Below are 57,671 nucleotides of genomic sequence, written 5' to 3'. Positions count from 1 at the left end.
CTTCGCCATACACCGGCTGGCCCTGACTGCGGGCGTAGGTGATTTCGTCCAGGGCTTCGCGGGTCGAGACATGCACCATGTACAGCGGAGTACCGATGGTCTGCGCGATCCGGATCGCCCGGCTGGCTGCTTCGCCCTCAACCTGGGAGGGGCGCGACAGTGGATGGGCCTCGGGCCCGGTCATGCCCCGGGCCATGAGCTTGCGCTGCAAGTGATACACCAGCTCGCCGTTTTCGGCATGCACGGTGGGCACCGCACCCAGTTCCAGGCAGCGCTCGAAACTGGCGACCAGAGTGTCGTCGGTGGCCATGATCGCGTTTTTGTAAGCCATGAAATGTTTGAAGCTGTTGATCCCGTGGTGACTGACCAGTTCGGCCATTTCTTCGCGCACCTGCTCGCTCCACCAAGTAATCGCCACGTGGAAGCCGTAATCCGAAGCCGATTTTTCAGCCCAGCCGCGCCATTGATGAAAGGCCTCCAGCAAGGACTGCTGAGGGTTGGGAATCACAAAGTCGATAATTGAAGTTGTGCCACCGGCCAGACCGGCAGCAGTACCACTGAAAAAGTCTTCGCTGGACACAGTCCCCATAAACGGTAATTGCATATGTGTGTGCGGATCGATACCGCCGGGAAGTAAATATTGACCGCTACCATCGAGCACTTCGCAGCCGGCCGGAACATCGAGATCAGTTCCAATTGCGCGGACTAGACCGTCAGCGCAATAAACATCAGCACAATAACTTTCATCATGGGTCACAAGCGTAGCGCCACGGATTAACAGTGACATACCGAGTTCCTCGCAGGCAGACCGGCTAGAACCGGTTCTAAGTGTTGTTATTACGACCGCTGTACAGGATCGGTTCCTGTCACTGGTGTCAGGAATGAAATCTAGAGTGTTGTTGCTAAATGATCAAACTTTATTTTTAAAGCGCTTATATTTATATAAACGCATGATTTATATAGATTTTTTATTTAAATCACCAAAATAGTGCGCGACATCACCATTTTGACGCACTTGACAGGATTCAAATATAGGCGAAGTTTCTTATGCTAAATCAGGCGCTTGAAGCCCTGAACCAACGGGAGCGTAAAGCGGAAAATAAATAAGCGTGCACCGAGTTGTTTCGTTTTGTTATATGAAAAAACAGGCACGAGTTAGAAGATGGCCTTTAACGGGAATGAGTGTCATTTGCCTTGGTATTTAAAACCTTTTAAACCAGCCAGTTGCAAGTACCAAAAGCCGATGTGCAGGGAGAAGTAACTAACACGGCACAGTTCTTGATTGTCGCTGCCACTACCGGATTCACCGGACCAGGCAAGTGAGTCGCACTGCGTTATTGCGCAGCGCCTGTTACCAGAACACCAAAACAAGAGAGTGAACGAGCATGCAGCCAAGCAGATCACAAGTCACCGAACGTAACGGGCTGTTCGAACTGGAGGCCGGGACTGACGTTCTCGACAGTCCCCGATATAACCACGACATGGCGCCCACCAAAGTTCACGAGCGCACCTGGAACAAATGGCATATCACGGCGCTGTGGATCGGCATGTCGATTTGTGTGCCGACCTATACCCTGGGCGGTGTGTTGACCGCTTACTTCGGACTCAGTGTGGGCGAGGCGCTGCTGGCGATTTTGCTGGCCAACCTGGTGGTCCTGATCCCGCTGACCCTCAATGCATTTGCGGGCACCAAGTACGGCATTCCGTTTCCGGTATTGCTGCGTTCCTCTTTCGGCATCATTGGTTCCAACGTTCCGTGCCTGATTCGCGCCCTGGTGGCGTGTGGCTGGTTCGGCATTCAAACCCTGTTCGGCGGCCTGGCCATTCACCTGTTTCTGGGGTCGGTATTTGAAGGCTGGAAAAGCCTCGGCGGCACCGGTGAAGTGATCGGCTTCATGGTGTTTTGGGCCCTTAATTTGTGGGTGGTATTACGCGGTGCCGAGTCGATCAAATGGCTTGAAACCCTGTCTGCACCGCTGCTGGTACTGGTTGGCATCGGTTTGCTGGTTTGGGCGTTACCCAACGTGTCTATGACCGAACTGCTGGCGCAGCCGGCCAAGCGCCCCGAGGGTGCCAGTGTGTATGGCTATTTCTTTGCAGGCCTGACCGCGATGGTTGGCTTCTGGGCGACCCTGTCGCTGAACATTCCGGACTTCAGCCGTTACGCCAGAAGCCAGAAAGACCAGATTCTGGGACAGCTGTTCGGCTTGCCCCTGACCATGTTCCTGTTTGCCGCGCTGGGCGTGGTGATGACTGCTGCATCGGAAAAACTGGTGGGGGTTACGGTGTCTGATCCGGTGAGCCTCATTGGCCACATCCAGAGCCCCGGCTGGGTGGCCCTGGCCATGGCCCTGATCATCATCGCCACACTGTCTACCAACACGGCGGCCAACATTGTGTCGCCCACCAACGACTTCCAGAACATCGCCCCAAAACTGATCAACCGCACCACGGCCGTGATATTGACCGGCCTGGTGGGGCTGGCCTTGATGGCCCATGAACTGCTGAAAAAGCTGGGTCTGCTGGTCTCGGACGTGAGCCTGGAAACCGTGTACTCCAACTGGCTACTGGGCTATTCCAGCCTGCTGGGGCCAATTGCCGGGATCATGGTGGTCGACTATTTCATTATCCGTCAGCAAAAACTCGACCTTGAGGGGCTGTACCTCGATGGCGTGTACCCGGCCTGGAACTGGAACGGTTTCATTGCATTCGGGGTGCCGGTGGTACTGACCCTGTTGTCACTGGGCAGCAGCGCCTTCAGCTGGTTCTACGACTACGGCTGGTTTACCGGATCGTTGCTTGGCGCTGCGATTTACTACGGCCTGAGCCGCTTGAGCAACCCGCAGACAGCGGTCGTCAAAGGTGCGATCTGAAATCGCCACCCCATCAACTCTTACAAGAAACTGCCTGAGGAAAAGACCATGAACGCTGTACAAGACCTTCAGCAGCAACGCCCGCAGTCCGTCAATGGAGAACGCCTTTGGGCCTCGCTGATGGAATTGGCGCAACTGGGTGCCACAGTCAAAGGCGGCGTGTGTCGCCTGGCCCTGACCGACCTCGACCGTCAGGCCCGGGACATCTTTGTACGCTGGTGTGAAGAAGCGGGCTGCACGGTCAGCGTCGACGCGGTGGGCAATATTTTCGCCCGCCGTCCGGGGCTCAATCCCGACTTGCCGCCGGTGATGACCGGCAGCCATATCGACACCCAGCCCACCGGCGGCAAATTCGACGGTTGCTACGGGGTGCTGGCTGGCGTCGAAGTACTGCGCACACTCAACGACCTCAACATCCAGACCCGGGCGCCGCTGGAAGTGGTGGTGTGGACCAACGAAGAAGGCTCGCGATTTGCGCCGTGCATGATGGGCTCCGGAGTCTTTGCAGAAAAATTCACCCTTGAAGAAACCCTGGCCAAGACCGACGCCCAGGGCGTGACGGTAGCCGAGGCCCTGAATGCCATTGGTTATGCCGGCAGTCGCAAAGTCAGCGGCCACCCGGTGGGTGCCTACTTTGAAGCCCATATCGAGCAAGGGCCGATCCTTGAAGACGAACGCAAAACCATAGGCGTGGTGCTGGGCGCCCTGGGGCAGAAATGGTTCGACCTCAACTTGCGCGGCGTAGAGGCCCACGCGGGACCGACCCCGATGCACCTGCGCAAAGACGCACTGGTTGGCGCGGCGGCAGTGGTGGCCGCGGTCAATCAGGCCGCCCTGAGCCATCAACCCCATGCCTGCGGCACAGTGGGCTGCCTGCAAGCCTATCCGGGCTCACGCAACGTGATCCCGGGTGAAGTACGCATGACTCTGGACTTCCGTCATCTGTTGCCGGAGCGTCTGGATTCGATGATCGAACAAGTGCGCGGGGTGATCGAAGCCACCTGCAAGCAACATGGCCTGAGCTTTGAACTGACCCCGACTGCGGACTTCCCGCCGTTGTACTTCAACCCCGACTGTGTCGATGCAGTGCGCAATGCGGCCAATGAACTGGGCTTATCCAACATGGACATCGTCAGCGGGGCAGGGCATGACGCGATCTTCCTGGCCGAACTGGGGCCGGCGGGGATGATTTTTGTGCCCTGCGAGGGCGGGATCAGCCACAACGAAATCGAGAATGCCGATCCTGGGGATCTGGCGGCGGGATGTGCGGTGTTGCTTAAGGCGATGCTTGCGGCATCGGAGATTGTTGCGCAAACCCGCTAAGGAAGGCTGGCGCTGCGCGCCAGATCGCAGCCTTTGGCAGCGACTACAGGTCGGATTTTGTTTTTGATCTTGATCTTGATCTTGTTTTTGATCTTGATCTGCTCTTGATCTTCAAGCCCCTTCGGGAGGCCGAGAGGAGGTTCTGCGCAGTGGTCCTCCCGGCAAGGATGCCGGGAGAGCCGTGTTGGGCCATGGATGGCCCGTCACGGCGTGGCCACGGAGCGGGGCCGGAGCGAGGGAACCTGAGCGCAGCGAAGGCCGTACGCTGGGGGCAAGGCCTTTTTGGTTCCTTTTGTGGCTGCTTGACAAAAGGGACTCGCTGTAAGAGCGAAACCGATAGTCGAGTTAAACGCCTGTAATGGATATGTACGCGGTCTTTCAGTTACTTGCGCCGAGTACATACCCATTTGATGAGCCTTCGTGTCGCCCCGAATATCGAGTAGCCGCAGGAACATCGTCCTTAAAAGCCAAAGCCAAAGCCAAAGCCAAAAGCTTATGCCAGTAGCGGGGTCCGCGGCGGGATCAGGCGTTTACTGCCGGTGGCTTCAAACGCCGCCGCAAACCGCAACAACGCCGAATCATCATAAGCCCGACCGGCAAAGGTCAGCCCTACCGGCATGCCAATATCCGCCATCACACCCATCGGCACCGTCACCGTAGGCACACCCAGATGCCGGATCGCCAGGTTGCCATTGGCAACCCAAACCCCATTACTCCACGCAATATCCGCCGACTCGGGATTCACATCGGCATCCGCCGGCCCTACATCAGCAACCGTGGGGAACAACACCGCATCCAGACCCAGGCGATCCATCCAGTCCTCAAGATCAATCCGGCGGGTCTGCTCCAGACCGCGCAGGCCGTCAGGCAAAGTACTGATCCGGTCCCACGGAGTAATGCCGCGCTCGGCCATCCGCACATATTCATCCATGCCCGCCGCCAGTTCATCTTCGCGGTTGGGCAGCGTTCCCGGGTCGTGGGGGAAGATCAGAGCGCCGTCAACGTCAGCCAGACGGTTGAGTTTCGGATCACCATTGGCCCGCAGGAAGTCATCAAACGCCCAGGCCGACAGCTCCCACAATTCATCATGCAAAAACTCTTTGGAGACCAGCCCGCGAGTGAACACAGTGGGCGCACCAGGGCGATCTCCCTCGCAATTGGACACCAGCGGGAAGTCGACTTCGATCACTTCGCCGCCCCGGGCCTCAATGGCCTTGCGCGCTGCTTGCCAGAGCTCGATCACCGAGGCCCGGGTAATGATCCGCTGGCCGGTCGGGCCGCCGATACCCGGTGCTTGGGCCGTACCCGCTTCGGGGTCGGCATTGATGTACATGCGCGGCACGCCAAAGCGCTTGCCTGCGAGTGCTTCAGCGCCGGCGTTGAGCTCTGCATAAGAGGCAGGGCGCACTGCAGCCACCGCGGGTATCGGTACCCAGGTTTGCAGGCGCCACAGATCGCCACGGGTGTCCGGGTCTTCGGCCACGACCACATCGAGTACTTCAAGCAGGTCGGCCATGGTTCTGGCGAACGGCACCACCACGTCCATGGTCGGGGTGAGCGGCCAGTTGCCACGTACCGAAATCACCCCGCGCGAAGGCGTGTAGGCACACAAACCATTATTGGAGGCCGGGCCCCGTCCGCTCGACCAGGTTTCTTCTGCCAGGCCGAATGCCGAAAAACTGGCCGCCGTTGCCGTGCCTGCGCCGTTCGATGAACCCGAAGCAAAGGGGGCGGTGAGGTAATTGGCGTTATACGGGCTCTCGGCGCGGCCATAGACCCCGCGCTGCATGCCGCCGTTGGCCATGGGCGGCATATTGGTCTTGCCCAGGCAAATGGCACCGGCGGCCCGCAGGCGCTCGATGGTGAACGCATCGCGCCAGGCCACCAGATCCTTGAATGCGGGGCTGCCCGAGGCAGCGGTCAGGCCTTTCACCAGATAGCTGTCCTTGGCGGTATAGGGGATACCGTCCAAAGGCCCCAGCGGCTGGCCCTTGGCCCGACGTGCATCGGCTGCCTGTGCTTCGCTCAGCGCTTCAGGGTTACGCACCACCACTGCGTTGAGCGCCGTGGCGGTGTCGGGACCGTCATAGGCCTCGATCCGGGCGAGATAGGCCTGCACCAACTCAACCGAAGTGGTCTGGCCGGACTCGAGCGCGGCGCGCAGTTGGGCAATGGGGACCTCAGTGACTTCAAACATGCGCTTACCGCTGGTTGCTGATGGGGGAGGCAGAGCTTATCTAAACTCGTACCTGCTCAGCCAGCGATCTAATGATAAACCCTGCCGACCCAACCCCCCCCCACTGTAGGAGCGAGCTTGTCTCGCGAGCTTTTTACCGGGCCCGTATTGCCTGGCGAGTGAAGGCAGCCATCTAGAGAAGCTCGCGAGCAAGCTCGCTCCTACAGGAGGGTTATGGGGTGGATGCTGCAGAGGCTGGCTTTCCCGAGCCACTGTAGGAGCGAGCTTGCCTCGCGAGCTTTTTACCGGGCCCGTATTGACTGGCGAGTGAACGCAGCCATCTTGAGAAGCTCGCGAGGCAAGCTCGCTCCTACAGGAGAGTTATAGGGTGGATGCTGCAGAGGTTGGCTTGCACGAGCCACTGTAGGAGCGAGCTTGCTCGCGAGCTTTTTACCGGGCCCGTATTGCCTGGCGAGTGAAGGCAGCCATCTTGAGAAGCTCGCGAGCAAGCTCGCTCCTACAGGGGGGCAGGGGTTGCAGTGATGGTGTATTGACCCTTCAGGAGGCTGCGGATTAGTCTCGGCCTCCTTTTACGCCATGGACTGATGACATGATTACCTGCCACCTGCGCTATGTGATTGACCCTTACAAACTGGCCGAATTTGAAGCGTACGGGCGGTTGTGGATACCGCTGGTAGAGAAATTCGGTGGCATCCACCACGGCTATTTCCTGCCCTCGGAAGGCGCCAACAATATTGCCCTGGCCATGTTTTCGTTCCCGTCCCTGGCCGCTTATGAGGACTACCGCGAACGCTCGAAAACCGACGCCGAGTGCATCGCGGCTTTCAAACTGGCCGAAGACAATCGCTGCATCGTCAGTTACGAGCGCACCTTCTTGCGTCCGGTATTCGAATAATCCGGGTGGGGCGGGTCTCTCGACTTTGCCCGGGTTGCTTTATCGTCGCGAGTGCAGGCGGCTAAAGTCTTATTCGGGTTTCGACCGCGGATCGGTCACTATCCGGTTCAATGCTGCCACTGCCACCGTGGTCCTGCGCGGTGACGGTGGTATGGTCGGGCTCACATCTGTTTCAGTTATCCGGAGAGACACATCACATGGCAACGGCATCAGCGGTTATCGATATCCCGGCTTCGGCCGACCAGGTCTGGCAATTGATCGGCGGCTTCAACAGTCTGCCTGACTGGTTGCCGATGGTTACCCGAAGCGAACTCAGCGAAGGCGGGCGCTTGCGCACCCTGCGCACAGACGATGGCACGGTGATCGTCGAGCGCCTGGAAGCCTTCGATAACGCGGCTAAAACCTATAGCTATTCCCTCGCTCAGTCACCGTTCCCGGTGAAGGACTATCTGGCGACCTTGAGCGTTGAGGCGCTGGGGGAAGGCTCGCGAGTGCGCTGGTCGGGGCTCTTCACGCCGGTCGGTGTCAGTGAAGTCGAGGCGCAGGAACTGTTCAAAGGCGTCTACCAGGTCGGCCTCACTGCGCTGCGAGCCAATTTCCCGGGTTGATTAATAGGTTTCTCCCCATCCTGTAGGAGCAGGCTCGCTCCTACAGGATGAATGCGGTTTCCAGGATTGCATGCATCTCTTGTGGGAGCTGGCTTGCCAGCGATGGTGATGGATCAGCCGACAGTTTTTTACAGGGGGAGGGTAGTGGCATATTGCCAACAAGCTCATAAACCCGGTATTGGCAAGTTAGATCCTTGAAATAAAACGAAAAAAACCTGAATGATGGCCATCCAGAATCAGTCCTGTTTCGAAAACTTGTGACTATTTAATGACTTAGGTCAGTACTGGTTTGAAAAAAAGTCTGCAAAATATCTTGTTACTGGTTGTAACACTGGGGTAAGATCGCCCTGCGTTCACCTACCACGGTTTATGCATTTTTAAGCCCCAAGTTTCCATCAGCTACTTGGGCTTTTTTTTGCCTGAAATTTGATATCGGATCCAATTTCTGCGGGCGCAGAAACAAAAACGGCGCCCGTTGCAGGCGCCGTTATTCAGTCATCAACTCTTAAGCAATCGCTTTGGAGCTCCACTCGCCATTAACCAGGCGTTGCAGGCCCAGCGGGTTGCGATTTTGCAACGCTGCCGGCAGCAATGCATCGGGATAGTTCTGGTAGCACACCGGGCGCAAGAACCGGTCGATGGCCAGTGAGCCAACCGAGGTGCCGCGTGCATCCGAAGTGGCCGGGTAAGGCCCGCCGTGAACCATGGCATCGCACACTTCGACGCCGGTCGGGTAGCCATTGACCAGAATACGACCCACTTTTTGCTCAAGAATCGGCACCAGCCACTGGTAGTGCTCAAGGTCGTCCGGTTCGCCAATCAGGGTGGCGGTCAGTTGTCCGCGCAGGGCCAGCAGGGCGTCCTTGAGCTGGGCGTCATTTTCCACTTCGATGATGATCGTTGCCGGGCCGAACACTTCTTCTTGCAGCAAAGGATCCTTGTTCAGCAGCAGGCTGACATCGGCCTTGAACAATTGCGGCTGGGCCTGAGCGCCGGACTGGGTGTGGCCGGCCAGGTGAGTGATGCCTTTATGGCCCAGCAGGTGCTCGACGCCCTTGGTGTAGTTGCGCAACCCGCCCGCGTTGAGCAGGGTGTGCGGCGCTTGCTCGGTCATCTGTTGCGTGAGCTGTTCGATAAAAGCCGAAAGCTCGGGGGAGCGCAGACCGATCACCAGGCCGGGGTTGGTGCAGAACTGGCCACCGCCCACGGTCACCGATGCGGCCAGCTCGCCTGCCACTTTGTCACCGCGTGCGGCCAGCGCTAGAGGCAGCAGGATCACCGGGTTGATGCTCGACATCTCGGCAAACACCGGGATCGGTTGCTCACGTTCGGCGGCCATTTTGCTCAGCGCGTTGCCGCCATGCAGTGAGCCGGTAAAGCCCACGGCCTGAATGGCCGGGTGTTTGATCAGCGGCTCACCGACACCGGCGCCGAAGATCATGTTGAACACGCCCTTGGGCATGCCGGTTTTTTCTGCGGCGCGAATGATCGCGCAACCCACCTGGTCAGCCGTTGCCATGTGGCCACTGTGGGCCTTGAAGACCACCGGGCAGCCAGCAGCGAAAGCGGCGGCAGTGTCGCCACCGGCAGTGGAAAAGGCCAGCGGGAAGTTGCTGGCGCCGAACACGGCAACCGGGCCTACGCCGATGCGGTACTGACGCAAATCCACCCGTGGCAGCGGTTTGCGGTCCGGCATGGCCAGGTCGATACGGGCCCCCAGGAAGTCACCGCGACGCAGGACTTTGGCGAACAGGCGCATCTGGCCGCTGGTACGGCCGCGTTCGCCCTGGATACGTCCGGCGGGCAGTGCGGTTTCACGGCAGACCAACGCCACAAAGTCGTCGCCCAGCTGGTCGATTTCGTCAGCAATGGCATCGAGAAATTCGGCGCGGCGTTCAGGGCTCAGCTGGCGGAATTCGACAAAGGCCTGATCGGCGGCGTTGGCGGCGCGGTCTACTTCCTCGGGTGTGGCCTGATGAAAGCGAAAAGGCAGGGCAACGCCGGTGCTGGCATCAAGGCTTTCAAGGGTGACTGTGCCGGCAGCGCTGCGGCTGCCGCCGATAAAGTTTTGGCCTGTTACGGTAGACATCGGTTCAATCCTCGCTAGATAGGCTTTAGACGCGCTATGGAACTCAGCGCACAAGACAGGGTTTTTTGTTGTCGTATTTCCAGCCCGGAACAATGTACTGCATGGCGACGCTGTCGTCCCGTGCACCCAGGCCCATGCCTTTATACAGTTCGTGGGCTTTGGCCACGGCGTCCATGTCGATGTCCACGCCCAGGCCGGGTCTGGCCGGAACCTTGATGTGGCCCTCGACAATTTTCAGCGGTTCGCGGGTCAGGCGCTGACCGTCCTGCCAGATCCAGTGGGTATCGATGGCAGTGATTTCGCCCGGTGCGGCGGCCGCCACCTGGGTGAACATGGCCAGGGAAATATCAAAGTGATTGTTGGAGTGCGAGCCCCAGGTCAGGCCCCACTCGTGGCACATCTGGGCGACCCGCACCGAACCCTGCATGGTCCAGAAGTGCGGGTCGGCCAGCGGGATATCGACGGCCTGGGACTGGATCGCATGGCCCATTTCGCGCCAGTCGGTTGCGATCATGTTGGTGGCCGTAGGCAGGCCGGTGGCGCGTCTGAACTCGGCCATTACCTCGCGTCCGGAGTAGCCGTTTTCGGCACCGCACGGGTCTTCGGCATAGGCCAGTACATGGTGTTGATCGCGGCACAGGCCGATGGCTTCTTTGAGTGACCAGGCGCCATTGGGATCAAGGGTAATCCGTGCATTGGGGAAGCGTTCGGCCAGCGCGGTGACGGCTTCGATTTCTTCAGCACCGCGCAATACCCCGCCCTTGAGCTTGAAATCGTTAAAGCCGTATTTGGCCTGTGCCGCTTCTGCCAGACGGACGATGGCCTGCGGGGTCATTGCCGGTTCATGGCGCAGGCGCAACCAGTCATCTGCGTCTGCTTCGCTGCGATAGGCCAGGTCGGTCTGCTGGCGGTCACCAATGTAAAACAGGTAGCCGAGCATCTTGACCGCGTCACGCTGCTGGCCTTCGCCGAGCAGGGCCGCGACCGGGACTTCAAGAAACTGACCCAGCAGGTCGAGCAGCGCGGCTTCCATTGCCGTTACCGCATGGATGGTGATGCGCAGATCAAAGGTTTGCAGGCCCCGGCCAGCCGAGTCGCGGGCGGCAAAAGTGCTGCGCATGGCGTTGAGAATGCTCTGGTAGTTGCCGATGGGTTGGCCCACCACCAGGCTGCGCGCATCTTCCAGGGTTTCGCGGATGCGTTCTCCGCCCGGCACTTCGCCGACCCCGATATGGCCGCTGCTGTCCTTGAGAATCACGATGTTGCGGGTGAAGAAAGGGCCGTGGGCGCCGCTGAGGTTGAGCAGCATGCTGTCATGCCCGGCCACCGGAATCACTTGCAGGCTGGTGACCACCGGAGCTTTTGCCGCGTGGTGCTGGTGTTCGCTGTTCATGTCGTGTTCCTTAAAAAGAGTCAGGGGCCTACGCGGGTTGCAGAGCTGCAGGAATCACAGCCGTGGGCTTGGGTTTGGTCTTGGCAAAGAACACGATGATGGCCGCAATGATCGAAGTACCGGCCAGGCCATAGAGCCCGCCCTGAATCGAACCTGTGGTTTGTTCCAGAAAGCCGAAGGTGGTGGGCGCAACGAAGCCGCCGAGATTGCCGATGGAGTTGATCAGTGCGATCACGGCGGCTGCGATGCGCGCATCCAGATAACCCTGGGGGATGGGCCAGAACAGTGCCGACGCCGATTTGAAACCGATGGCCGCAAAGCAGATGGCAATGAACGCGAAGATCGGACCGCCGGTGGTGGACAGGAACATCCCCAGTGCGGCAATCAGCAAGGCGGCTGCAATCCAGGCCTGCTGGTGCTTGAAGCGGCTGGCCAGAGAGGCGAAGGCATACATCGCAATGATCGAAATCAGCCACGGAATGGAGTTGAAGAAGCCCACCTGAATGTCGCTCAGGTCGCCCATTTTTTTGATGATGCTCGGCAGCCAGAACGTGGCCGCGTAAATGGTCAGTTGGATGCAGAAGTAGATGGCGCAGAACAACATGATCTGGCGGTCCTTGAGCAGTTTGCCCAGGGTTGGCTTGACGGTGTTGACGGCATCGCGCTCGCGTTGTTCGCGGTCAATTTCGTTGACCAGGGCATCTTGTTCCTGGCGGCTGAGCCATTTGGCGTCATGGGGTTTGGAATCCAGCCAGAACCACACAAAGAAGCACAGCAGCACCGAGGCCATGCCTTCAATGATGTACATCCATTGCCAGCCATGCAGGCCCATGCCGGTAATTTGCAGGAGCAGGCCGCTGAGCGGGCCGGAGATCAGGGAGGCCAGTGCCGATCCGCTGAGGAAGATTGCAATCGCTTTGCCGCGCTCGGCGCCAGGCAACCAGCGGGTGAAATAGTAGATAACGCCGGGGAAGAAGCCGGCTTCGGCGACGCCGAGCAAAAAACGCAGGATATAGAAGTGGGTTTCGTTCTGGATAAAGGCCATCAGGGTGGCGGTGATGCCCCAGGTAAACATGATGCGGGTCAGCCAGATGCGGGCGCCGACTTTTTGCAGCAGCATGTTGGATGGCACTTCAAACAAGGCATAGCCAATGAAAAACAGTCCGGCACCGAAGCCATAGGCGGCAGCGCCAATGCCCAGGTCGTGCTCCATATGTGAGCGGACGAAGCCTATGTTGACGCGGTCTATGTAGTTAACGATGAACATGATGACGAAGAGCGGCAGCACATGCCTCTTCACTTTTTGTATCGCGCGCGCCAGAACAGGATCGTTGGCGGGCGCAGCAGACACGTTGCTGGAAGTGTTCACAAATCTGACCCCACTGATTATTTTTATGCGGGTGGTTCGAGCCGGTGATCACGCTTTCGGTTGACGGACATCATACGAGTTGATTTTTCGCCCCGCAATGCCCGAAAACTAACCAATAAGTTATAAATGCTCTTTCTGTAATGCTTTTAAGTGTAATTACAGGGAGTTAGCCCCGGCTTTATTAAGGGGATTGCCCTTGTGCATTGAAAGCAGGGTTGTTCTTTTTAAGAACTGGCGGGGTTTTAATGGAGTTGTCATACGAGTTGAGGCGTCTCCCGATTGAAGCAGGTGCTAGTATTACGTCGCCTCAGAGGAAGGGATTACCCATGCACGATCAGCCGATACGCAAGCGCACCCCGGGGCTGGCCCACGACATCGTGGCCGAGCTGACCCGGCAGATTTTGTTGGGTCAATTGGCGCCGGGGGAGAAGTTGCCCTCCGAGTCGGTCATCGTGCGCGAGCAGGGCGTGAGCCGCACGGTGGTGCGCGAAGCGATTTCCAGATTGCAGGCATCCGGGTTTGTTGAAACCCGGCACGGGATAGGCACCTTTGTGCTTGAGCGCGACGAGCGTCAGGGCATTCACCTTTCAAGTGCCACCGCTGCCAGCGTGCGGGGCATTCTGGAATTGCGCATGGGCCTTGAGACACAGGCCGCCGCCCTGGCTGCCGGGCGCCGCACTGAAGAACAATTGCTGCAGATGCGTCAGGCGCTGGATGACTATCAGAACGCACTGGCCAACAACGATGGCAGCGTCGAGCACGACCTGCGCTTTCACAAGCTGATTGCCCAGGCCACGGGCAATACCTATTTCACCGACATCATCTGCCAGCTTGGCCGAACGGCCATACCGCGAACCCGGATCAACGCCGACGAACGCGGGGATGCCGATTTAATGCAGCTGGGGCAAATGGCCGTGCTTGAGCATGAAGCGATCTTGCGTGCCATCCGCCGCCAGGACCCCGATGCTGCCCGCGCAGCCATGCTGCTGCACCTGAGCAACAGCCTGGAGCGAATGGCGCTGTGATCAAACCCTGTAGTCGCTGACGAGGGCCGAGGCTGTGTTCGACTGCGCAGCAGTCGCAAAGTCAGGCAGCCGGGTGTGTCAGATGCAATGAGGGTGCTGGTTTTGCGGGCGTTGCCCGATCGCCGCCTCGTGCCTCGACAGCGACTACAGGGTTTACACAGGGTTCAGGTTGGCGCTGTAGTCGCTGACGAGGCACGAGGCTGCGATCGACTGCGCAGCAGTCGTAAAGTCAGGCAATCGGGTGTGTCAGAAGCAATGAGGGTTCAGGTTTTGCGGGCGTTGCCCGATCGCCGCCTCGTGCCTCGACAGCGACTACAAGGTTTCCAAAGGGTTCAGGTTGGCGCTGTAGTCGCAAAGTCAGGCAGCCGGGTGTGTCAGATGCAATGAGGGTGCTGGTTTTACGGGCGTTGCCCGATCGCCGCCTCGTGCCTCGACAGCGACTACAGGGTTAGTTTTTTGCTCTCTAGGGCGCACCGGCGGCGTGTTATCGTGCTGAACTTTTTGAGGGGACATCCAATGCGAATACTGATCGGCGCTCTGAGCGTGGCCATGCTGGCCGGCTGTGTATCACCTGCCATGAACGATGCCCGCAGCAAAGCCCCGACCCGGGTACTGGCCTCGGCCAAACCAACTCCGCTGGTGGCTGAATGCATCAAGTTCTCGTGGCAGGACGAAGGGGTGTTCGGGGTGGATGCCAGTGCCTATATCAACACCGGCAAGTCCGGTGAGCTGACGGTTTACACCCGTGACGCCGGCTCCTTTGCCGACCTGGTGCCGCAGGGCACGGGCACGGCGGTCAGTTATTACGCCAAACAGCCCGACGACAGTGCAGCCATGCGCCGTATGGCGATGCTGGCGACGTGTCTGTAACCCGGTTGCAACGGTGGACTTGAGACAGGGCTTTGTCCTGACCCGGCATTGGCACGATACGCCGTCGGGCATTGAGGTCGAATTCTGGCTGGCCACCGATGACGGGCCGCAGCACGTGCGCCTGCCTTATCAGACTTCAGTCATGTTTATCCCGGCTGCCCTGCGCGATCAGGCGCAGGCGTTGTTGCAGGATGAGCGCGGTATTGAGTTTCGTGAGCTGGCGCTACAGGATTTTCAGTCGCGCCCGGTGCTCGGTATTTACTGTCGCCAGCATGCCCAGCTGATCGATATTGCTCAGCGTCTGCGCCGTGCCGGGGTCGATGTGTTCGAGGCTGATATCCGGCCGCCCGAGCGCTTTTTGATGGAGCGTTTTATTACCGCGCCGGTGAGCTTCGGCGGCACCGCTGAGGCTGATGGCCCGTTGCGCAACACCCGGATGAAGCCACATCCCGACTACCGGCCGCGTTTGCAGCTGGTGTCGCTGGATATTGAAACCAGCGCCCACGGCGATCTGTACTCGATTGCGCTGCAGGGCTGCGGCCAGCGTCAGGTGTATATGCTGGGCAAGGCCACCGAGGCCGATACGGCGGTGGATTTCGATCTTGAGTTTTGTGCCACCCGCGGTGAGTTGCTGCAGCGTTTGAACCAGTGGATGGCCCTGCACGACCCTGACGCGATCATTGGCTGGAACGTCGTCCAGTTCGACATGCGGGTGCTCCACGAGCATGCCCGGCGTCTGGGTATTCCTTTGCTGCTGGGGCGCGGGGGCAGCGAGATGCAGTGGCGTGAGCACGGCAGCCGCAAAAACCACTTCTTCGCCAGTGCTGCCGGGCGGCTGATTATTGATGGCATCGAGTCGTTGCGTTCGGCGACCTGGTCATTTCCCTCTTTCAGCCTGGAAAACGTCGCCCAGACCCTGCTCGGTGAAGGCAAGGACATCAGCACGCCGTACCAGCGCATGGACGAAATCAACCGCATGTTCGTCGAGGACAAGCCCGCACTGGCGCGCTACAACCTCAAGGACTGCGAGCTGGTGACGCGGATTTTCGAGAAGACCCAGCTGCTGACTTTCTTGCTGGAACGGGCCTCGGTGACGGGGCTTGAAGCGGACCGCAGCGGCGGCTCGGTGGCGGCGTTTTATCATCTGTACATGCCGTTGATGCACCGTCAGGGATTCGTTGCCCCCAACCTCGGTGACAATCCGCCCCAGGCCAGCCCCGGCGGCTTTGTGATGGAGTCCCGGCCGGGGTTGTATGAGTCGGTGCTGGTGCTGGATTACAAAAGCCTTTACCCGTCGATTATCCGCACCTTCCTGATTGACCCGCTAGGGCTGGTGGAGGGGTTGCGTGAACCGGGTGACGAGGCCTCGGTCCCGGGTTTTCGCGGAGCACGCTTTTCGCGAACCCGGCACTGTTTGCCGGCCATCATCGAGCGGGTGGCCAATGGGCGCGAAGTGGCCAAACGCGAGAAAAACGCCCCGTTGTCCCAGGCGCTGAAAATCATCATGAATGCGTTTTATGGGGTGCTGGGCTCCAGCGGCTGCCGTTTCTTCGATACCCGGCTGGCCTCGTCGATCACCTTGCGCGGGCACGAAATCATGCTCAAGACCCGGGCCCTGATCGAGGCAAAGGGCTACAGCGTGATTTATGGCGATACCGACTCCACCTTCGTCTGGCTGCGCAGTGAACACAGCGAGGCCGATGCTGCCCGTATCGGCCACGAGCTGGTGCAGCACGTCAACCAGTGGTGGCAGGCCCATGTGCGTGACGAGTACGGCCTGACCAGTGCCCTGGAGTTACAGTTCGAAACCCACTACAGCCGCTTTCTGATGCCGACCATTCGCGGGGCAGAAGAGGGCAGTAAAAAGCGCTATGCGGGGCTGGTTGCACACGACGACGGGCGTCGGGAGATGGTCTACAAAGGGCTCGAAACCGTGCGCAGTGACTGGTCGCCGCTGGCCCAGCAGTTTCAGCAGGCGCTGTACTTGCGCATCTTTAATCGCCAGCCCTATCAAGATTACGTGCGTGACTTTGTGCGCAGTACCCTGGCCGGGGAGCATGACGAGCTGCTGATCTACCGCAAGCGCTTGCGCCGGCAACTGAGCGACTACGAGCGCAACGTACCGCCCCACGTGCGGGCCGCACGGCTGGCGGATGAGTACAACGACCGGCAGGGGCGCCCCCGCCAGTACCAGAACGGCGGCACCATCAGTTACGTGATCACCGTGGCCGGGCCACAGCCGCTGGAGAACCGTACGGCGCAGCTTGATTACGATCACTACCTGACACGCCAGCTGCAACCGGTTGCGGATGCGATTCTGGCGTTTGTCGACGATGACTTCAGCGCCCTGGTAGGCGGTCAGCTGGGGCTGTTTTAAGCGTCGCTGGCCGGGGTAGCCTTGGATTTGGCGCGGTCTTTGGCGGCCTTGGCTTCGGCGGCCAGGCACTCCAGACAAAACTGTTCGGCATAACTCATGATGATTTCGGTGGTATCGCCCTTGATGGTGCGCGAGCCAGCGAGGATGTAGCGCATGCGTTTTTCCGTCACGCCGATGCGCTGGGCGATCCAGGCCGGTGTCTGGCCGATGCGGTCCACCAGTTTGTTCGCATATTCGGTGGAGTGGTTGTAGCGTTCAGCGTTGGGAAACATAGGGGTTCCATGGGCGGGAATTAAAGCCGGACGGCAGGGTACTCCTTTTCAACGCTACCTGCATCGCGGGCACGCCCGACGGCAGACCGAAAACGGTGCGTACGGTCGCAGCCTTCGTGGGCTGCTTTATGAACTAGAGTTGCCTGCACTGACCAACAGACACGAGAGGGATATTCATGACTGCGCTGGACGTTTTTTGGGTGGGACTGGGAGGCGGGCTGGGCTCGCTGCTGCGCTGGTGGATAGGGCTACGGGTCGGGCAGTTGTATAAAGGCAAGTTTCCGTTAGGCACGTTTTTGATCAACGTCAGCGGCGCTTTCGTTATCGGCTATTTGAGCATTCTGTTTTCCGTGGACTGGCGCGACCGCTATGGCGATGTCATGAATGCCGCCGTTCTCACCGGTATTCTGGGTGGCTATACCACGTTCAGCAGCATGCAACTGGACGCCTCCAAACTGGCAAACGCCAAGGACCGCGCGCTGGCCGCCGGTTACCTGATCATCTCGGTACTGGTCGGTCTGGCCGCTGCCGCATTCGGCGCCTGGCTGGCCCGCTGACAAGGAGTAGCGAACATGCTTAATCTGATCATCCTGATTTTCGTCGGTGGCGCCTTCGGTGCCATGTGCCGCGAATTCGTCATGTTGTCGATACCGCGTCTGGCCGATGGGTTTCCCATGGATATTTTTGTCGCCAATATCGTCGCTGCATTTTTGTTGGGCGTCGCCACTTCGCTGTTCAAGAGCAACCGGATCAATCAATACGTACACGTGATGATCGGCACCGGGATCATGGGCGGGCTTTCAACCTTTTCCAGTTTCGTGTTCGGCGCGGTGGAGATGATGAAGGATCCGGGCGGGGTGCTGGTCTCCATCTGCTACCTGGTGACCAGTCTGGTGATCGGTTTTGCGGCGGTTGAGCTGGGTCTGTTCGCCGGAGGCAAGGTCAAACCAGTGCCTGCGACGGATTAAAGCCCTGAACCTGTAGGATCGAGCTTGCTCGCGATCTTTTGATCTTGAAAAAGCTCGCGAGCAAGCTCGCTCCTGTGGTTACGGTCAGGCCAGGGAAGTACGCTTGCCGAAGAACATTTCGGTGATCAGGCTGTTGTTGATTTCATCACCCTCAAGGGTGCGTACCAGCAACTCGCTGCCCAGCAGTGGCAACGACAGCACCATGGTCGGGTTAACGCGTTTGACCTTGGGCATGTTCCGCGTTTCGTTGACCAGCGCGATGATCTGGGTGTCGTCACCGGCTATTTCCTTGGCGGCCAGAATGGTGAAGACGTTTTCGGCGTCGTTGTCGCACAGGGTCACGATGTACTTGGCGTCGGCAGCCCCGGCCAGTTTGAGGGTCGCTACCGACGAAGGATCACCTTCAATGATGTCGGCCTTTTCCGGCAAGTCGTGCTGGCTGCCGGTGGCACACACCACGGTGACGTGTTCGCCACGATCGGTCAGGCCCTTGTAAACGTTTTGCGCCAGCGAACCGACGCCGACAAGGATGTAGTGATTTTTACGGGCCATATGGGTAATCCTGCCTTTAACGATTCGTTGAATGTTATTGCTGATCAGCGGGCCGGCAATGGACGCCACCGAGATCGCGAAGATGGTGATGCCCAGGATGATCACCGTCAGGGTGAAAAAACGCGCATCGGTGGTGTGCGGAACGATGTCGCCAAAGCCTACGGTCGACATCACCACAATGGCGAAGTAAAACGCTGACGGCAGGTCTGTGACCGGCGGTGCGAACTCTTCGCCAATGTAGAGCGTGCCCAGAGTGCTATAGACGATCAGCGAGGCGATGCTGACCACCGCAAAGAAGCTGCCGGTGGCAAGGCTGTAATGGTCAAACCGGCGCCAATAAAAGGCCAGTACCGCAATGCTGAAGATCGAGAGGAAGGTGGTGGCGCTGGGTTTTTTCAGAATGAACAAATCCACGCAAACGGTGGCTATCAGCAGCAACAGGGCGAAGAACCAGCTGATACGGGACTTGATCAACAACCCCAATGACATCAGCACCAGAACAAACCCCACCACGAAGCCGGGTATTTCCAGCAAGGCTAAAAAGCTTAATGCCTCCTTCCAGGTGTCAAATGTGCCGCCGGCAGCATTGGAGTGAGCGACCCCGCGCTGCAACACCGGCAAGAATAAAAGAAAGCCATTGATGGCCACCAGCAAGGCGACCCCGTAAGCAAATGAGGCCCGATTTTTTACGTCCTGTAATAAAGTCATAGTACCTACGACGCTTCTGTTGAAAGGTGGATGAAGTGTAGGTCAGGTTCCGCAGGCTGCCCGCAGCAGGCCTGCACAGCGACAAGTGTCATCAGGTGTTGGCTCCCAGTTGGTCATAGCCGCGCAGATAGTAGTTGAGGCCCGAGATCAGCCAGCACAGGACAAACATGCCGATGATCCAGTAGCCGATTTCACCGAAGTTTTCGTTGATGGCATTGATCGGGGTCCAGATCCCGCCGGTCAATTCAAGCTTGTCGGCGATCAGGCCCAGCGCTTCGATACCGCCGATGAACAGGGCGACAACCACCGAAGCGGCGGTGATGGTGATGTTGTAGTAAAGCTTGCGTACCGGCTTGGAGAACGCCCAGCCGTAGGCGCCGATCATCACAAAGTTGTCCAGTGAGTCGATCAGGGCCATGCCCACTGCAAACAGCACCGGGAACACCATGATCGACCACAGGCTGATGCCGTGTGAGGCACTGGTGGCGCTGATGCCCAGCAAGCCGATTTCGGTGGCGGTGTCGAAGCCCAGGCCAAACAAAAAACCTACCGGGTACATATGCCAGCTTTTGTCGACCAGATTGAACAGGCGGCCAAAGATCCGCGCCATCAACCCCCCCTTGTTGGCGACCAGCAAGTCGAGCTCTTCGGGGGCCAGTTGCTGGCCCGCCTTGACCTGTTTGAACTTCTTGTACACCGAGATCAGGATCACCAGGTTAAGCACGCCAAACAGCAGCAGGAATGCGGATGAAACCAGGGTGCCAATCAGGCCCCCGGTTTCATGGAACCAGGCCATGTCGTCCTTGAATGCCATCGCCGTGGCGGCGATGGCAAATGATGCCAGCACCACAATGGTGGAGTGTCCCAGCGAGAACCAGGTGCCCACGGCAATCGGTTTTTTGCCTTGTTGCATCAGCTTGCGGGTGACGTTGTCGATGGCGGCGATATGGTCGGCATCGACGGCATGACGCAGGCCAAAGCTGTAGGCCAGCAACGCGGTACCCATCAATACCGGGTTGGCGCCGAACTCGATAAAAGCCCAGGCCCAGGCGAGGAGGTTGGCAGCGACCAGGCCGATCAACAAATAGATAGCGCGCCGCGTCGTGCTGGACGACTCGAAGGCGGGCGATAACCGGGCGATAGCTGTCATGGGGGGCTTCCCTGTAAGAGTCAGGATTTATTGACGGTGAGTCGGCATCACATCCTTGTTCGGGACCAGGAATAACCATGATGCAAGCACAAACGGCATGGTCAGCGTCGGTATGCCGATGGGGGTCAGCAGGGTATTCAATGCGCCCTGTACAAATACAGTGAAAATTACCCCTATCAGGGTGTAGATCAGTACGCGCCAGCTCGGCTGGTTGAAGGTCGAACCCAACGCGATGGCGGTCAGCACGGCGCTGAATGCATACATCCCGTTATTGATGCTGCTGTGTTCCGCCTGCAGCACCGAGGCGACAATGATTGCCAGCACCGAACCCAGGAACGCAAACACTGCGGCCCATAACGAGGACACCGCCAGCCCCGCCAGCAGCAGCACGCCGCCGATCACACTGCTGAACAGGAACACCTCGGAGATGCCGTAGAACGAGCCATTGAGAAAATCGATGCCATCGAACAGGCTGCTGTTCACCGCGATCAGGTCGTGGGGCAGGTTAGGTACCGGCAGGGCGCTGCTGGTCAGGCCGCCAAAGGCATAACTGGCCAGTAACATGGTCCAGGTCACCAGCACGAAGGGGGCGGTGAGGGCCGCGACTTTCCATGTTTTGAGAATGTCGGCGATACAAATGGTGACGATCACCGAGACCACGCTGCCCAGGATGATGCACAGCCAGAGGATCGGCGTGACATCCAGGAAGGTTGGCAGGGCCGCACCGACCAGGCAGCCGTTATAGCCGTACAAACCGGCTTTCCAGGATGTGCGGTCTTTGAGGTTCAAGCCGGTAAAGGTGGCAACAGCCGTGCCCAGTACCGCACCGTAGGCCACCGCGGGGTTGCCTTCGCCATAAGCACCGACAAAAATCGCGGCAAAAAACAGCAACCCGGTCAGCGGGTTGCTCTGGAACATGACCTGGGCACAACCGCGCAAGGTAACGTCCACAAACTCAAGGAAGACGTTGCCTTGGGTCAGTTGCGACCACTTGGAACCAGGGGCTGATGCAGCATCCATATTGACTCTCCCGATTGTGCACTTGGCCTGATCCATAAAAAGAGGGCTGGCTTGCCTGCGAAAGCATCACTGCTCAGTGTCAGTCAAACCAGGTTGCCTTTATCGCCGGCAACCCGCTCCCTCACGGATCCACTTGGTGATTTTTATCGCCACAAAAACTGTGGTTGCAGCGTCAGGCCCAGAATTTCTTCGCGGGCGACTTTCCAGAACTCGCGCACTTGCGCTTTGACTTCACCACTGTCATTGCCCAGCACCTTGAAAATCAGCCCGCAGTTGTTTGGCAAACGGGTGACACCGCTGGCAATGCCTGCCTCCATATCGAAGATCGCCGGGACGCGCTCGACAATCCGGTCGTGATGCTCCTTGGGCGTGAGCAACACGACGTTGCCGAACACGTCGAAGGTTTGCATGACACCGATGGCATCCAGGCTTTCCTTTTTCGGTTCCAGAATGTACTTCTCGACAAACAGCTCCTTGCCCTCAAGGTTTTCGGCCATGACCCGCGAGGAATACACGTCAAAACCGAAGCGCTCGTCGACATGGTGATACTTGCGCCCCGACATCAGGATTTCGCAGTAAATCGCCGTGGCCGTGGGGTGGATACTGATTCTGGTTTCGGTGATGAACCGTGCATTGCGATGGGGGATCAGCGGGTCGGGCATGAACTCCAGGTAGCCATCTTCTTCAACCCTGAAATTCTGGATTTGCGAAGCGTAGTTGGCGTTCATCGAGTGCACTTTGGTCGCCGACTGGGTGGTGACGTGCCCGCAGGCACCCACCCCGACATTGACATCCGTGGCCAGGCGGTCGCCCTGCAGTATGCAGCCCGAAGTCGAAATCATGGTGACGCAGGGCAGTTCGGGCATGATTTCGTCCCAATACAAAGCCCGTTGCACCAGCGACGGTACGCGTCGCTCCATGTCTGCCAATACGCTGCGATTGCCGCGTTTTTCAAAGCCAAGGCGCAAGTAACCACTCTTGCCGACGGAACCGCTGCTCATCTGCGCCGGCTCGTCCTGATACTGCGCAAGCTCCGGCGCACCATCACCTAATGAGTGAGCGCGAAGCCGTGAAGGGTTGTTCACGATCTGGCTCTGGGCTGTCATGCAGTGACCTCACTCTTGGCCGCCGGTTTTTGGGCGAACAGGAACATGTGCTCGATCATGTCCACCAGCTCTTCAATGCCCTGGCCGGTCTTGCAGTTCGTGAGGATATAAGGGCGGTTGCCACGCACCACTTTGGTGTCGCTTTCCATCACATCCAGGCTCGCGCCGACGTAAGGGGCGAGGTCAATTTTGTTGATGATCAGAATGTCTGCCTGCACCAGCCCCGGGCCGTTCTTGCGCGGGATTTTTTCACCTTCCGCCACGTCAATTACGTAGATGTAGAAGTCGGCCAGAGCCGGGCTGAAGGTCAGGGTCAGGTTGTCGCCGCCGCTCTCGATCATGATCAGGTCGCTGTCCGGAAACTTCTCTTCCATTTCCTCGACTGCTGCAATGTTCATGCTCGGATCTTCACGCACCGCGGTGTGCGGGCAGGCACCGGTTTCGACGCCCAGAATCTTGTCTTCGTCGAGGATGCCTTTAAGCGTGCGCTTGACCTGTTTGGCGTCTTCGGTGGTCACGATGTCGTTGGTGATGATTAACGGCTTGTAGCCACGGTTGATCAGGATCGGAGTGATCACTTCGATGATCGCGGTTTTACCTGAGCCGACCGGGCCGCCAATACCAATGCGAGTAATCTTTTTCACGATACGTTCCTTAACAAAAATTGAAGCTGATTGAGCGTCGACACAGGTCAGCGCTATGGATCCGGATTCGCTTGCAGAGTCAGTTCATAAATAGCCGTACGTGGGCTTTGACGTGGACGGCAGCGAGCACGTCGACAATCGGCACATAGGACGACATCTGCTCGATATCGCCGATTTCGGCGATGTCGCAGAACGCTTCAATGTCATGGTTGAGTTCGAACAGGATGTGCTGGGTGTCCAGGTGCGTGACCCGCATCAAGCGCATCGCGGCACTGAGAATGGTCATGGCCACACCGTACTGGTGCATCACCACCACCTCGCGGGCGCCAATGCCCTGGGTCGACATCACCACGGCCTGGGTGACGGGGTAGGTGCCTGCGGCGTTGCCGGCCTTGATCTGTTCCAGCCACCAGCGCACCAGGGGTTTTTCGACGACATGGATCGACATTTCTGCCAGCTTTTTACCCATGCGCGTGGCCATCAACCGGCTTTCTTCGTTGAGCTTGCGGTTATTCACCGCCCAGTCGGCGCGTAAAATACCGTCGCGATCATCATTGATGGCCGCGCGGTGTGCGGCGACTACACCCATGCCATCACAACTGGCCGCTTGTTTGAGTGCTGTGAGGACAAAGCCTTTGAGGGTCGCGACATCGTGGACGATGCCTTTCTGAATGGCGGATTCAACGCCGTTCGAGAACGAAAAGGCACCGACTGGCAATACCGAATCGCCAAACTGCATGATGCGAATTAGATCAGATGCGTTCATCTAGGCGCCTTCTTGCCGGATTCAATGCTTATGGTCGTGATCGTGGTGCGTGTGGCCGTGGTCATGCCCATGACTGTGGCTGATGCCGTCGCCATGGCTGTGCAGGCCCTGGATCTTGAGGGCTGCAGCATCGAGCTTGTCTTGCGGGCTGGCGACGTGAACGTGGGTGTCGGTTTCTTCGGCACCGCCAAACAGCAGGCGTGCTTCGGAAGTGGTGAGGTTGGGCAGGATTTCTGCGCCGCCGATAAAGGCGTATGGCAAATGTTGAAAGCCGTGGGTGCGCATGACCGAGTCCATCATTTTGGTTTCGACAGTGAGCGGGATGTACACCTCGTTGTTCTTGGTCACGGCTTTCCAGTGCTGGTTACCCAGGGCATGGCCCAGTTCGAAACTGGTTTTGATCAGCACGTCCAGGGGCTGTTTTTTCAGCTCCTTGAGATCAATCACCATGACGTCACGCAGGTTCAACTGCACCACAACGCCCGTGCGCGATGCTTCATCCCACATCAGTACATCGCCGTCGGACAGCACCACGTTGCGTTCCAGTGAGATACCCAGGTCGAGACCGCCGACACTGGTGCGCCGGCAGCGGCTTTTTTGCGCTTCGCGTTGGTCCAGTACCAGCAGGTCGACGTTGGCGCCTTCGAGTTTCTGTTTCCATACCGGGTCTTTCTTGGCATTGCCCAGAATGTGTTCAATCAAAATCACGTTGCAAACTCCTTCCTTGATTGCTACAGACCACCCCTGTGGGAGCGGGCTTGCCCGCTCCCACAGTCTTAGCCAAAGAAATAACGCTGGTTCATCGCGGCTGTGTCGATCGGTTTGCACGTGGCGTGCACGCCATCGACCTTCACGGCGAAGGTTTCCGGATCGACTTCGATATGCGGTGTCTGGTCGTTGCGCACCAGGTCCTTTTTGGAGACGGTACGGCATCCGCGCACAGCCATGACCTGACGGTCCAGCCCGGCTTTTTCCTTGACCCCGTCATCCAGCGCTGCCTGGGACACAAAGGTCACGCAGGTGTCCTGCAGGGTTTTGCCCTGCGCGCCGAACATCGGGCGGTAGTACACAGGCTGCGGGGTTGGCAGGGAGGCGTTTGGATCGCCCATGGCGGCCCAGTTAATCATTCCGCCCTTGATCACCATCTTCGGTTTAGCCCCGAAGAAACGCGGGTCCCACAGCACCAGGTCGGCCATCTTGCCGACTTCGACCGAGCCCAGCACGTGGCTGATGCCTTGGGCGAGGGCGGGGTTGATGGTGATTTTGGCCACGTACCGCAGGACGCGGAAGTTGTCGTTGTCGGCGCTGTCTTCCGGCAGCTTGCCGCGCGAGGCTTTCATTGCGTGGGCGGTCTGCATGACCCGCAACCAGTTTTCACCGACCCGGCCCATGGCCTGGGAGTCGCTGGAAAACATCGAAATCACGCCCATGTCCTGCAACACGTTTTCGGCTGCGATGGTTTCCGGACGAACCCGGCTTTCGGCAAACGATACGTCGGCCGGCACGTTCGGGTTGAGGTTGTGACAGACCATGATCATGTCGAACAACTCGGCCTGGCTGTTGATGCCATAGGGCAGGGTCGGGTTGGTGGAGCTTGGCAGTACGTTGGTCTGGCTGGCCACCTTGATGATGTCCGGGGCGTGACCACCACCCGCGCCTTCGGTGTGGAAGGTGTGAAGGTGCGACCTTCGAAGGCATCGATGGTGTCTTCGACGTAACCGCATTCGTTGAGGCTGTCGGTGTGCACCGAGACCTGGACGTCCAGTTCATCGGCAGTGCGCAGCGCGTGACGCAGGGCGTTTGAAGTTGCGCCCCAGTCCTCGTGAACCTTGAACCCGGCTACACCGGCGATGACTTGTTCAACCAGCGGGTCGCGACCATAGGAGTTGCCCTTGCCGAGCATGCCGACGTTGATCGGCAAGCCTTCGAGCGAGCGCAGCATCTGGCGGATGTTCCAGGGGCCCGGAGTCACGGTGGTGCCATTGGTGCCGTCGGTTGGGCCGATACCACCGCCAAAGAAGGTGGTTACACCGTTGGACAGTGCGTGATAGGCCTGTTGTGGCGAGATCAGGTGAACGTGGGTGTCGATCCCGGCAGCGGTCAGAATCAGGTGTTCGCCGGAGATGGCGTCGGTGCTCACACCCACCACCAGGCCCGGTGTTACACCATTCATGGTGCCCGGGTTACCGCTTTTGCCGATACCGGCAATTTTACCGTCGCGGATACCGACGTCGGCTTTGATTACGCCCTGAATCGGGTCAATGATGGTGACGTTGGTGATGACCAGGTCCAGCACGCCGTTGTCGCGGGTCAGGGTGTTGTCGGCGCCCATGCCGTCACGCAGGGACTTGCCGCCGCCGTATACGGACTCGTCGCCGTATCCGCGTAAATCCTTTTCAATTTCGACAAACAGGTTGGTATCACCCAGGCGGATCTTGTCGCCCGTGGTCGGGCCGAACAGGCCGGCGTATTCTTTGCGTGAAATGGTAGGCATCGGTGGCTCCTTTCTAATGCCGCACGGGCGTCAATAACGCAACGGCGCGAGTGCAAAGTATGGGAATGCGTGGATTACTTGGCGGGCTTGGAAAACTTGAAGCCGTGATCGCGCGCGCGCTGGATCGCTTGCAGTTTTTCCGGGCGTTCATGGTTGCTGGTCAGTTTGTCCGGCGCCCAGCCATCCACCAGGTTGTTGAAGCCGTACAGGGTTTGCTTGCCACCGAAAGGGACCAGCGACACTTCAATTTCGTCGCCCGGCTCGAAGCGAATGGCGGTAGTCGAGGAAATATTCAACCGTTTGCCGAAGGCCTCGGCGCGATCGAATTCAAGAGCGCGGTTAACTTCGAAAAAGTGAAAGTGCGAGCCGATCTGAATCGGACGGTCACCGGTGTTACGCACCTTGACCTTGGTTACCGGGCGGTCTTCGTTGAACACAATCGGGCTGCTGGCGTAGATGCAACCACCCAGCGGGACATCCTGCTCATTACCCTTTTGAACGCCGCCAGGGTTTTTCGCATGGGGGATCTTGTGATCCGGGTGGGTATCCTGGTGCACACTTGCAGAGCTGGCGGGAGTGGCGGTTTTTTTGTTGCTCATGACTGATTCCTCAAAACGGGTCTGTCTTGCGTTAGCCGGATATAGCGCATGCCTTTACTTGATCGGGTCGTGGACCGTGACCAGGCGGCTGCCATCGGTGAAAATCGCTTCAACCTGAACGTTGGGAATAAGGTCACTGACGCCATCCATGACATCGTCTTTGGTCAACACCTTGCTGGCTTCATTCATTACATCTTCAACCGACTTTCCGTCCCGCGCGCCTTCCAGTGCGGTCACGGTGATAATCGAAACCGCTTCCGGAAAATTCAACTTCAAGCCACGAGCCTTTCGTCGCAATGCCACGTCCGACAAGGTGTAAATCATCAGTTTGTCGATTTCTCTCGGGGTGAGCTGCATAAGCCCTCCTATCTACAATGCGGTAAAAAATTAAAGTTCATGAGTGCCGGTCAGACGGATGTGCAGGCAAAAACGCTCCGCACGTTGAACGCTGCGAAGAGGGGTAAAGCTGGTGGTTGAGGTGTTGAGTTCGGGATTTCGTTTCATGGGGCTCAACCGTTCAAGTCCTTGTTAGACGGGCGCGAACAGAGCCTAGACCATAATCTGCGGCCGGCCAGTTGAAGGAGGAGGGGACGAAAGAGGGGAAACACTTCTATGAAGTTGCTGTTTTTATTTAAATGTCTTTAAAAAACAATAAGTTGTAGTTGTTATTACGGCTTGAAAGTCCTGCAAAATGTTAGTAATCCCACTGTTTCAAGTGAGGATTTCTTAATCTTTATTGCGATATGTCATTTAAATGTGTGCTGTGCCAGTGAACCACTGCGTATCAAGTGTATTTTTCCGGCACGGACTGACTGCAGCCTTTCAACAGCGCGCAAAGCCCCTGGCACCCAAGGGCCGGCATCGCGCTATTTATGCTCCGCGCTTGGGTCCTTTAAGAACAGATGCCGATGGCCTTTCTGGTAAAGCGCGGCATGCAACTCGTCATTGAGGTCGGTCAGTTGCCGGAGCATTTGCAGGCTGAGCCAGACAAAGGCATAAAACTGGGTTTCGTTGACTTTGCCATCAATGCTCTTGAGTACAAGTTCTTTCAAATCGTTGGCTTTCTGGCGTAGTTCACCACTGATCTGGTTGTCCGAAATACCGTTGCACAGCTTGTTCTGCAGTGACTCGAGCGCTTGCGGGATCAAGCGATTAAGGTCGCGCAAGGCGGGCTCGCTTTCAATTAGCTTATGGCTTTCATGGGAGGCCCAGTAGGCATCAATCATCAGGCTCATGGTGGTGAACAGATTGCGATGCAGGGTCTGCAGGGAGTTGAAAACTTCGGGTTTCAGATTGCTTTCATTACTGGCCGCCGAGACGTAATTGCGCAGCTTGACCACCGTGTCCAGCTCGTCTTTCAACTTGTCCTCCAGACTGGGCCGTTCCAGCACCCGCGGGGAAAAGTACGCTTCATACAACTCACTGAGTTTGCCCAGACTTTCGCTGAATTTGATTCGCATGTCGGTATACGCCCGTTGCGGATAAATACTGGTGAAGAGCATGGCCAGTACCGAACCTGCCAGTACATAAAGGCTGCGGGTGATTGCCGATTCCATGTCGTTGGGCGGTGCGCAACTGACCACCGCCAGGGTTGCGCCGATCAACAGGGCCATATACGGGTGTTTACCGAGGGTCAGGTAACCGGCGATAAACATCGTGACCGCGCTCCACGCGAGCATTGCCGGAAACGAGTAGATCTCCATGTACAGCCCCGCCAGCCCGGACAGCGCGCCAATGACGGTACCGAAGGTGCGCTGTACGGCACGCGAAGACACATTGCCCCAATAAGGCTGCGGGCCCATCACGATCAGCATGGTGATCAGGGCGTAAGACGCGCCGTCGAGCTTGAAATATCGAATGGCCACGAAGGTCGTCAGAAAGGCGAGACTGATTCGCGCAGCATGAATCCAGCGGCTGTATTTACAGAGCAGCCGTTCCAGATTCGAAATTTTATTGCCTAGCTGCATAAAGCCCCCAAACCCTGTTATGGAATGCGCACGGAGCGTAGTTCAGGAACAGGCGGGCCACCACCGACAGTGGGAGGGTGCTGTGGCGGGGTGAAGCAGAGGGACAGTATTCGGGGAAGAGTTGTGGCGTGGTTCAGGCAATAAAAAAGGCCATTACCATCATGGGGATCCGGTAATGGCCAAAAATCTCAACCAAAGAGAGCGTCAGGCCTCGGCCTGACGGGAAACAATGTATCAACCCCTAACTTAGTTAGCTACCTAACAAAGCGCGATACAGTTTTACCTGCTATGCAACAATGCTCAACTGCCCGTCTGGTGATGCTGCGCGTTAAACGCTACCCTTTGGCCCCATGCAAATACCTGACTTGAATCTGCTGGTTGCCCTGAACGTCTTGCTCGAAGAGGGCTCGGTAGTGGGGGCTGCCCGGCGCATGAACCTGAGTGCTCCGGCCATGAGCCGCACCTTGACCCGCATACGCGATGCCTTGAACGACCCGATTCTGGTGCGCTCGGGACGCGGGCTGGTGCCCACCCCCCGGGCGCTGGAGTTGCGTGAGCAGGTGCGGGGCGTAGTGGAGTTGGCCCACGGTGTCTTCACCCAGAGCCAGGACAGTGATCTGCGCCTGCTGGAGCGCACCTTCAGCATTCGCGCCAATGACGTGTTTTTCGGTGTATACGGTGGCGCGTTGCGCCAGCAAATGGCGCTGGACATGCCCAAGGCTTCGCTGCGGGTCGTACCTGAAGGCTTCACCGATGATGAAGCCTTGAGCGAAGGGCGCATCGACCTGGCAATCTGTGCCACCAACAAATTCAGCTCAGATATCAAGGTTCAGCGGCTGTTTACCTGCCCCTTCGTGGGGCTGGCTCGCGAAGATCATCCGATCTTCGATCAGCCCATCACCGCGCAACGCTTTATCGCCTATGACCACATCAGCGTGTCGCGCCGGGGCCGGGCCCGCGGGCCGATTGATACGGTGCTGGCCGAGCAGGGGCTGCAGCGCCGGGTGTCCTTTACCACGCCCACTTTTTACTCGGCGATTTTTGCCCTGGCCGGCGCTGATTTGATCTTGCCGCTGATGCCCCAGGTCTTGCTCAAAACCCTGGCCCCACTGGGTTTGAAACTGCGCCCGTTTGAGTTGCCGATCCCCCTGCAACCGGTTGATATCGTTCAGGCCTGGCACCCGCGGCTGGACAACGACCATGCCCACCGCTGGTTGCGCCGCACCCTCAAGACATTCTGCGATAACGCCGTGGCCTGATCGCGTCTCTCTTGCAGCCTCGAACTGACTGTGGATTGCGTTCAGCGCACTCCACAGTTAGCTATTTATCAATTTTTGTAGCATTGCCAGATGGTTAAACTTTTCGTCATCTAAGAAGACGGAGTCAGCCATGTATTGGCGTTTTAAATGTGCGCGTCATTCGGCGCCAGGGGGCCTGGTATGACCTCGCTGGCCGCCGGTTCCTCGATCGCCGCGCCAGCCAAATCACCCCCTGCGAATGCTGCATTTGGCCTGCGGATTTTTACCGGGCTGGTGGGGGTATTGCTGGCGGTACTGGTTTCGGGGTTCAACGAAAACGTGACCAAGGTGGCAATGCCCGATATCCGCGGCGCCATGGGCATTGGCTATGACGACAGTACCTGGTTGCTGGCGGTGTACAGCGCCACGTCCATCAGCGCCATGGCGTTTGCGCCCTGGTGTGCTGCGACGTTCTCCCTGCGCCGATTCACCCTGTGCGCCATTGGTGCTTTTTTACTGCTGGGCATCCTCTGTCCGCTTGCCCCTAACGTCGATGTACTGATGGTGCTGCGCACCTTGCAAGGGTTTGCCGGTGGCGCGTTGCCGCCGATGCTGATGTCGGTGGCGCTGCGGTTTTTACCGCCGAGCATTCGTCTGTATGGCCTGGGCAGTTATGCACTGACCGCGACCTTCGGCCCCAGTTTCGGCACGCCGCTGTCCGCCTGGTGGGTGGAGTATGCCGGTTGGCAATGGGCGTTCTGGCAGATTGTGCCGTTAAGCCTGCTGGCAATGATCTGCGTGGCCTGGGGCTTGCCGCAGGACCCGCTGCGCCTTGAGCGGTTCAAGCAGTTTGACTGGCGCGGCCTGCTCCTGGGTTTGCCGGGCTTGATCATGCTGGTTCTGGCGCTGGAGCTGGGCCAGCGTCTGAACTGGTTCGAGTCGACAATGATCCGCTTTTTCATCTTCGGCGGCGGCACATTGCTGGTGCTGTTTTTTATCAACGAATGGTCGCATCCACTGCCGTTCTTCAAGTTGCAACTGCTGAAAATCCGCAATCTGGCGCACGCCTTGCTGACGCTGGGCGGGGTGCTGTTTGTGCTGTTGGCGGTGATCAAGATTCCCTCCCTCTATCTGGCCCAGATCCAGGGCTATCGCCCGCTGGAAACCGCTCCGGTGATGTTGCTGGTGGCGCTGCCGCAATTGATTGCGCTGCCGCTGGTGGTAGCCCTGTGCAACCTGCGATGGGTCGATTGCCGCTGGGTTCTGGCCATCGGTCTCGGGCTGCTGGCACTGGCCTGTGGCATCGGTTCGCAAGTGACGACGGTGTGGAGCCGGGAGAATTTTTACCCGTTGCAGGCGATTCAAATCATCGCCCAGCCGATGGCGGTGATCCCTTTGTTGATGCTGGCCACAGGCGGCCTGAACCCGGCCGACGGGCCTTTTGCCTCGGCCTGGTTCAATACCGTCAAAGGCTTTTCGGCAACGGCCGCAGGCAGCCTTCTCGGGGTGCTGACGCTCAACCGCGAGCACTTCCACTCGACGATGCTGATCGATCGTCTGGGTAACGCGCCGCTGGTGCCCGGCAGTACCGACCTGGCGCACCGGATACACCAGCAGGCGGTGGTCCTGACATCTTCAGACCTCTATCTGTACATGGCCGGTCTGGCGCTGTTGTTAATTGTATTAATTCCTTTTGGCCCGACGCGGATCTATCCGCCGGGCACACCTGTTGGAGCCGTGAAATGACCACAACAATCGGGCGCAAGCCCTGGATGCTGGGCACTGCGGGCCTGGTGGCGATAGTCGTGCTGTACGGGTTATGGCGACTGATCTTTGGCGCCAGCACAGTTCAAAGCACTAATGATGCTTTTGTCAGTGCCGACTACACCTTGATCGCACCAAAAGTCGCGGGTTTTATCGATGAGGTGCTGGTGCAAGACAACCAGCCGGTCAAGGCCGGTCAGTTGCTGGCACGTATTGATCCGCAGGACTACCAGACCAGCCTGCAAGCGACCCAGGCCAATGTGGCGACGGCCCAGGCACAACTGGCCAACGCGCTGGCCATGCTGGAGCGTCAGCGTTCGCTGATCGAGCAGGCCAGTGCCACGGTTGACGCTGATCTGGCCCAGGTTGAGTTTGCCCGGCATGAATTGCAGCGCTATGAACATCTGGCCGGGCAGGGTGCGGGCACGCTGCAAAACTCGCAGCAGGCAAAAAACCGTTCGCAGATTGCACGTGCCGAACTGGCTCAACACCGTGCTGCGCTGGAGGCCGCCCGCCAACAAACCCGGGTGCTGGTGGCGCAAACCACCGCTGCCCGGGCGTCGGTGCAGCATGCCGAAGCCCTGCAGGCCCGGGCCGAGCTGGACTTGTCCCACACCCGGCTGGTGGCGCCCTTTGATGGCGTGGTCGGCCGGCGCAGTGTGCGCCTTGGTGCTTATGTCAAACCGGGCGATACGGTGCTGGCGGTGGTGCCGTTGGCCCAGGCCTATGTGGTCGCCAACTTTCTGGAGCACCAATTGACCCACGTGAGCCCCGGGCAACGGGTCACGATCAAGGTCGACAGCTTTCCCGGCGAAACCCTGCAAGGTGTCGTCGACAGTATTGCGCCGGCTACAGGGGTAACGTTCTCGGCGATTGCCCCGGACAACGCCACGGGCAACTTCACCAAAGTGGCGCAGCGCATTGCGGTGAAAGTCACCCTGGACCAGGGACAGCTGTCAGCCGGGCGGTTGCGCCTGGGAATGTCGGTGGATGCGTCCATCGACACCACGGCCACTCCCAATGAACAGGTCAGTGTGCGATGAAGTCTGTTTTTCTGGTCTGCGCTGTGGCCTGTTACAGCGTGCTGGGCTTGAGTGGTTGTGTACTGGGGCCTGATTTTAAGGCGCCCGTGCCGCAACTGGCTGAGCGTTGGGCGCCGGTGGCAAGTGAGCAGGGGCATAGCCGCACCGTCGAGTCGGCGGTAGACCCGCGCTGGTGGGACAGTTTTGGCGATGCGCAATTGTCGGCCCTGGTGCGCGAAGCCCGGCAGAGCAACTTTGATGTGCAGCTGGCGGCCAGCCGGCTTGAGCAAAGCCGGGCCATTCGCCGTCAAATTGCGGCTGACAGCCTGCCTGCGGTTGATGGGTCGCTGGCTTACAGCCGCAGCCGCAACAGTCAGAAGGGGTTGAACGACCCCTCGGGCCACAGTGGCAAACAAGCGTTCAACCTTTGGAATGGCGGGTTGGGGATCAGTTGGGAAGCCGACTTGTGGGGCCGGGTCAAACGATCTGTAGAAGCGGCCGATGCATCGGTGCAGATGGCCGAAGAAGACCGCCATGGCGTGCAGTTACTGGTGATCGTGCAGACCGCCCAGCACTATATCCAGTTGCGTGCCACCCAGCAGGCATTGGCAGTGGTGCAGCAAAACCTGCAGATTGCCCGGCGCAGCCTGGAGTTGACCCGGTTGCAGGTAAAAGAGGGTGTGGCCACCGACCTCGAAGTGTCCGAAGCGGCTGCCCAGGTGGCAGAGATCGAAGCGCGGACGGCGCCTTTGCAACAGCGCAGCGCGCAGTTGATCAACGCCCTCAGCCTGCTGCTGGCCCGAGAACCACGGGCGCTGGAACAGCAATTGAGCGAACCGCTGGCGGTCCCGGCCTTTGTGGCGGATGTACCGGTGGGTTTGCCCAGCGAACTGGCGCAACGCCGTCCTGATATCCGTCGTGCCGAGGCGCAGCTGCATGGGGCCACCGCGTCGATCGGCATGGCCCGGGCGGATTTCTATCCGCGCATCACACTGTCCGGCAGCCTCGGATTTCAGGCGATGCAACTGTCTGATCTGGGCAGCTGGGGGGCGCGCAGTTTTGCCTTTGGTCCGGGCATGAGCGTACCGCTGTTCGAGGGCGGGCGTTTGCAAGGGGCGTTGCAATTGCAGGAAGGACGCCAGCAAGAGGCGGCCATTGCCTACCGCAAAACCGTGTTACGTGCCTGGCACGAAGTGGACGACGCCATGGTCGCCTATCAGGCCGGCCAACGCCGGCGCGACAGCCTCAAACAGGCGGTGGAGCATAGCCAGCATGCGCTGGACAGTGTTCATCAGCAGTACGCCCAGGGCACTGTGGACTTTCTTAACGTGCTGACCGTACAGAACGTGTTGCTGGCCAACCAGGCCGCGCTGGTCGAGAGCACGGCCCAGGTGTCATTGTCATTGGTGGATGTATACGCAGCGCTGGGCGGGGGCTGGCAGGGATAGATGTCTGCTTGTGGAAACTGGCTTGCCAGCGATGCAGACGCCTCGTTGTGCCTGCTGGAACGCGTATCAACCATCGCCGGCAAGCCGGCTCCCACAGAAGCGGAGTGGTGCAGGGCGTAGGTGCACTTGTGGGAGCTGGCTTGCCAGCGATACAGACGCCTCGTTGTGCCTGCAGGAACGCGTAGCAGCCATCGCCGGCAAGCCGGCTCCCACAGGGGGCGGTGTGGCGCAGGGTGTGGGTGCACTTGTGAGAGCTGGCTTGCCAGCGATGCAGACGCCCGGTTGTGCCTGCAGGAACGCGTACCAGCCATCGCCGGCAAGCCGGCTCCCACAGGGGCGGAGTGGTGCAGGGCGTAGGTGCACTTGTGGGAGCTGGCTTGCCAGCGATGCAGGCGACCCTTTGTGTCTGCAGGAACGCGTATCAGCCATCGCCGGCAAGCCGGCTCCCACAGAAGCGGAGTGGTGCAGGGTGTGGGTGCACTTGTGGGAGCTGGCTTGCCAGCGATGCAGGCGACCCTTTGTGTCTGCAGGAACGCGTATCAACCATCGCCGGCAAGCCAGCGCCCACAGGGGCGGGGTGGCGCAGGGTGTGGGTGCACTTGTGGGAGCTGGCTTGCCAGCGATGCAGACGCCTCGTTGTGTCTGCAGGAACGCGTAGCAGCCATCGCCGGCAAGCCGGCGCCCACAAGGGCGGTGTGGCGCAGGGCGTAGGTGCACTTGTGGGAGCTGGCTTGCCAGCGATGCAGGCGCCCGGTTGTGCCTGAAGCAGCGCCGGCAAGCCGGCTGCCACAGAACAGGGTCGGATTTGTTATGCTCGCGCCCTCGACCTCAAGCGCCAACATAGGCGCGTCCAGTTCACATTGAGCGTAATTATGTCTGCCGATACCCAAGCCACAACGGTGCGTTTTTCCCGTTCCGACTACAGAACCCTGGGGCTGGCAGCTCTGGGCGGGGCGCTGGAGATCTACGATTTCATCATTTTCGTATTCTTTGCCCTGACCCTCAGCCAACTGTTTTTTCCGCCGGACATGCCCGAGTGGCTGCGCTTGCTGCAAAGCTTCGGCATTTTCGTGACCGGCTATCTGGCGCGTCCGCTGGGCGGGATCCTGATGGCGCACTTTGCCGACCATCTGGGGCGCAAGCGGGTATTCAGCCTCAGTATCCTGATGATGGCACTGCCATGCCTGCTGATCGGCATCATGCCCACCTACGCCGATATCGGTTATTTCGCGCCACTGATTCTATTGGCACTGCGCATCCTGCAGGGGGCTGCGGTTGGCGGCGAGGTGCCCAGCGCCTGGGTGTTTGTCGCGGAGCATGCGCCGGCAGGGCGCCGGGGCTTTGCCCTGGGGTTTTTACAGGCCGGTCTGACCTTCGGCTATCTGATCGGGGCCCTGACCGCGACCCTGCTGGCACAACTGTTTACCCCGGCAGAAATTCTCGACTACGCCTGGCGTTTCCCGTTCCTGCTCGGTGGGGTATTTGGTGTGATTGGCGTGTGGTTGCGCCGCTGGCTCAGTGAAACCCCGGTATTTCTGGCTTTGCGCGAACGCAAGGAAGGCCGGGCAGAGTTCCCGTTGCGTACCGTTTTGCGCGATCACCGCGCGTCATTGTTGCCGGCGGCCTTGCTCACCTGCGTGCTGACCAGTGCCGTGGTGGTGTTTGTGGTCATCACCCCGACCGTGATGCAGCAGCGCTTTGGCATGACGGCCAGCCATACCTTTGCCCTGAGCAGCCTGGGCATCGTGTTTTTGAATATCGGTTGTGTGCTGGCCGGTTTGATCGTCGACCGCATCGGCGTCTGGCGCAGCATTGTGCTGTACAGCGTGCTGCTGCCGCTGGGAATTGGCCTGCTGTACGCCAGCCTGGTCGGTCAATGGGCATTGCCCGGCCTGGCCTACGCCTTCGCCGGCCTGACCTGCGGGATTGTCGGGGTAGTGCCTTCGGTCATGGTCGGCCTGTTTCCGGCGCCGATCCGCGTCTCGGGGATTTCCTTCACCTACAACATCGCCTACGCGCTATGGGCCAGCACCACGCCGTTGCTGCTGATTGCACTGATGCCCTGGAGTGCCTGGGTGTGCGTGATGTTCTGCGCGATGATGGGCCTGGTCGGGGTATTGACGGCCCGTCGTTACGGCTTGAATCGAGACAATCTGGTTGAGCGCCGGTTGGTGGCCAAGGCTGAACTGTAACGAGGGGAACGGTGGCGGGACTAATTTGCGGGCTGTGTCGAGCGTCTTCCATGGGCAGGCCTGTGTTTGTGACACAGGCGCGCCCAACTATCTGCAGGAGACAAGACTGATGGCATTTGACCGTGAAGACACGCAGTTTCTGGTGGTGATCAACGAGGAGCAACAGTACTCGATCTGGCCCGAGTTCAAGGCCGTGCCGCAAGGCTGGTCGGCGGTAGGTGCCGCGGCCTCCAAAGCTGACTGCCTGGCCTACATCGAAGCCCACTGGACCGACATGCGCCCGGCCAGCCTGCGCGAGGCGATGCGGGCCTGATGACATTGCGACGCTAGACAGACACAGCTCGCGAGGCAAGCTCGCTCCTACAAAGAAAAGCGCCGCTGGCCCTGAAATGGGCAGCGGCGTTTTTTTGTCCTCGGCCGAGGCATATTTTGCTGGTTCAACACCCCACCCCCTGTAGGAGCGAGCTTGCTCGCGAGCTTTTCAATACGCACACAGCTCGCGAGGCAAGCTCGCTCCTACAAAGAAAAGCGCCGCTGGCCCCGAAATGCGCAGCGGCGTTTTTTTGTCCTCGGCCGAGGCATATTTTGCTGGTTCAACACCCCACCCCCTGTAGGAGCGAGCTTGCCTCGCGAGCAAGCTCGCTCCTACAGGGGATGTGGTACCTGGTTTACCAGCGATAGTTGACCGAGCCGATCAATGTGCGCTCGTCGCCATAGCGGCAAGAAACGTTGCAGAACAGGTACTTCTCGTTGGACAGGTTTTGCGCCTTCATGGCCACGGTCCAGTTGTCGTCGACTTCATAGCTGACTTTCGCGTCGAACAGGGTGTAGGCGTCAACCTTCTCGTCGAGGTCCGAGCTGGAGGTGCGGCTGGTGCCCATGTAGCGGGCGCCACCGCCGACCACGACCTTGGGCAGGCCCAGGGCGCTCAGGCGATAGTTGGCCCACAGGCTGGCCATGTGGTAAGGCACGCCGTCGATGCGCGTCCCGACCCGGCTGGCCACGGAGTCTTCGGTAATCTTGGCGTCGGTGTAGGTGTAGGAAGCAGTGGTGCTGAGGTTGGCGGTGATATCGGCTTTTGCCTCCAGCTCGACACCCCGGGAGCGGGTCTCACCGAACTGCACGGTGTTGCCGGTGAGGTCGGTGCTCAGGGAGTTTTTCTGCTTGAGGTCGTACACCGCAGCACTCAACAGTGCATTCATGCCTGGCGGGGTGTAGCGCACGCCCATTTCGTACTGTTCGCCTTCGGTTGGCTCGAACGAGGTGTCGGCGTTGGCGTTGAACACGTTGGCCGGCAGGAACGACTGGCTCCAGCTGATGTACGGCGCCAGGCCATTGTCTGCTTCATACACCAGGCCTATGCGGCCAGTGGCTTTCTTGTCTTCGCGTGGCGTGCGCTTGCCGGTGGCATTGGCATAGGTGCGGCTCTCGGCCCAGTCCTGGCGACCGCCCAGGACCAGTATCCACTTCTCATCGAACTTGATCTGATCCTGGACGTACAGACCGGTCTGCGAACTGTGCAGGTCTGATCCGCTATCGGCCGACGTAATGGTGGTCGGCGCGTCGTATACCGGTGCGTCCGGGTTGAACAGGGACGTGGCGCCAGCGTAGCGATGCGAGTCGTAGGTCTTGTGGTAGTAATCCACGCCGGCCAGCAGAGTGTGCTGCCAGCGGCCGCTGTTGAGGGTCCATTGCACGTTATTGTCGCTGGTCCAGCCTTCGGAGTGCTCACGGCGGATGCTCGCCCTGCGGGCCAGAAGACCCTGCTTGCGCAAGGCGGCACTGCCGGTATCGGCAATTTGCATGTAGTCCCAGCTCAGGTTGGCATCGAAGTGACGCAGCGAGTGGAGGATTTTCAGGTCAGGCGTGAAGCTGTGCTCGAACAGGTAGCCGATGGTGGTCGAGTAGTTGTTGTAGTGATCGAAGCCGCGCTCGCCGGTGAACAAATCGCGGTCGACCTTGGGGTAACTGGTGCTGGCTGACGTCGTCAGGTCGTAGTCCAGCGGCGGGGCGAAGCCGGTGCGGGTTTCCTGGTAGCTGGCGAGGAAGGTCAGCGAGGTGTCCTCGTTCGGCCGCCAGGTGAAGGCCGGCGCGATGTAGCGACGGTCATCGGGGGCGTCGACGGTCTGGGTGTCACTGTCGCGCCACAGGCCCGTGAGGCGGTAGGAAAACTGCCCTTCGTCGTCGAGCGGGCCGCCCAGGTCGAAGCTGTACTGCTTGCGCGCATGGCTGCCGTATTCCACGTTGACTTCATGCAGCGGTACATCGGTCGGGCGCTTGGTGATGGTGTTGATCAGGCCGCCGGGCGACAGCTGGCCGTACAGCACCGAAGAGGCGCCCTTGACCACTTCCACGCGCTCCAGGCCGTAGGGTTCGATGCCGCCGTCATACACGCTGCCTTGCAGTTTCATGCCGTCGCGCAGAATACCGCCGGTGCCCGAACCCACGTTGAAACCACGGATTACGAAGTCATCCCCCACACGGCTGAAACCGCCCGGCTGGGTAATCACCCCCGGGGTGAAGCTCAGGACTTCGGCCAGGGTGTCGGCCTTGCGTTCGTCCATTTCATCGCGGGTGATGATCGACACCGACTGCGGGATTTCCTTGATCGCTGCGTCGGTCTTGCTCGCGCTGGTGCTGCGCGTCGCCACCGGGCCGCGCACATGGCCGGTGGGGTTTTCGACTGCTTTGGCATTGATGTTGGTTTCCTGCAGCTCCAGCGCCCCCCCTGGAGCGACGGTATCAGGTTGGTCGGCGGCGAGGGCTGCGCTCAGTGGCAGGCCACTGAGACACAGGGCCAGCACCAAGGGATGGTAGGCGAAGAGGTTCTTTGCGTGCATGGAGGTTCCGGAGTGTGGAGTGATTTTTTTAGTAGGTGTGGAGCAAGCCGCGCACTGCCCGATCCCCATCAGGCAGCGCGCGGCCAAATGCAGTCGGTCAAGGGTGGAAGTCGTCGAAGAAAGTCTCGCGTTCCAGGCGCAGCAGGGCGGCTTTCTTGTGCGCCAGGGTGATGGTCTTGAGCCTGCCGAAACCCTGGGACTCAAGGAAACCGATCTGGCGGGTATGGTCGATCCGCGGTTCGCCGAGGATGCGCTGGGTGCGCGGCTCGTCGATGAACATGTAGTGCATGAGCGAGCGGAACCAGCCCTTGAGCTTGCCCGCGCTCTGGTGCTTGCTCTCGCCGACTACCACGTGCCAGCCGCGGTCGTGGTCCTGCGCATCGTAATAGGGGGCGATGCGGTCTTCCTTGCACCAGTAGATCTCGAAATAGGCAAACGGCTCGTCGTTGTAGCTACCGATCAGTGGCAACACCCGCGGGTCGTCAAGCATCTGTTGCAGGTACGCGGCATGCTCATCCAGGCTGCCGGTCTGCTCCCAGAAAAACGCGACCTGCTCCAGGTTCATCCAGCGGTTGAAACGCTCAAGGTCCTGAGCGATGTCCACGGTACGCAAGCTGAAGGTGGTATTGAGGCCGGGCAGTTCGCGGCGATAGACCTCGCCGTGGGGGATCGGTGGCCGCTGCGGGTGGCGCTTTTCGCCGCTGAAGGTGTAGCGCAGCGGCATGCCGGCGGCGGAGCTGGTGGCAAGCCAGGGCAGCGGGTGTTGCCAGAAACTGCTGCGCGAACAGGCCAGGCGCGCTGTGTGGCCGTCATGGCCGAGCAGGGTGTCGAACACCCCCTGGCGTATGGCATCGCGTGCGCGGTCGAGGGAGAGCGGGGCACTGACTTCCAGCAGCGGGACGCGGGACGAATTGCAGAAGACCTGGCCCAGCAGCGCCAGCAGGCCACTGACCGGGAACGCTTCGGGCAGGTTTTCCAGTTGCACATGGGCGTCCTGGCGGCGGAAATACACGGGGGCAACACCCTCGATGGTCAGGCTGGCATTACCATCGTCCGCCACCCGGGCGATCACGCTGCGGCCGTCAGCCAGAAGAAGGGTGAAGTTAGGCGTGGTCATGATGCTTCTCCGTTAGTGTTTTCTCGCGTATGCCGGCCCGAGAACAACTGCCCGGCAGTGGCCGGAGCAGTTCATCCAGGCGAAGCTTAGGTAAAACTGTAACGAATGGGAATCAGAACTATTTAGATTTTATTTAGAGCCAGCCTTTGCGTAGGCCCGATTCAGCGTTTACGCGCCAGCAACCACATGAAATACGGGCCGCCAATGAACGTGGCGAACATCCCGGCGGGGATTTGCCACGGGAACACCAGGTTGCGCCCCAGCCAGTCAGCCAGCACCAGCAGCGTGCCGCCCAGCAGAGCCGAAAGCATCAATTGCGCGACCGGCCGTTGTGCGCCCAGCAGGCGTGCCATATGAGGCGCGATCAGGCCGACAAAACTCAGCGGCCCGACCACCAGGGTGGCTGCTGCGGTCATCACCGCAGTGAGCAGCAGCAACACCAGACGGCTGCCGCCCAGGGAAATCCCCAGTGCCCGGGTGCGTTCGGCGCCCAGTGGCATGATCGCCAGCCAGCGGTTGCACAACGGTGTGACCAGCAGGAACAGCGCGGCCAGGGCACAGATAATGACTGCCTGGCTGGCGTCGATGCGATAGGTCGAGCCGGTCATCCAGCTGAGCATCAGCAGCACCCGCGAATCGCCGCTGACCATGAACAGCGCGGCGAAAGCATTGAGCAATGTGCTCAGTGCCACGCCGGTGAGCAGCATGCGGTCCGGGGCGAAGGCGCTGCGCCAGCTCAGGGCGACGATGGCCAGCAAGGCGAGCAGGGCGCCAAAGGTGGCTGCCAGCAACAGCACCAGCGGACTGAAGCCGGGCACCAGCAGCAGGGCAAAAATGCCGCCCAGTGCGGCACCGGAACTCACGCCGAGCATTTCCGGGCTGGCCATGGGGTTGCCGGTCATGCGTTGCATCAAGGTGCCGGCCAGGGCCAGCAGGATACCGGCGCCAAAGGCCGCGGCTACCCGTGGCGCGCGCCATGGCAGCAGGGCGTCGAATGCTGCCCCGCTGCTGAAATACCAGCCATCCGGGCCGCGGCCCCAGGTCAGCGCCAGGAACAGGGAAATAGCCAGTGCCGCGAGCAATATCCAGCTGATGCGCTTGAGCGGCGCGACGTGAGCGCTGGCGCGCGGGGCTGGCGGGTTGAGGCGGGTTTCATGCAGGCGCGTCAGCAGCACCAGCAGCAGCGGCGCACCGAGGAACGCAGTGAGGATGCCGGTGGGTATTTCGCCCCCCAGCAGCGGCGCCAATGCCTGTACCACCTGATCGGCCAGCAACAGCAGCAGGGCGCCGAACAAGGGCGCCCAGAGCAAACGCTGGCGCAGGGTGCGGGCCCCGGCCAGGCGGGCCATGGCGGGAGCGGCCAGGCCGACGAAGCCGATCACCCCGACACTGGCAATGGCGCTGGCACTCAATGCCACGGCCACAGCCAGAGCCATCAGGCGCAGGCGGTTGGGCGACAGGCCCAGGCTGCCGGCCGCTGCATCGTTGAGGCCCAGCAGTTGTAGCGGACGGGCCAGCAGCGCGGCGAGCAGTGCGGCCACGCCAAGGCGCGGCGCCAGGTGATACACGTCCTGCCAGCTGTTCTGGTTCAGCGAACCCGATTGCCAGATGAACAGATTGCTCAAGACCTCGTGGTTGGCCAGCACCAGCAAGGTGCTCAGGGTCCCGCAATACAGGTTGATGATCAGCCCGGAGAGAATCAGCGCCACCGGCGACAGGCGCCGGCTCCAGGCCAGGCCCAGCACCGCGAGCATGCCCAGGGCGGCCCCGGCCAGGGCCACGCCTTCTTGGCCGCCATCGAGCAGGCCCGGGGCATAGATCGCGCAGGCGGACAGGGCCAGGTAGGCACCTGAAGCAACACCCAGGGTGGTCGGTTCGGCAATGGGGTTGCGCAGCACTTGCTGGAATATCACCCCGGCCAGGGCCAGCGCCGCGCCTACCAGCAGGCTGATCACCAGTCGCGGCAAAAAGCTGTAGCGCACTAGCAGGGCGGACAGATCGTCGGGCGACGCCGGGCCGATGGCGGTGCTCCATGAAACCTGGGCCAGCAGCGAATTACCCTGGTGGACGCTCAGGGCCAGGGCAATCAATAGCAGCCCGAGGGCCAGCCAGACCGGTTGGCGACGCAGGCGTGAAGAGTGGTCAGGCATGCTTGGTTTCCATGGCGAGCAGTTGTTCAGTGATGGACAGGGCCAGGCGTTGCGCGGTCAGCAAGCCGCCGCTGGGGTAGAACCGTGGCAGCCCCAGGGCGCGGCCTTCGCGGATCATCGGCAAGGCGCGCCAGATCGGACTGTTATCCAGCCGGCGCTGCGCGGCCAGAGCTTCGCGGGGGTTGGTGTAATACAGCAGCGAGGCGTCGGGGTGCTCAAGCAGGGTCTCGATGCCCACCGCGGGGCTGCCACCCCAGGCATTGGTCCGGCCCTGATAGGCATTGCGCAAACCCAGGCGCTCGAGCACTGCCTGATACATGCCCTTGGCACCGAACAGCAACAGATGGCGACCGTCCGGGTTGAGGCGCGCGATGTACACCGGGCGATGGCTGACAGGTGCCAGCCTGACGCGCAACTGCTCCAGCAGGCGGTCGGTCTGCTCCAGCATCGCCTGTGCCTCGGCGCGCCGCTCCACCAGAGCGCCGAGGTCCAGCAATACCTGGCCGGCATTGCGATAGGGCTGGGCGTTCGCGGTATAGATATCGAAGGTGCGCAACGGCGCGATGCGCGACAGCAAGGTACCTTCCAGCTGCCACGAAGTGCCGATGATCAGCTCGGGCGCCAGGCGTTGCAGGTACTCCAGGTTGGGCTCGATGCTCGGGCCAAGGTCGATGACATCCCCGGGCAATTGCGGGCTGGCGACGAACTCGCGATAGAACCCGGCGTTGACCACCGCCCGGGGCGCCACGCCGAGGCCGAGCAGGCTTTCGGTAAGGGCAGGCTCGAAACTGACAATATCGACTTTCGGCAGTGTCGGGTCGCCAGCGCGGACCACAGGCAAGCCGCACAGTGCGACCGGCAACAACGCGAGGCCGGTCAGGGCCCGACGGCGGGTAATGGGCATTGCAACAGACTCCAAGCAGACAGGTCGCCCTCCAGGCGAGAATGAGAGTCTATAGCAACAGCACCTGATTCCCAATACCTGCAATAATGCCGCGTCCTAAAGAATCCGCCACAGGCTTCGTCTATTCCGGGAACCCAATTTATCGATGGCGTTGGCGTGACGGCCTGCGCCAGTCGACCCCCAAGGAGACACCATGTCATTGTTCGGTATGCTGGTTCGCACCTCGCACACACGGCTGGCCGTGGCCATTGGCGCAAGCCTGGTCTGCGGCCTGGCCAACGTGTTGCTGGTGGCGCTGATCAACCAGGCCCTGAATGCTCCACTGGACGGCCTGGCCAGCTACGCGCTGCCTTTCGTGCTGGTGATAGCCCTGGTGATGGGCAGCCAGGTGCTGTCCAGGGCGTTGTTCGCCTACCTCAGTCAACAAGGCCTGGCGACCCTGCGCATGCACATTTCACGGCATGTGGTCGCGGCGCCCCTGCGCGGGCTGGAAAAGGCCGGACGCGGGCGGATCCAGGCGGCCCTGGCCGATGACACCACCACCTTGTCGAACTTCTTCACCGGCTTCCCGATGCTGGTCACCAGTGCCGTCGTGGTGCTCGGATGTCTGGGGTACCTGGCGTACCTGTCCTGGGTCATTTTTCTGGTTTCAGTGCTGGCCATCGGCCTTGGCTCCCTGGGTTATCACCTGTGCCATTCGCACATGCTCCAGTACTTTCGCAAGGCCGGTGCCAGCCAGGACGAACTCTTTGGCCACTTCGACGCCATGGTTTCGGGAGCCAAGGAACTCAAGCTCAACCGCTCCAAGGCCCGGCGTTTTCTCGATGAAGTGCTGGTCAGCGCTGTCGAGCAAGTACGCCGCAACCGGGCCAAGGGCCTGATGCTGTTCGCCATTACCGGTGGCTGGGGCCGCCTGCTGTTTCTGATACTGATCGGCCTGGTGCTGTTCCTGCGCCTGTGGGTGCCCTCCGATACTGCCGTGATCACCGGCTACGTGATGGTCTTCCTGTACATGATGGGCCCGCTGGAAGGCGTACTGCTGAACCTGCCGCAGATGAGCCAGGCGCGAGTCGCCAGTGCGCGCATTGAAGCGACGCTTGCGCAATTGCAGGCTCAAGCCTGCTCGCAGACCCCGGCACCTGCCGTCCAGGCCAAGGGTGTGACCCTGGAACTGGATGGCCTGACCCATGGCTATTTCAGTGAACGCGAGGATGAAGTATTCACCCTTGGCCCGGTGGCGCTGACCCTCAAGCCCGGCCAGATTACCTTTCTGGTCGGTGGCAACGGCAGCGGCAAGACCACCCTGGCCAAGCTGATTGCCGGCCTGTACGTGCCGGAAAGCGGCGAAGTGCGGGTCGATGGCCGGCCGGTGGCAGCGCAAGAGCGGGACGATTATCGCCAGCTGTTTTCGGCGGTTTTCTCGGACTTCCACCTGTTCGACACCCTGCTCGAAGCGCCGGACTCCAGCCTGGACAGCCAGGCGGCGCAATGGCTGAGCAAGCTGCACCTGGACCACAAGGTCAGCGTCAGCAACGGTTCGTTTTCAACCCGTGAACTGTCCCAGGGCCAGCGCAAGCGCCTGGCGTTGATCGTTGCCTGTCTTGAAGGGCGGCCGGTGATCATCTTCGACGAATGGGCTGCTGACCAGGACCCGGCGTTCCGCGAAGTGTTCTATTGCGAACTGCTGCCTGAACTGCGCGCCCAGGGCAAGACACTGCTGGTCATCTCCCATGACGACCGTTACTTCCACCTGGCCGACCAGTTGATCAAACTCGAGCGCGGCCAGATCGTCAGCGCCTGTAGTCGCTGACGAGGAACGAGGCTGCGATCGGCGGCGCAGCCGTCGCAAATCGCGCACCCCGGTATGCCAGGTTCATCACGGGTTGAGGTTTTACGGGCGTTGCCCGATCACAGCCTCGCAAAGCTCGTCAGCGACTACAGGTATTGCTTGCCGCAGGGAGGTCGACACCGTCCCTGTCGCCAATCCTTGCCCCTCGGTATGTCAGGTACATCACGGGTTGAGGTTTTGCGGACCATGCCCGGTCAAAAATACAAACAACGCCTGTAGCAGCTGACGAGCTTTGCGAGGCTGCGATCGGCGGCGCAGCCGTCGCCAATCATGCACCCTGGTATGTCAGGTACATCGCGGGTTGAGGTTTTACGGGCGTTGCCCGATCACAGCCTCGCAAAGCTCGTCAGCGATTACAGGTATTGCTTGCCGGCGGTAGATCAACACCGTCCCTGTCGCCAATCATGCACCCCGGTGTGTCAGATACGCCGCGGGTTGAGGTTTTGCGGACCATGCCCGATCAAAAATCCCAACCGCCTCCGTAGCAGCTGACGAGCCGTGCGAGGCTGCGATCGGCGGCGCAGCCGTCGCCAATCATGCACCCCGGTATGTCAGGTACACCGCGGTCTTAGCCGCTACGGGCGTTGCCCGATCGCAGCCTCGCACGGCTCGTCAGCGACTACAGGTTCTGGCCATGTCTGGGGCTTTGCAAATAATAATATTTATCAAAGACAGTTAATTCCCTACGTATTTCTTTCGTCCTTATTAGCAGTGTTTCAGGCAAGGCCGGTCCGGCTTGTCGACTGCTTTTAAGGAGATCCGCAGTGTCCGTCGCCCCCCATCCCATCCGCCTTTTCTGCTTCGCCTGTTCCGGCGCGAGCGCCATGGCTTTCGCTCCGTGGCGTGCAGCCTTGCCGGCCTGGCTCGATGTGCAACCGGTCGAATTGCCCGGCCACGGCTGGCGTGGCGATGAACCGTTGCAGGTGGATATGCACGGCCTGGCTGCAAGCCTGGCGGACGAGCTGGCGCCGATGATCAACGGTCCTTATCTGATGCTCGGCCATAGCATCGGCGGTGTGGTCGCCCTGGAGGTGGCCCATGCCCTGGTCGCTCTGGGGGTCGAGCCGCCCGGCGCGCTGATCGCCGTGGCCAGTACTGCCCCCGGCCAGCGCGATGGCAATCCCGATGCCCGGCCCATGAGCGATGCCGAGCTGATCGCCGAGTTGCATCGCCTCGACGGCACGCCCCGGGCTGTGTTCGATGACCCTGAATTGCTCGCCATGGTGCTGCCGGTGCTGCGCGCCGATTTTCTCCTCGGTGACCGCTATCGGCCGCCTCAGCGCAGCCCTTTGCCTTGCGCGCTGCATGTGTTCGGCGGACGCGACGACAGTGTCGCGGTCAGTTCCCTGGCGACCTGGGAAGCCGAATGCAGCGGCCCGTTCCATCTTGAAATGTGCACCGGCGGGCATTTTTTCCTGCACCGCCAGCGCGCCGATTTCCTCGAGCGCCTGCTCACGCTGTGCCTGGATTTACGCGAGCAGGCACCGCGTCTCTCGCTCCCTTCATTGTGCGCCCTGGGTTGATCCGGGTCGTAGCGCCGTCCTTTTTTCGCGGAGTCTTCCATGCTTGATTCACGCTTCGATATCCGGCCCCTGCGCCATGCCGACACCCCCTTGCCTCTGCTGATTGAAGCCCGCGAGCCCGGCCTTGAACTGCAGGCTTGCCTGCCCGCGCTACGGGCGCTGATCGACCAGCAACTGCTGGTCGCCGGTGGCGTATTGCTGCGCGGCTTCGAGGTGCAGACCGCCGAGCGCTTTCGCTCTTTCGCCACGGGCTTCGGCTCGGACCTGCTCACCTACGAGTTCGGTTCCACCCCGCGCAGTAACGTCACCGCCGGTATCTACACCTCCACCGAATATCCGCCGCACCAGCACATCCCGCTGCACAACGAACAGGCCTATACCCGCGACTGGCCAATGAAAATCTGGTTCTTCTGCCAGCAGGCCTCGCCCGTAGGCGGTGCGACGCCGATTGGTGACAGCCGGGCGATTTATCGCCGGGTCGGTGAGCAGATTCGCCAGCGCTTCGCCAGCAAAGGCCTGATGTACACCCGCAACTACGGCAACGGCCTGGACGTGTCCTGGGAGCAGGTGTTCAACACCGAAGACCGCAGTGTCGTGCACGCCTACTGCCAGGCCCACGGCATCAGCCTGCAATGGAAAGACGATGGCGGCCTGCGCACGCGCCAGGTGTGCCAGGCGGTAGCCACCCATCCCCGTACCGGCGACGCCGTGTGGTTCAACCAGGCGCACCTGTTTCACGTGTCCAATTTGCCCGAAGAGGTGCGCGAAACCCTGCTCGATCTGGTGGACGAGGAGGACTTGCCCCGCAACGTCTATTACGGCGACGGCAGCCCGCTGGAGGAAAGCCTGCTGCAAGACATTCGCGGCGTGATGCAGCAGGAGCAGGTCGAGTTTTCCTGGCAGGACAACGACGTGCTGATGCTCGACAACATGCTCACCGCCCACGGTCGCGCGCCGTTCCAGGGGCCGCGCAAAGTGGTAGTGGCCATGGCCGAACCTCACGGCGCCGATGTGCGCTGAGTAACCCCGACTTTTTCTGACTTTTTGCGATTGCAGGAGGACGCCCCATGGCCATCCCACATCAGCCTCAACCCCACTCCCTGATCGAGATGCTGGCGCAGCGCGCCGAGCAGCAAGGCGAACAACTGGCCTTGCGCTTTCTCGGTGATGGCAATCAGACCACCGAGCTGTACACCTACGCGCAACTGGATGCCCGGGTCCGGCACCTGGCTGCCTGTCTGGGGCAGCACGCCGGGGAGGGCGACCGGGTGCTCCTGCTGCTGACCAACGGCCCGGATTACATCGTGGCCTTTTTCGCGTGCCTGTATGCCGGTCTGATTGCAGTGCCGGCCTATCCGCCGGAACGCAACCGCCAGTTCCATACCGAACGCCTGCAAGGCATGGCCATGGACGCCGAGCCCTCGTTGATCCTCTGCGAGCATGCGGCCCTCGACGCTTCCCGGCTGCTGCGCGATGGCCTGACCCTGGCACACCTGCCGGCCGTGGCCAGCGTGCAGGACCTTGAGGCGCAAGCGCCCCGGGCCTGGCAACCGCGTACGGTGCCGGGCGATGCCGTCGCCATGCTGCAATACACCTCCGGCTCCACCTCCGAACCCAAGGGCGTCGAAGTCACCCACGCCAACCTGCTGGACAATCAGCGCCTGCTGCAAATGGGCTTCGGCACCCGCCCCGGGGATGTATTCGTCAGCTGGCTGCCGCTGTACCACGACATGGGCCTGATCGGCGGCATGCTGCAGCCGATCTATGCCGGTGTGCCGCTGGTGTTGTTGACTACCCAGCACTTCCTCGCCCGGCCGGCGCGCTGGCTGGAAGCGATTCACCGCTACGGCGGTACCCTCAGCGGCGGCCCCGACTTTGCCTTCCGCCTGTGTACCGAGAGCGTGCGCGACAGCCTGCTTGCCGAGCTCGACCTGAGCCAGTGGCGCGTTGCGTTTTGCGGTTCCGAACCGGTACGGGCCGACACCCTGGCCGACTTCGTTGAGCGCTTCTCCCCGGCAGGGCTGGCGGCGACCACCGTGCACCCGTGCTACGGCCTGGCCGAAGCGACCCTGATGGTCACCAGCAACACCCGTGGCGGCCCGTACTACACCCTGCATGTGGACCACGACCAATTGGCCCTGGGCCGGGTGGTTGCCGATCCGCATGGCACCGAAATGGTCAGCAGCGGCGGTTTGCTGTTCGACGATCAGGTGCGCCTGATGAACCCGCAGACCTTGCAGCCGGTGGCTGAAAATACCGTGGGTGAAATCTGGGTCCGCGGCCCCAGCGTGGCCCGTGGCTACTGGCGCAACCCCGAGGCCACCGCCAGGACTTTCCTCGACCTGCCCGACGGCCGCTGGCTGCGCAGCGGTGACCTGGCGTTCCTGCATCAGGGCGGTCTGTTCATCACCTCGCGGGCCAAGGACGTGATCATCATTCGCGGCCAGAACCGTTACCCGCAAGACATCGAAAAAGCCGTGGAGCAGGGCGTCGAAGCGGTGCGCAAGGGGCGTGTCGCGGCGTTCCCGGTGCAGGTCGACGGTCGCGAGTGCATCGGCATCGCCGCCGAGATCGGGCGCAGTGTGCAAAAGAAATTCGACCCCCAAGTGTTGATTGAAGCCATCGACCGGGTGGTCAGTGACACCCAGCAGGAACCGGCCAGCGTCATCGCCCTGCTCGAACCGGCCGCCTTGCCCAAGACCACCAGCGGCAAGCTGCAGCGCTCGGCCTGCCGCCAGCGTCTGGAGACCGGTGAACTGGGGGCTTACCACGTCTATCGTCGACCGCTGTTAAACCCGCGTGCAGCCGGGCAGGCCGGTGCCGCACCCCGGGGCCATACCGAACAGCGTCTGGCGGCGATCTGGTCCGAGGTGCTTGAAGGCACCGAGATCAGCCGCGACGACATCTTTCTCGCGGTGGGCGGTCACTCCCTCGCCGCCGTACAAGTACTGGCGCGAGTGCGCAGCGAATTCAACGTCGAATTGCCGCTGAGCGCGCTGTTCGCCGCCAGCCCCCTGGCCCTGCTGGCCGCCACGGTTGACGCCGCACCACGTCTGGGCGCCGGGGTGCCGTTGCAGGCACTGCACGCCAGCGGGCCGCAGGCCATGTCGCCGGTACAACGCAGCCTGTGGCTGGCGCAGCAGTTGGGTGCAGAACAGGGGGGCGCGGCCTACAACATGGTTGCCCAGTTGCGCTTGTGTGGTGAGCTGCGGGTGGAGGCCCTGCAAGCGGCACTGACAGGTTTGCTGCAGCGTCAGGCGAGTTTGCGCAGTGCTTTCGTGCCGGGCCCGGATGGCGTGGCCCTGGTGCACTGTGCCGCCCGGGTGGAACTGGCCTTGCCGGTGCTCGACCTCAGTGGCCTGCGCGATGCCGAACAGGTCACTGCGCTGGCGGTGGCCGAGGCCGAAGCGGCGGGGCAGGCGTTCGACCTGCAGCGGGCGCCGCTCTTGCGCGCCACGCTGCTGCGCCTGAACGACCAGGAATACCGACTGCTGTTGAGCATGCATCACCTGATCGGCGATGGCTGGTCGTTTGGCGTGCTGGTCCAGGAACTGGGTGCGGGCTATCAGGCGCAACTGGCGGGCAGCCCGTCGGCGCTGGCACCGTTGAGCATTCAATACAGCGACTACGCGGCCTGGCAGAACGCCCGGTCCGGCAGTGCCGAGCGCCAGCGCGAGGAGGATTTTTGGCGCAACTATCTGCAAGACGCACCGCAGCAACTGGCCTTGCCCACTGACCGTGCGCGTCCATCGACCCCGCACACAGGGGGCTCCAGTGTGGCCTTGCAGCTCGACGCCGAGCAGGTCGGGCGTCTCGAAGCCCTGGGCCGTGCCCACGGCGCCAGCCTGTTCATGGTCCTGCGCGGTGCTTTCGACTGGCTGCTGCATCGCCTCACCGGCCAGGACGATTTGATTTATGGCACCGATATCGCCGGTCGACCGCGAACCGAGCTGGAACAACTGATCGGCTTCTTCGTCAACATCGTGCCGCTGCGCGCCCGGGTACACCCCCAACAATCGTTCAACCAGTGGCTGGCCCGGGTCAGCGAGGATTCATTGAGGGTCCTCGAGCAGGCGGACTTGCCCTTCGAACAGATCGTCGAGGCCAGCGGCGTGCCCCGCCAGCGCAACCCGTTGGTGCAGGCGCTGTTCGTGTTGCACAGCATGCCCCGCGGGCAGTTCGCGGTGCCGGGGCTGAGCGCCGAACTGCTCGGCGCGCCAGCACAAACCTCAAAATTCGACATGGCCCTGTTCCTGACGCCCAATGCCCGTGGCCTGGGCGGCGAGTGGGTGTTCGCCACGTCGATCCTTGACGAGGCGCGGGTGCGTTGCTGGGCCGAGGCCTGGGTCGACCTGCTCGGGCAAATCCTCGCCGATCCCGATCGCCCCCTGGAGGCATTGACCCTCGGCGCCTTGCAGCCCGCGCCTGTCGCTCCGGTCAGCGGGCGCTCACGGCTGGATGCCAAACGCGACAAGCTGAAGTCCTTCACCCGCCCGGCCACGTCGCCGGTGGCGATGGCTGCCGTGCGCTGCAGGCCGCTCAATGTGGGTAGCGAGTTGCCGCTGGTGATCGAGCCGGTCAGTGCCGATCTCGACCCCTGCGTGTGGGCCAGCCAGAACCGCGAGTTCATTGAAACCAGCCTGCGCCGCCATGCCGGCCTGCTGTTCCGTGGCTTCGGCCTGAGCACCGCGCAAGACTTCGAAGCCTTCGCCGAGGCCATCCAGCCGGGCCTGTATGGCGCCTATGGCGACTTGCCGAAGAAAGAGGGCGGGCGCAACACCTACCGCTCCACGCCATACCCCGAGCGGCAGATGATCCTGTTCCACAACGAAAGCGCGCACCTGCGGCGCTGGCCGCGCAAGCAGTGGTTCTTCTGTGAGCAGCCGTCGCCGGTCGGCGGTGCCACGCCCATCGTCGATTGCCGGGCGATGTACCGCGCGTTGCCGGCCAGACTGGCCGAGACCTTCGAGCGCAAGGGGCTGTTGTATGTGCGCACCTTCACCCCGGGCTTCGATGTGGACTGGCGTGATTTCTACAAGACCGACCAGCGTGCCGTGGTCGAGGCGGCCTGCCGCGAGCAGGGCGTGGCGTTCGAATGGCTGGCCAATGGCGGCCTGCAAACCCGTACCCCTTGTCCGGCAGTGATCCGCCACCCCTACACCGGGGAAAAGTCATTTTTCAACCAGGTTCAACTGCACCACGACTATTGCCTGCAAGCCGATGTGCGCCGCGACCTGCTGGGCATCGTCGGGGCCGGGTTCATGCCGCGCCAGGTGTATTTCGGTGATGGCACGCCCATCGACGACGTGGTCATGGAGCAACTGGGTCAGCTCTATGAAACCTGTGCGGTGCGCTTCGACTGGCAGCGTGGCGACGTGGTGATGCTCGACAACATGCTGGTGGCCCACGCCCGCGACCCGTTCGAAGGCCCGCGGCGGATCGTCGTGGCCATGGGCGAAATGACCGACCGTAGCGTGTTCGATGCCGCTGCCCAAGACAACCCAGAGCGCTCGGGCCAATCGGCCGGGCTGCCTGTTTAAGGACATCCCCGATGAATGATTTGAGTCTTGATATGAGCGCACAACATACCCAGGCCCTGAGCCCCGAGCAGCGCGCCTGCCTGCTTGGCCATGATCCGGCCCGGGCTGATGCCGGCAGCCATCGGTTGCGCCTGGGGCTGAGTGCGGCACAGGGGCCGGCGGACATCCGGGCGGCGCTGCAACGCTATGGGGCAAGCCAGCCGATCCTCGGCACACGCTGGCTGCAAGTCACAGGGTTGCGTGGCTGGCGCCAGGCGGTGCCGAATCAGGGGGGCGCGGTGCGCTGGGTCGAACTGGACGCCATGGCACCGGCCTTGAACCTGGCTTCGGACGAAGTGCTGGCGGTCAGCCAGCGTGCCCTGGCCAACGGCGTGGTCGAGCTGGAGTTTGTTGCCGCCGCCCTGGCCCTGGACCCGCCAAGCCTGGAGCAACTGGCCGCTGACGTATTAGCGCTGGCCCGTGGTGAAGCGCCGACAGTCAGCGAAGTGGGCTACGAACACTATGTGCAATGGCGCCAGGACATGGCCGCCGATGCTGATGCGGCCCAGGGCCGTGCCTATTGGCAGCACGAGCAGATCGATCCGGCCCGGGGCGACGCCTTGCGCCTGGGGCTGCTTGGCAACCCTGCGCCGGCGCCGCGCCTTACCCTGCAGCTTGACGTGCCGTTGTCACGCCTGGACGGCGCCCGGGCCCTGGGGGACTTTCTCGGCCAGCCGCTGGACTTCGTGCTGCAAGGCCTGTGGTGGGTGCTGTTGGGACGCCTGAGCGGTCAGCGCAGTTTTGTGGGTGGCTGGTTGCACGATTGCCGCAGCGACTACGAGCATTTTGAAAACACCCTGGGCGTATTCGAAAAAGTCCTGCCGTTGCGGGTCGAACTGGACCCGGCGCGGCACTTCGCGCAATGGTTGCAGCAGGCCGAAGAGCGCCTGGGCGATCATCTCGGCTGGCAGGAATACTGCCCGATCGAGGCGCCGGGCAGCGCCGCGCCGTTACAGGCGGGGTTTGTCTTTGAGCAGGCGCGCATCGCGCCGCAACAGGTGCATGCCTACCCGCACCGTCCGGCCTTCGACCTGCTGTTGAGCGCCCGGGTCTGGGACCAAAGCCTGTTACTCAATATCGAAGCCAATGGCGCGGCTTACAGCAGCGCCAGCCTCAAGGTGCTGCTCGAACAATATCGCACCCTGCTGCTGCAACTGACGGGGGATGGCGCCGTGACCCTCGACGACCTGGAACCTGTAGGGGTGCAGGAGCGCCAGCGTCTGTTGGGCCTGGCCCCGCAGCAGCCGGTTGAGGACAGTGAAGGGCTGGCGCAGTGCCTGGCCCGGCATGCCCGGCAAACCCCACTTGCCATTGCCCTCAGCGATGGCCGGCAGCGCCTGGACTACGCCGGCTTGCAGCAGACCGTCACGCGCATGGCCGGCTGGTTGCAGGGCCAGGGCGTGGGTGTCGGGCAATGTGTGGCCATCGAGACCGAGCGCTCGTTGCAAGGGGTGCTGCATATCCTCGCCGTGCTGGTGGCCGGCGCTTACTACTTGCCGCTGGAACCGGCCTGGCCTGCGGAGCGCCGTCACGATCTGTTGACCCGCGCCGAGCCGGCACTGGTGCTATGCGATCCGGCGTCCAGCAGTGCCCGTGGCCCATGGCCGAGTGCCAGTCTGGAGCAGGCGGGCAGGGATGCCGAGTTGCCGTTCCAGGCCCCGCAGCTGACGGACCGGCACCTGGCGTACCTGCTGTTTACTTCCGGCTCGACCGGGGCACCCAAGGGCGTGCTTGTGGAGCACGGCGCGCTGCGCAACTACGCGCGGTCGGCCAGCGCGGCGCTCGGGCTGCAAGCCGGTATGCGCCTGGCGCTGACCAGCCCGCTGAGCGTTGATCTGGGCCATACCTTGCTGTTCGGCGCCTGGCAAGTCGGTGCCGAACTGGTCATTGCCGCCGCGCACGATCTGGCCGATGGCGCGGCGTTCAGCCGCTTCCTGGTGCGTGAACGGCCGGACGTGGCGAAATTTGTGCCTTCGCATCTGGCGGCCCTGCTCGAAGGGTATACCCCGCCGTTGCCCGGGACCCTGATCCTCGGTGGCGAAGCCACGCCCCGGCGGCTGGTGGAGCAACTGTTTGCCCGGTCGCCGGACTTGCGTCTGTTCAACCACTACGGGCCCACCGAAACCACGGTCGGTGTGCTGTTTCACCCGCTGCGGGCCGACGCGCCGGACCGCGACGAGCGGGTACCGCTGAGCGGCGTCCTCGACGGCAACCGCGTATACCTGCTCGACCATCGCCTGCGTCTGGTGCCCACCGGGGCAGTGGGCGAGTTGTACATCGGCGGCGCCCAGCTGTGCCGTGGCTACCTGGGCGAAGCCAGCGCCGAGCGCTTTATCGACGATCCGTTCCTGGCGGGCCAGCGCCTGTATCGCTCCGGCGATCTGGGCCGCTACCGGGCCGAGGGCGGCTTGCAACTGGTTGGCCGCCAGGACCACCAGATCAAACTGCGCGGGCAGCGCATCGAGCTGGGTGAAATCGAGGCGGCGCTGCTGGCCTTGCCCGGGGTCGAGCAGGCCGTGGCCCGGTTGTGGTCACCCGGCGAAGGCGCGGCCAGCCTGATCGCCTATGTGGTGCTCGGCGCGGATGCTGCTGACGGGGCCCTGGAACAGTTGCCGCAGGCCCTGGCCGCACGCTTGCCTGAAGCACTGTGCCCGGCGCGCCTGCTGCCCATGCCGAGCCTGCCCCGTCTGGCCAACGGCAAAGTCGAGCGCTCTGCCTTGCCCGACCCGGGGCAGTTGTTGCACCACCAACCGGTGCGTGAGCCGACCAGCGAACTGCAAGCCTGCCTGCGCGACGCCATGGCTGAGCTGCTGGACTGTGCGCCCTCTGCTCTGGGGGTGGACCACGATTTCTTTGAAGCCGGCGGTCACTCGTTGCTGGTGATCAAGCTGGTGGCGCGCCTGCGCTCCCAGTTCAAGATCGAAGTCGCTCCCGGTCTGGTGTTCGACCATCCCAGCGCCGCCGGGCTGGCCGAGGCCCTGGGCGAGCTTGGCGAACCGTTGCAGCTGGAAAAGATCGCTCGCCTGCGTCGCGAGCTCGACAGCCTCAGCGACCAGCAGCGCGCCGAGCTGCTGGCCAAGGCTCGCGCCGCCCGGGGCCTGGCGGCCCACTGACAACAGGCCGGCGCAGGCCGGCTTTTTTTATTCCGCACTGGATTGACCATGACCGATTTTGACCGCGACCAATTGCTTGCCCTGTTACTTGATGATGACGCGCCGGCCGCACCCGCCGGGCCGGGTCGACGCACCGGGGATGGGCCGGCGCCGCTGTCATTCGCCCAGCGCCGCTTGTGGTTTCTCCAGCAGTACGAGGTACAGAGCCCGGCCTACAACTCGGCCCGGGCGCTACGCATTAAGGGCCGGCCGGATGTCGGGGCTTTGCAGGCCGCCTTGCGCCGCCTGATCGAGCGCCACGCCAGCCTGCGCACTCGCTTTGTGCTGGTCGATGAGCAGCCCATGCAGGTCATCGAGCCCGCGGTGGATTTCCACCTGGAATGCGTGACCCTGGCGACCGGCGCCGACCTGCAAGCCGAACTGCGTCAGCGGGTTGCCGTGCCGTTTGACCTTGATCGTGCACCGTTGCTGCGGGCCAGCCTGTTGTGTGGCGAAGAGGGCGCGGTGTTACTGCTGTGCCTGCACCACATCGTTGCCGATGCCTGGTCCAACCCGTTACTGATTGCCGACCTGGGCCGGGCCTATGCCGCGGCCCTGGACGGCAATGACCGGGCGTTGCCGGGTTTGCCCCTGGAATACGCCGACTACGCGACCTGGCAGCGTCAGCACTTTGCTGGTCAGGGCGCCGCTGAAGGCCAGGCGTATTGGCGCCAGTACCTGGGCCAGGACGTGCCGGTGCTGGAACTGCCCAGTGACCGTGCGCGCAGCGCAGCGCCACGCCTGCAAGCCGCGCGGCATGATATCCGGCTGCCGGACGCTATGGCCCGGGCGGTGCGTGAATTGTGCCGGGCACAACATTGCTCGCCATTCGTGCTGCTGCTGGGGGCCTGGCAAGTGCTGCTGGCGCGCTACAGCGGCCAGCGTGATTTCGCGGTCGGCGTGCCCAACGCCGCACGCAGCCATGCCCAGGTCCAGGAGATTGTCGGTTTCTTTGTCAACACCCAGGTCTATCGTGCCCGGCTCGATCCGCAACTGACCACCCGCGAGCTGTGCCGCCGCCTGCGCGATGAAAGCCGGATGGCCCTGCAGCACTCGGACTTTCCCTTCGAGTGCGTGCTGGACGGCCTCAACCTGACGCGCGACTTGCGCCATAGCGCACTGTTCCAGGTGCTGTTCAACTTCCGCCATTCTCGCGATGCCCAGCCCTTGCAGCTGCCGGGGCTGGAGGTGCAGGTGCTGGATAGCGAGCTGGAGAGCGCGCGTTTCGACCTGACCCTGGACGTTATCGCCAGCCCTGACGGCATCGATTGCCGTCTGGAGTATGTGACAGAACTCTACGACGCCCCGACCATCCAGCGCCTCGGCCAGCACCTGTGCCAGCTGTTGCAGGGCATGCTCGCCACGCCTGACCGGTCGGTGTTCAGCCTGCCATTGCTGGACGCTGGCGAGCAGGCGCAACTCAATACCTGGAACGCCACAGCCAGCCACTACCCCGAGTATCCGAACCTTCCCGCCTTGATTGCCGAACAGGTGCGTGCCACCCCCGAGGCCCTGGCGCTGGTGTATGGCGACACGCAGCTGAGCTATGGCGAACTGGATGCCCGGGCCAATCAACTGGCCCATTGGCTGCAAGCTCAGGGCGTTGGCCCGGATGTACCGGTGGCAGT

General features: G+C 61.1%; 40 protein-coding genes and 2 pseudogenes (1 of these 42 running past the window's edge). 21 read left to right on the top strand and 21 right to left on the bottom strand.

The window, feature by feature from the left end; all coding sequences use genetic code 11:
• Positions 1–787, bottom strand: partial view of a dihydropyrimidinase gene (hydA, locus tag ACP7BO_RS22475; RefSeq protein ID WP_426212814.1) — the 5' portion only. Its footprint begins 653 nt before the window's first position; the window shows 787 of its 1,440 coding nt (coding positions 1–787); it begins with the start codon at positions 785–787; the stop codon falls past the left edge of the window.
• Between the two features lie 598 nt (positions 788–1,385).
• Between hydA and ACP7BO_RS22470 the strand changes: the two genes are divergently transcribed.
• Entirely contained in the window at positions 1,386–2,873 is a 1,488-nt protein-coding gene (locus ACP7BO_RS22470; RefSeq protein ID WP_426212813.1) for an NCS1 family nucleobase:cation symporter-1, read from the top strand.
• A 48-nt stretch (positions 2,874–2,921) separates the two neighbouring features.
• Positions 2,922–4,196, top strand: coding sequence for a Zn-dependent hydrolase (locus ACP7BO_RS22465; protein WP_426212812.1), 1,275 nt, complete (start codon positions 2,922–2,924; stop codon positions 4,194–4,196).
• A 493-nt stretch (positions 4,197–4,689) separates the two neighbouring features.
• Here ACP7BO_RS22465 and ACP7BO_RS22460 read toward each other — a convergent pair whose 3' ends face one another.
• Positions 4,690–6,393, bottom strand: a complete 1,704-nt coding sequence (locus ACP7BO_RS22460) for an amidase (protein WP_426212811.1) — start codon at positions 6,391–6,393, stop codon at positions 4,690–4,692.
• Positions 6,394–6,982: 589 nt separating this feature from the next.
• Between ACP7BO_RS22460 and ACP7BO_RS22455 the strand changes: the two genes are divergently transcribed.
• Together ACP7BO_RS22455 and ACP7BO_RS22450 are read left to right on the top strand one after the other, a co-directional pair.
• Positions 6,983–7,288, top strand: a complete 306-nt coding sequence (locus ACP7BO_RS22455) for an NIPSNAP family protein (RefSeq protein WP_397457118.1) — start codon at positions 6,983–6,985, stop codon at positions 7,286–7,288.
• Between the two features lie 197 nt (positions 7,289–7,485).
• A complete protein-coding gene (locus ACP7BO_RS22450; RefSeq protein ID WP_426212810.1) occupies positions 7,486–7,896 on the top strand; it encodes an SRPBCC family protein in 411 nt (136 codons plus the stop codon).
• A 505-nt stretch (positions 7,897–8,401) separates the two neighbouring features.
• On the opposite strand, the gene ACP7BO_RS22445 is transcribed toward ACP7BO_RS22450, so the two are convergent.
• Genes ACP7BO_RS22445 through ACP7BO_RS22435 form a run of 3 tightly spaced genes read right to left on the bottom strand, consistent with a single transcriptional unit; the run spans position 8,402 to position 12,747 of the window.
• A complete protein-coding gene (locus ACP7BO_RS22445) occupies positions 8,402–9,985 on the bottom strand; it encodes an aldehyde dehydrogenase (NADP(+)) (protein WP_426212809.1) in 1,584 nt (527 codons plus the stop codon).
• Positions 9,986–10,028: 43 nt separating this feature from the next.
• Entirely contained in the window at positions 10,029–11,378 is a 1,350-nt protein-coding gene (gene gudD / locus ACP7BO_RS22440; protein ID WP_426212808.1) for a glucarate dehydratase, read from the bottom strand.
• 28 nt (positions 11,379–11,406) lie between these two features.
• Positions 11,407–12,747, bottom strand: a complete 1,341-nt coding sequence (locus ACP7BO_RS22435; RefSeq protein ID WP_426212807.1) for an MFS transporter — start codon at positions 12,745–12,747, stop codon at positions 11,407–11,409.
• Between the two features lie 326 nt (positions 12,748–13,073).
• Here ACP7BO_RS22435 and ACP7BO_RS22430 point away from each other — a divergent pair, with 326 nt between their 5' ends.
• The 3 genes from ACP7BO_RS22430 to ACP7BO_RS22420 all read left to right on the top strand — a co-directional run bounded on the left by ACP7BO_RS22430 (position 13,074) and on the right by ACP7BO_RS22420 (position 17,019).
• A complete protein-coding gene (locus ACP7BO_RS22430) occupies positions 13,074–13,772 on the top strand; it encodes a FadR/GntR family transcriptional regulator (RefSeq protein ID WP_060693206.1) in 699 nt (232 codons plus the stop codon).
• A gap of 516 nt (positions 13,773–14,288) precedes the next feature.
• The gene (locus tag ACP7BO_RS22425) at positions 14,289–14,642 is read left to right on the top strand and encodes a hypothetical protein (protein WP_060693177.1); all 354 of its coding nucleotides are present in this window, start codon (positions 14,289–14,291) and stop codon (positions 14,640–14,642) included.
• 13 nt (positions 14,643–14,655) lie between these two features.
• Complete coding sequence (locus ACP7BO_RS22420; protein WP_426212806.1) at positions 14,656–17,019, top strand: DNA polymerase II; 2,364 nt, start codon at positions 14,656–14,658, stop codon at positions 17,017–17,019.
• Here ACP7BO_RS22420 and ACP7BO_RS22415 read toward each other — a convergent pair.
• On the bottom strand, positions 17,016–17,291 hold the full coding sequence (locus ACP7BO_RS22415; RefSeq protein WP_003444976.1) for a hypothetical protein: 276 nt from the start codon (positions 17,289–17,291) through the stop codon (positions 17,016–17,018). The genes ACP7BO_RS22420 and ACP7BO_RS22415 overlap by 4 nt on opposite strands.
• Positions 17,292–17,467: 176 nt before the next feature.
• On the opposite strand from ACP7BO_RS22415, the gene crcB (ACP7BO_RS22410) reads away from it, so the two are divergent.
• Positions 17,468–17,848: a fluoride efflux transporter CrcB gene (gene crcB, locus ACP7BO_RS22410; protein WP_060693172.1), complete on the top strand. Its 381-nt coding sequence runs from the start codon at positions 17,468–17,470 to the stop codon at positions 17,846–17,848.
• 15 nt (positions 17,849–17,863) lie between these two features.
• A complete protein-coding gene (crcB, locus tag ACP7BO_RS22405; RefSeq protein ID WP_060693170.1) occupies positions 17,864–18,259 on the top strand; it encodes a fluoride efflux transporter CrcB in 396 nt (131 codons plus the stop codon).
• An 84-nt stretch (positions 18,260–18,343) separates the two neighbouring features.
• Here the strand turns inward: crcB (ACP7BO_RS22405) and kch are convergent, their stop codons facing one another.
• From kch to ACP7BO_RS22350, 11 genes and pseudogenes are all read right to left on the bottom strand, one after another.
• Positions 18,344–19,519, bottom strand: coding sequence for a voltage-gated potassium channel protein (kch, locus tag ACP7BO_RS22400; RefSeq protein WP_397457111.1), 1,176 nt, complete (start codon positions 19,517–19,519; stop codon positions 18,344–18,346).
• 91 nt (positions 19,520–19,610) lie between these two features.
• Entirely contained in the window at positions 19,611–20,669 is a 1,059-nt protein-coding gene (locus tag ACP7BO_RS22395; RefSeq protein ID WP_073509174.1) for a HoxN/HupN/NixA family nickel/cobalt transporter, read from the bottom strand.
• 27 nt (positions 20,670–20,696) lie between these two features.
• Entirely contained in the window at positions 20,697–21,689 is a 993-nt protein-coding gene (gene yut / locus ACP7BO_RS22390; protein ID WP_426212805.1) for an urea transporter, read from the bottom strand.
• Between the two features lie 143 nt (positions 21,690–21,832).
• On the bottom strand, positions 21,833–22,795 hold the full coding sequence (locus ACP7BO_RS22385; protein WP_397457109.1) for an urease accessory protein UreD: 963 nt from the start codon (positions 22,793–22,795) through the stop codon (positions 21,833–21,835).
• On the bottom strand, positions 22,792–23,439 hold the full coding sequence (gene ureG / locus ACP7BO_RS22380; RefSeq protein WP_003444969.1) for an urease accessory protein UreG: 648 nt from the start codon (positions 23,437–23,439) through the stop codon (positions 22,792–22,794). The genes ACP7BO_RS22385 and ureG overlap by 4 nt, the downstream gene beginning before the upstream one ends.
• A gap of 79 nt (positions 23,440–23,518) precedes the next feature.
• Complete coding sequence (locus ACP7BO_RS22375; protein WP_060693162.1) at positions 23,519–24,205, bottom strand: urease accessory protein UreF; 687 nt, start codon at positions 24,203–24,205, stop codon at positions 23,519–23,521.
• 21 nt (positions 24,206–24,226) lie between these two features.
• A complete protein-coding gene (gene ureE, locus ACP7BO_RS22370; protein WP_426212804.1) occupies positions 24,227–24,913 on the bottom strand; it encodes an urease accessory protein UreE in 687 nt (228 codons plus the stop codon).
• Positions 24,914–24,981: 68 nt separating this feature from the next.
• Positions 24,982–26,699: pseudogene (locus tag ACP7BO_RS22365) on the bottom strand (urease subunit alpha).
• Positions 26,700–26,878: 179 nt separating this feature from the next.
• Positions 26,879–27,298, bottom strand: a pseudogene (gene ureB / locus ACP7BO_RS22360) (urease subunit beta); the annotation flags it as partial.
• Between the two features lie 54 nt (positions 27,299–27,352).
• Positions 27,353–27,655, bottom strand: coding sequence for an urease subunit gamma (locus ACP7BO_RS22355; protein WP_397457105.1), 303 nt, complete (start codon positions 27,653–27,655; stop codon positions 27,353–27,355).
• A 509-nt stretch (positions 27,656–28,164) separates the two neighbouring features.
• Entirely contained in the window at positions 28,165–29,265 is a 1,101-nt protein-coding gene (locus ACP7BO_RS22350; protein WP_397457104.1) for an FUSC family protein, read from the bottom strand.
• A gap of 350 nt (positions 29,266–29,615) precedes the next feature.
• Here ACP7BO_RS22350 and ACP7BO_RS22345 point away from each other — a divergent pair, with 350 nt between their 5' ends.
• The 6 genes from ACP7BO_RS22345 (at position 29,616) to ACP7BO_RS22320 (ending at position 37,242) form a co-directional block, all read left to right on the top strand.
• The gene (locus tag ACP7BO_RS22345; RefSeq protein ID WP_426212803.1) at positions 29,616–30,524 is read left to right on the top strand and encodes a LysR family transcriptional regulator; all 909 of its coding nucleotides are present in this window, start codon (positions 29,616–29,618) and stop codon (positions 30,522–30,524) included.
• Between the two features lie 180 nt (positions 30,525–30,704).
• Positions 30,705–32,249 carry an MFS transporter gene (locus tag ACP7BO_RS22340; RefSeq protein WP_426212802.1) on the top strand — a complete coding sequence of 515 codons (1,545 nt, stop codon included), beginning with the start codon at positions 30,705–30,707 and terminating at the stop codon, positions 32,247–32,249.
• Positions 32,246–33,310, top strand: a complete 1,065-nt coding sequence (locus ACP7BO_RS22335) for an HlyD family secretion protein (protein WP_426212801.1) — start codon at positions 32,246–32,248, stop codon at positions 33,308–33,310. The genes ACP7BO_RS22340 and ACP7BO_RS22335 overlap by 4 nt, the downstream gene beginning before the upstream one ends.
• Positions 33,307–34,737 carry an efflux transporter outer membrane subunit gene (locus ACP7BO_RS22330; protein WP_397457100.1) on the top strand — a complete coding sequence of 477 codons (1,431 nt, stop codon included), beginning with the start codon at positions 33,307–33,309 and terminating at the stop codon, positions 34,735–34,737. The genes ACP7BO_RS22335 and ACP7BO_RS22330 overlap by 4 nt, the downstream gene beginning before the upstream one ends.
• 872 nt (positions 34,738–35,609) lie before the next feature.
• The gene (locus ACP7BO_RS22325; protein WP_426212800.1) at positions 35,610–36,929 is read left to right on the top strand and encodes an MFS transporter; all 1,320 of its coding nucleotides are present in this window, start codon (positions 35,610–35,612) and stop codon (positions 36,927–36,929) included.
• Between the two features lie 109 nt (positions 36,930–37,038).
• Positions 37,039–37,242, top strand: coding sequence for an MbtH family protein (locus tag ACP7BO_RS22320; RefSeq protein ID WP_397457098.1), 204 nt, complete (start codon positions 37,039–37,041; stop codon positions 37,240–37,242).
• A 355-nt stretch (positions 37,243–37,597) separates the two neighbouring features.
• Here ACP7BO_RS22320 and ACP7BO_RS22315 read toward each other — a convergent pair whose 3' ends face one another.
• The 4 genes from ACP7BO_RS22315 to ACP7BO_RS22300 all read right to left on the bottom strand — a co-directional run bounded on the left by ACP7BO_RS22315 (position 37,598) and on the right by ACP7BO_RS22300 (position 43,940).
• Positions 37,598–39,769 (bottom strand): TonB-dependent siderophore receptor, encoded by a 2,172-nt coding sequence (locus ACP7BO_RS22315; RefSeq protein WP_397457097.1) that lies wholly within the window; start codon positions 39,767–39,769, stop codon positions 37,598–37,600.
• A 97-nt stretch (positions 39,770–39,866) separates the two neighbouring features.
• On the bottom strand, positions 39,867–40,886 hold the full coding sequence (locus tag ACP7BO_RS22310) for a GNAT family N-acetyltransferase (RefSeq protein WP_426212799.1): 1,020 nt from the start codon (positions 40,884–40,886) through the stop codon (positions 39,867–39,869).
• Positions 40,887–41,047: 161 nt separating this feature from the next.
• The gene (fhuB, locus tag ACP7BO_RS22305; protein WP_426212798.1) at positions 41,048–43,036 is read right to left on the bottom strand and encodes a Fe(3+)-hydroxamate ABC transporter permease FhuB; all 1,989 of its coding nucleotides are present in this window, start codon (positions 43,034–43,036) and stop codon (positions 41,048–41,050) included.
• Positions 43,029–43,940: an ABC transporter substrate-binding protein gene (locus tag ACP7BO_RS22300; RefSeq protein WP_426212797.1), complete on the bottom strand. Its 912-nt coding sequence runs from the start codon at positions 43,938–43,940 to the stop codon at positions 43,029–43,031. The genes fhuB and ACP7BO_RS22300 overlap by 8 nt, the downstream gene beginning before the upstream one ends.
• A gap of 193 nt (positions 43,941–44,133) precedes the next feature.
• On the opposite strand from ACP7BO_RS22300, the gene ACP7BO_RS22295 reads away from it, so the two are divergent.
• The 6 genes from ACP7BO_RS22295 to ACP7BO_RS22270 all read left to right on the top strand — a co-directional run.
• The gene (locus ACP7BO_RS22295; protein ID WP_426212796.1) at positions 44,134–45,750 is read left to right on the top strand and encodes a cyclic peptide export ABC transporter; all 1,617 of its coding nucleotides are present in this window, start codon (positions 44,134–44,136) and stop codon (positions 45,748–45,750) included.
• Between the two features lie 803 nt (positions 45,751–46,553).
• On the top strand, positions 46,554–47,312 hold the full coding sequence (locus tag ACP7BO_RS22290; protein WP_426212795.1) for a thioesterase II family protein: 759 nt from the start codon (positions 46,554–46,556) through the stop codon (positions 47,310–47,312).
• Between the two features lie 39 nt (positions 47,313–47,351).
• On the top strand, positions 47,352–48,332 hold the full coding sequence (locus ACP7BO_RS22285; RefSeq protein ID WP_426212794.1) for a TauD/TfdA family dioxygenase: 981 nt from the start codon (positions 47,352–47,354) through the stop codon (positions 48,330–48,332).
• A 47-nt stretch (positions 48,333–48,379) separates the two neighbouring features.
• Entirely contained in the window at positions 48,380–52,852 is a 4,473-nt protein-coding gene (locus ACP7BO_RS22280; RefSeq protein ID WP_426212793.1) for a condensation domain-containing protein, read from the top strand.
• An 11-nt stretch (positions 52,853–52,863) separates the two neighbouring features.
• Positions 52,864–56,004, top strand: a complete 3,141-nt coding sequence (locus ACP7BO_RS22275; protein ID WP_426212792.1) for a non-ribosomal peptide synthetase — start codon at positions 52,864–52,866, stop codon at positions 56,002–56,004.
• 48 nt (positions 56,005–56,052) lie between these two features.
• A partial coding sequence (locus ACP7BO_RS22270; RefSeq protein WP_426212791.1) for a condensation domain-containing protein occupies positions 56,053–57,671 on the top strand: 1,619 nt, incomplete at its 3' end.

The sequence above is a fragment of the Pseudomonas sp. TWR2-1-1 genome (assembly GCF_049897045.1).
GTDB lineage: Bacteria > Pseudomonadota > Gammaproteobacteria > Pseudomonadales > Pseudomonadaceae > Aquipseudomonas > Aquipseudomonas versuta.
The sequence above is the reverse complement of the archived record's forward strand: the minus strand, read 5'-3'. Positions and strand labels throughout refer to the sequence as shown.

Bases quoted from the DNA above. Each gene is read 5' to 3' on its own strand.
- ACP7BO_RS22470 (WP_426212813.1), top strand. From the start codon at position 1,386: ATGCAGCCAAGCAGATCACAAGTCACCGAACGTAACGGGCTGTTCGAA.
- ACP7BO_RS22465 (WP_426212812.1), top strand. From the start codon at position 2,922: ATGAACGCTGTACAAGACCTTCAGCAGCAACGCCCGCAGTCCGTCAAT.
- ACP7BO_RS22460 (WP_426212811.1), bottom strand. From the start codon at position 6,393: ATGTTTGAAGTCACTGAGGTCCCCATTGCCCAACTGCGCGCCGCGCTC.
- ACP7BO_RS22455 (WP_397457118.1), top strand. From the start codon at position 6,983: ATGATTACCTGCCACCTGCGCTATGTGATTGACCCTTACAAACTGGCC.
- ACP7BO_RS22450 (WP_426212810.1), top strand. From the start codon at position 7,486: ATGGCAACGGCATCAGCGGTTATCGATATCCCGGCTTCGGCCGACCAG.
- ACP7BO_RS22445 (WP_426212809.1), bottom strand. From the start codon at position 9,985: ATGTCTACCGTAACAGGCCAAAACTTTATCGGCGGCAGCCGCAGCGCT.
- gudD (WP_426212808.1), bottom strand. From the start codon at position 11,378: ATGAACAGCGAACACCAGCACCACGCGGCAAAAGCTCCGGTGGTCACC.
- ACP7BO_RS22430 (WP_060693206.1), top strand. From the start codon at position 13,074: ATGCACGATCAGCCGATACGCAAGCGCACCCCGGGGCTGGCCCACGAC.
- ACP7BO_RS22425 (WP_060693177.1), top strand. From the start codon at position 14,289: ATGCGAATACTGATCGGCGCTCTGAGCGTGGCCATGCTGGCCGGCTGT.
- ACP7BO_RS22415 (WP_003444976.1), bottom strand. From the start codon at position 17,291: ATGTTTCCCAACGCTGAACGCTACAACCACTCCACCGAATATGCGAAC.
- crcB (WP_060693172.1), top strand. From the start codon at position 17,468: ATGACTGCGCTGGACGTTTTTTGGGTGGGACTGGGAGGCGGGCTGGGC.
- crcB (WP_060693170.1), top strand. From the start codon at position 17,864: ATGCTTAATCTGATCATCCTGATTTTCGTCGGTGGCGCCTTCGGTGCC.
- kch (WP_397457111.1), bottom strand. From the start codon at position 19,519: ATGACTTTATTACAGGACGTAAAAAATCGGGCCTCATTTGCTTACGGG.
- ACP7BO_RS22395 (WP_073509174.1), bottom strand. From the start codon at position 20,669: ATGACAGCTATCGCCCGGTTATCGCCCGCCTTCGAGTCGTCCAGCACG.
- yut (WP_426212805.1), bottom strand. From the start codon at position 21,689: ATGGATGCTGCATCAGCCCCTGGTTCCAAGTGGTCGCAACTGACCCAA.
- ACP7BO_RS22385 (WP_397457109.1), bottom strand. From the start codon at position 22,795: ATGACAGCCCAGAGCCAGATCGTGAACAACCCTTCACGGCTTCGCGCT.
- ACP7BO_RS22375 (WP_060693162.1), bottom strand. From the start codon at position 24,205: ATGAACGCATCTGATCTAATTCGCATCATGCAGTTTGGCGATTCGGTA.
- ACP7BO_RS22355 (WP_397457105.1), bottom strand. From the start codon at position 27,655: ATGCAGCTCACCCCGAGAGAAATCGACAAACTGATGATTTACACCTTG.
- ACP7BO_RS22350 (WP_397457104.1), bottom strand. From the start codon at position 29,265: ATGCAGCTAGGCAATAAAATTTCGAATCTGGAACGGCTGCTCTGTAAA.
- ACP7BO_RS22345 (WP_426212803.1), top strand. From the start codon at position 29,616: ATGCAAATACCTGACTTGAATCTGCTGGTTGCCCTGAACGTCTTGCTC.
- ACP7BO_RS22340 (WP_426212802.1), top strand. From the start codon at position 30,705: ATGACCTCGCTGGCCGCCGGTTCCTCGATCGCCGCGCCAGCCAAATCA.
- ACP7BO_RS22335 (WP_426212801.1), top strand. From the start codon at position 32,246: ATGACCACAACAATCGGGCGCAAGCCCTGGATGCTGGGCACTGCGGGC.
- ACP7BO_RS22330 (WP_397457100.1), top strand. From the start codon at position 33,307: ATGAAGTCTGTTTTTCTGGTCTGCGCTGTGGCCTGTTACAGCGTGCTG.
- ACP7BO_RS22325 (WP_426212800.1), top strand. From the start codon at position 35,610: ATGTCTGCCGATACCCAAGCCACAACGGTGCGTTTTTCCCGTTCCGAC.
- ACP7BO_RS22320 (WP_397457098.1), top strand. From the start codon at position 37,039: ATGGCATTTGACCGTGAAGACACGCAGTTTCTGGTGGTGATCAACGAG.
- ACP7BO_RS22315 (WP_397457097.1), bottom strand. From the start codon at position 39,769: ATGCACGCAAAGAACCTCTTCGCCTACCATCCCTTGGTGCTGGCCCTG.
- ACP7BO_RS22310 (WP_426212799.1), bottom strand. From the start codon at position 40,886: ATGACCACGCCTAACTTCACCCTTCTTCTGGCTGACGGCCGCAGCGTG.
- fhuB (WP_426212798.1), bottom strand. From the start codon at position 43,036: ATGCCTGACCACTCTTCACGCCTGCGTCGCCAACCGGTCTGGCTGGCC.
- ACP7BO_RS22300 (WP_426212797.1), bottom strand. From the start codon at position 43,940: ATGCCCATTACCCGCCGTCGGGCCCTGACCGGCCTCGCGTTGTTGCCG.
- ACP7BO_RS22295 (WP_426212796.1), top strand. From the start codon at position 44,134: ATGTCATTGTTCGGTATGCTGGTTCGCACCTCGCACACACGGCTGGCC.
- ACP7BO_RS22285 (WP_426212794.1), top strand. From the start codon at position 47,352: ATGCTTGATTCACGCTTCGATATCCGGCCCCTGCGCCATGCCGACACC.
- ACP7BO_RS22280 (WP_426212793.1), top strand. From the start codon at position 48,380: ATGGCCATCCCACATCAGCCTCAACCCCACTCCCTGATCGAGATGCTG.
- ACP7BO_RS22275 (WP_426212792.1), top strand. From the start codon at position 52,864: ATGAATGATTTGAGTCTTGATATGAGCGCACAACATACCCAGGCCCTG.